Origin of the sequence: Epilithonimonas zeae (assembly GCF_023278365.1) — a bacterium.
Taxonomy (GTDB): Bacteria; Bacteroidota; Bacteroidia; order Flavobacteriales; family Weeksellaceae; genus Epilithonimonas; species Epilithonimonas zeae_A.
Window position 1 is genome coordinate 576,714 of record NZ_CP075338.1, and the last position, 57,671, is coordinate 634,384.

Annotated in this window: 56 protein-coding genes and 1 pseudogene (2 of these 57 cut by a window edge); 30 read left to right on the top strand and 27 right to left on the bottom strand. The window is 36.0% G+C overall.

The genetic code is table 11. The features are described from left to right. From KI430_RS02315 to KI430_RS02375, 13 genes are all read left to right on the top strand, one after another. On the top strand, positions 1-146 hold the 3' end of the coding sequence (locus tag KI430_RS02315; protein WP_248876676.1) for a ring-cleaving dioxygenase. The gene continues 787 nt to the left of window position 1, outside the view; 146 of the gene's 933 nt are visible here — the last part of the coding sequence; its start codon lies beyond the left edge, outside the window; the stop codon is at positions 144-146. An 87-nt stretch (positions 147-233) separates the two neighbouring features. Further along, positions 234-530 carry a GNAT family N-acetyltransferase gene (locus KI430_RS02320; protein WP_248876677.1) on the top strand — a complete coding sequence of 99 codons (297 nt, stop codon included), beginning with the start codon at positions 234-236 and terminating at the stop codon, positions 528-530. 56 nt (positions 531-586) lie between these two features. After that, entirely contained in the window at positions 587-1,540 is a 954-nt protein-coding gene (locus KI430_RS02325) for a ring-cleaving dioxygenase (protein ID WP_248876678.1), read from the top strand. Between the two features lie 2 nt (positions 1,541-1,542). After that, the gene (locus tag KI430_RS02330) at positions 1,543-2,163 is read left to right on the top strand and encodes an alpha/beta hydrolase (protein WP_248876679.1); all 621 of its coding nucleotides are present in this window, start codon (positions 1,543-1,545) and stop codon (positions 2,161-2,163) included. 111 nt (positions 2,164-2,274) lie between these two features. After that, on the top strand, positions 2,275-2,622 hold the full coding sequence (locus KI430_RS02335; protein ID WP_248876680.1) for a hypothetical protein: 348 nt from the start codon (positions 2,275-2,277) through the stop codon (positions 2,620-2,622). 9 nt (positions 2,623-2,631) lie between these two features. Next, positions 2,632-2,943: a hypothetical protein gene (locus KI430_RS02340; protein ID WP_248876681.1), complete on the top strand. Its 312-nt coding sequence runs from the start codon at positions 2,632-2,634 to the stop codon at positions 2,941-2,943. 9 nt (positions 2,944-2,952) lie between these two features. Continuing rightward, positions 2,953-3,537, top strand: a complete 585-nt coding sequence (locus KI430_RS02345) for a Crp/Fnr family transcriptional regulator (protein WP_248876682.1) — start codon at positions 2,953-2,955, stop codon at positions 3,535-3,537. Positions 3,538-3,685: 148 nt separating this feature from the next. Continuing rightward, entirely contained in the window at positions 3,686-4,561 is an 876-nt protein-coding gene (locus tag KI430_RS02350; protein ID WP_248876683.1) for a pirin family protein, read from the top strand. Positions 4,562-4,737: 176 nt separating this feature from the next. Next, entirely contained in the window at positions 4,738-6,153 is a 1,416-nt protein-coding gene (locus KI430_RS02355) for an aldehyde dehydrogenase family protein (RefSeq protein ID WP_248876684.1), read from the top strand. A 63-nt stretch (positions 6,154-6,216) separates the two neighbouring features. Next, the gene (locus KI430_RS02360) at positions 6,217-7,017 is read left to right on the top strand and encodes an AraC family transcriptional regulator (protein ID WP_248876685.1); all 801 of its coding nucleotides are present in this window, start codon (positions 6,217-6,219) and stop codon (positions 7,015-7,017) included. A gap of 90 nt (positions 7,018-7,107) precedes the next feature. Then, positions 7,108-8,004 carry a helix-turn-helix domain-containing protein gene (locus KI430_RS02365; RefSeq protein ID WP_248876686.1) on the top strand — a complete coding sequence of 299 codons (897 nt, stop codon included), beginning with the start codon at positions 7,108-7,110 and terminating at the stop codon, positions 8,002-8,004. A gap of 101 nt (positions 8,005-8,105) precedes the next feature. After that, the gene (locus tag KI430_RS02370; protein WP_248876687.1) at positions 8,106-8,909 is read left to right on the top strand and encodes an enoyl-CoA hydratase/isomerase family protein; all 804 of its coding nucleotides are present in this window, start codon (positions 8,106-8,108) and stop codon (positions 8,907-8,909) included. A gap of 5 nt (positions 8,910-8,914) precedes the next feature. After that, positions 8,915-9,853 (top strand): NADP-dependent oxidoreductase, encoded by a 939-nt coding sequence (locus KI430_RS02375; RefSeq protein ID WP_248876688.1) that lies wholly within the window; start codon positions 8,915-8,917, stop codon positions 9,851-9,853. A gap of 132 nt (positions 9,854-9,985) precedes the next feature. Here the strand turns inward: KI430_RS02375 and KI430_RS18010 are convergent, their stop codons facing one another. The 3 genes and pseudogenes from KI430_RS18010 to KI430_RS02390 form a co-directional block, all read right to left on the bottom strand. Then, entirely contained in the window at positions 9,986-10,810 is an 825-nt protein-coding gene (locus KI430_RS18010; protein ID WP_262920875.1) for an MFS transporter, read from the bottom strand. A 76-nt stretch (positions 10,811-10,886) separates the two neighbouring features. After that, a pseudogene (locus KI430_RS18095) lies at positions 10,887-11,156 on the bottom strand (MFS transporter); the annotation flags it as partial. Between the two features lie 98 nt (positions 11,157-11,254). After that, positions 11,255-11,836, bottom strand: a complete 582-nt coding sequence (locus tag KI430_RS02390; protein ID WP_248876689.1) for a TetR/AcrR family transcriptional regulator — start codon at positions 11,834-11,836, stop codon at positions 11,255-11,257. Positions 11,837-12,186: 350 nt separating this feature from the next. Between KI430_RS02390 and KI430_RS02395 the strand changes: the two genes are divergently transcribed. From KI430_RS02395 to KI430_RS02415, 5 genes are all read left to right on the top strand, one after another. Continuing rightward, positions 12,187-12,753, top strand: a complete 567-nt coding sequence (locus KI430_RS02395) for a Crp/Fnr family transcriptional regulator (protein WP_248876690.1) — start codon at positions 12,187-12,189, stop codon at positions 12,751-12,753. A gap of 52 nt (positions 12,754-12,805) precedes the next feature. Next, a complete protein-coding gene (locus KI430_RS02400; protein ID WP_248876691.1) occupies positions 12,806-13,597 on the top strand; it encodes a saccharopine dehydrogenase in 792 nt (263 codons plus the stop codon). 231 nt (positions 13,598-13,828) lie between these two features. Next, positions 13,829-14,407 (top strand): NAD(P)H-dependent oxidoreductase, encoded by a 579-nt coding sequence (locus KI430_RS02405; RefSeq protein WP_248876692.1) that lies wholly within the window; start codon positions 13,829-13,831, stop codon positions 14,405-14,407. A 114-nt stretch (positions 14,408-14,521) separates the two neighbouring features. Continuing rightward, positions 14,522-15,091, top strand: a complete 570-nt coding sequence (locus KI430_RS02410; RefSeq protein WP_248876693.1) for a Crp/Fnr family transcriptional regulator — start codon at positions 14,522-14,524, stop codon at positions 15,089-15,091. Between the two features lie 79 nt (positions 15,092-15,170). Beyond that, the gene (locus KI430_RS02415) at positions 15,171-16,031 is read left to right on the top strand and encodes an SDR family oxidoreductase (protein WP_248876694.1); all 861 of its coding nucleotides are present in this window, start codon (positions 15,171-15,173) and stop codon (positions 16,029-16,031) included. Between the two features lie 161 nt (positions 16,032-16,192). Here KI430_RS02415 and KI430_RS02420 read toward each other — a convergent pair whose 3' ends face one another. From KI430_RS02420 to KI430_RS02435, 4 genes are all read right to left on the bottom strand, one after another. Beyond that, positions 16,193-17,365: a cation:proton antiporter gene (locus KI430_RS02420; protein WP_248876695.1), complete on the bottom strand. Its 1,173-nt coding sequence runs from the start codon at positions 17,363-17,365 to the stop codon at positions 16,193-16,195. Positions 17,366-17,465: 100 nt separating this feature from the next. Next, on the bottom strand, positions 17,466-17,921 hold the full coding sequence (locus KI430_RS02425) for an Hsp20/alpha crystallin family protein (RefSeq protein WP_248876696.1): 456 nt from the start codon (positions 17,919-17,921) through the stop codon (positions 17,466-17,468). A gap of 261 nt (positions 17,922-18,182) precedes the next feature. Then, positions 18,183-18,500: a nuclear transport factor 2 family protein gene (locus KI430_RS02430; RefSeq protein ID WP_248876697.1), complete on the bottom strand. Its 318-nt coding sequence runs from the start codon at positions 18,498-18,500 to the stop codon at positions 18,183-18,185. Positions 18,501-18,522: 22 nt separating this feature from the next. Further along, the gene (locus KI430_RS02435) at positions 18,523-19,314 is read right to left on the bottom strand and encodes an SDR family oxidoreductase (RefSeq protein ID WP_248876698.1); all 792 of its coding nucleotides are present in this window, start codon (positions 19,312-19,314) and stop codon (positions 18,523-18,525) included. Positions 19,315-19,341: 27 nt separating this feature from the next. On the opposite strand from KI430_RS02435, the gene KI430_RS02440 reads away from it, so the two are divergent. The 3 genes from KI430_RS02440 (at position 19,342) to KI430_RS02450 (ending at position 21,880) form a co-directional block, all read left to right on the top strand. Then, entirely contained in the window at positions 19,342-19,821 is a 480-nt protein-coding gene (locus KI430_RS02440) for a winged helix-turn-helix transcriptional regulator (protein ID WP_248876699.1), read from the top strand. Positions 19,822-20,059: 238 nt separating this feature from the next. Beyond that, positions 20,060-20,611, top strand: a complete 552-nt coding sequence (locus KI430_RS02445; RefSeq protein WP_248876700.1) for a helix-turn-helix domain-containing protein — start codon at positions 20,060-20,062, stop codon at positions 20,609-20,611. Between the two features lie 105 nt (positions 20,612-20,716). Next, positions 20,717-21,880, top strand: a complete 1,164-nt coding sequence (locus KI430_RS02450) for a serine hydrolase domain-containing protein (RefSeq protein WP_248876701.1) — start codon at positions 20,717-20,719, stop codon at positions 21,878-21,880. A gap of 311 nt (positions 21,881-22,191) precedes the next feature. On the opposite strand, the gene KI430_RS02455 is transcribed toward KI430_RS02450, so the two are convergent. From KI430_RS02455 to KI430_RS02485, 7 genes are all read right to left on the bottom strand, one after another. Beyond that, a protein-coding gene (locus tag KI430_RS02455; RefSeq protein WP_248874265.1) for an IS3 family transposase occupies positions 22,192-23,366 on the bottom strand; the annotation gives its coding sequence in 2 pieces (ribosomal slippage) (positions 22,192-23,108 and positions 23,108-23,366; 1,176 coding nt in all). Between the two features lie 483 nt (positions 23,367-23,849). Further along, positions 23,850-24,671 (bottom strand): class I SAM-dependent methyltransferase, encoded by an 822-nt coding sequence (locus tag KI430_RS02460; RefSeq protein ID WP_248876702.1) that lies wholly within the window; start codon positions 24,669-24,671, stop codon positions 23,850-23,852. Between the two features lie 10 nt (positions 24,672-24,681). Next, positions 24,682-25,137 (bottom strand): VOC family protein, encoded by a 456-nt coding sequence (locus tag KI430_RS02465; RefSeq protein WP_248876703.1) that lies wholly within the window; start codon positions 25,135-25,137, stop codon positions 24,682-24,684. Positions 25,138-25,188: 51 nt separating this feature from the next. Further along, complete coding sequence (locus KI430_RS02470; RefSeq protein ID WP_248876704.1) at positions 25,189-25,626, bottom strand: GNAT family N-acetyltransferase; 438 nt, start codon at positions 25,624-25,626, stop codon at positions 25,189-25,191. 29 nt (positions 25,627-25,655) lie between these two features. Further along, on the bottom strand, positions 25,656-27,059 hold the full coding sequence (gene lpdA, locus KI430_RS02475) for a dihydrolipoyl dehydrogenase (RefSeq protein WP_248876705.1): 1,404 nt from the start codon (positions 27,057-27,059) through the stop codon (positions 25,656-25,658). A gap of 66 nt (positions 27,060-27,125) precedes the next feature. Further along, positions 27,126-27,722, bottom strand: coding sequence for a TetR/AcrR family transcriptional regulator (locus tag KI430_RS02480; RefSeq protein WP_248876706.1), 597 nt, complete (start codon positions 27,720-27,722; stop codon positions 27,126-27,128). A gap of 250 nt (positions 27,723-27,972) precedes the next feature. Continuing rightward, a complete protein-coding gene (locus KI430_RS02485) occupies positions 27,973-28,308 on the bottom strand; it encodes a winged helix-turn-helix transcriptional regulator (protein WP_248876707.1) in 336 nt (111 codons plus the stop codon). Positions 28,309-28,427: 119 nt separating this feature from the next. On the opposite strand from KI430_RS02485, the gene KI430_RS02490 reads away from it, so the two are divergent. The 8 genes from KI430_RS02490 to KI430_RS02525 all read left to right on the top strand — a co-directional run bounded on the left by KI430_RS02490 (position 28,428) and on the right by KI430_RS02525 (position 36,097). After that, positions 28,428-29,201, top strand: coding sequence for an SDR family oxidoreductase (locus tag KI430_RS02490; RefSeq protein ID WP_248876708.1), 774 nt, complete (start codon positions 28,428-28,430; stop codon positions 29,199-29,201). A 267-nt stretch (positions 29,202-29,468) separates the two neighbouring features. Continuing rightward, complete coding sequence (locus tag KI430_RS02495) at positions 29,469-30,299, top strand: GLPGLI family protein (RefSeq protein WP_248876709.1); 831 nt, start codon at positions 29,469-29,471, stop codon at positions 30,297-30,299. A gap of 124 nt (positions 30,300-30,423) precedes the next feature. After that, on the top strand, positions 30,424-31,005 hold the full coding sequence (locus KI430_RS02500; protein ID WP_248876710.1) for a Crp/Fnr family transcriptional regulator: 582 nt from the start codon (positions 30,424-30,426) through the stop codon (positions 31,003-31,005). Between the two features lie 188 nt (positions 31,006-31,193). Next, entirely contained in the window at positions 31,194-31,772 is a 579-nt protein-coding gene (locus KI430_RS02505; RefSeq protein WP_248876711.1) for a CPBP family intramembrane glutamic endopeptidase, read from the top strand. Next, complete coding sequence (locus KI430_RS02510) at positions 31,769-33,211, top strand: S41 family peptidase (protein ID WP_248876712.1); 1,443 nt, start codon at positions 31,769-31,771, stop codon at positions 33,209-33,211. Before KI430_RS02505 ends, KI430_RS02510 begins: the two co-directional genes overlap by 4 nt. Positions 33,212-33,361: 150 nt before the next feature. Further along, on the top strand, positions 33,362-35,107 hold the full coding sequence (locus KI430_RS02515; protein WP_248876713.1) for a CocE/NonD family hydrolase: 1,746 nt from the start codon (positions 33,362-33,364) through the stop codon (positions 35,105-35,107). A 103-nt stretch (positions 35,108-35,210) separates the two neighbouring features. After that, positions 35,211-35,348, top strand: coding sequence for a helix-turn-helix domain-containing protein (locus KI430_RS02520; protein WP_248876714.1), 138 nt, complete (start codon positions 35,211-35,213; stop codon positions 35,346-35,348). A 74-nt stretch (positions 35,349-35,422) separates the two neighbouring features. After that, entirely contained in the window at positions 35,423-36,097 is a 675-nt protein-coding gene (locus KI430_RS02525) for a hypothetical protein (protein ID WP_248876715.1), read from the top strand. A gap of 206 nt (positions 36,098-36,303) precedes the next feature. On the opposite strand, the gene KI430_RS02530 is transcribed toward KI430_RS02525, so the two are convergent. From KI430_RS02530 to KI430_RS02545, 4 genes are all read right to left on the bottom strand, one after another. Further along, positions 36,304-37,164, bottom strand: coding sequence for a T9SS type A sorting domain-containing protein (locus tag KI430_RS02530; RefSeq protein WP_248876716.1), 861 nt, complete (start codon positions 37,162-37,164; stop codon positions 36,304-36,306). An 82-nt stretch (positions 37,165-37,246) separates the two neighbouring features. After that, a complete protein-coding gene (locus KI430_RS02535) occupies positions 37,247-39,067 on the bottom strand; it encodes a GEVED domain-containing protein (RefSeq protein ID WP_248876717.1) in 1,821 nt (606 codons plus the stop codon). A 131-nt stretch (positions 39,068-39,198) separates the two neighbouring features. Further along, the gene (locus KI430_RS02540; RefSeq protein WP_248876718.1) at positions 39,199-40,335 is read right to left on the bottom strand and encodes a hypothetical protein; all 1,137 of its coding nucleotides are present in this window, start codon (positions 40,333-40,335) and stop codon (positions 39,199-39,201) included. Next, a complete protein-coding gene (locus KI430_RS02545) occupies positions 40,332-41,627 on the bottom strand; it encodes a helix-turn-helix domain-containing protein (protein ID WP_248876719.1) in 1,296 nt (431 codons plus the stop codon). Before KI430_RS02545 ends, KI430_RS02540 begins: the two co-directional genes overlap by 4 nt. A 561-nt stretch (positions 41,628-42,188) precedes the next feature. Here KI430_RS02545 and KI430_RS02550 point away from each other — a divergent pair. After that, positions 42,189-43,643, top strand: a complete 1,455-nt coding sequence (locus KI430_RS02550; protein ID WP_248876720.1) for a T9SS type A sorting domain-containing protein — start codon at positions 42,189-42,191, stop codon at positions 43,641-43,643. A gap of 110 nt (positions 43,644-43,753) precedes the next feature. On the opposite strand, the gene KI430_RS02555 is transcribed toward KI430_RS02550, so the two are convergent. The 9 genes from KI430_RS02555 to KI430_RS02595 form a co-directional block, all read right to left on the bottom strand. After that, complete coding sequence (locus KI430_RS02555) at positions 43,754-43,978, bottom strand: hypothetical protein (protein ID WP_248876721.1); 225 nt, start codon at positions 43,976-43,978, stop codon at positions 43,754-43,756. A gap of 143 nt (positions 43,979-44,121) precedes the next feature. After that, entirely contained in the window at positions 44,122-45,015 is an 894-nt protein-coding gene (locus tag KI430_RS02560; protein ID WP_248876722.1) for a cation diffusion facilitator family transporter, read from the bottom strand. Positions 45,016-45,105: 90 nt separating this feature from the next. Then, positions 45,106-47,094: an ATP-binding protein gene (locus tag KI430_RS02565; protein ID WP_248876723.1), complete on the bottom strand. Its 1,989-nt coding sequence runs from the start codon at positions 47,092-47,094 to the stop codon at positions 45,106-45,108. Positions 47,095-47,187: 93 nt separating this feature from the next. Further along, positions 47,188-48,702 carry a glycosyltransferase family 39 protein gene (locus tag KI430_RS02570; RefSeq protein ID WP_248876724.1) on the bottom strand — a complete coding sequence of 505 codons (1,515 nt, stop codon included), beginning with the start codon at positions 48,700-48,702 and terminating at the stop codon, positions 47,188-47,190. A gap of 186 nt (positions 48,703-48,888) precedes the next feature. Further along, complete coding sequence (locus KI430_RS02575; RefSeq protein ID WP_317231441.1) at positions 48,889-49,839, bottom strand: SDR family oxidoreductase; 951 nt, start codon at positions 49,837-49,839, stop codon at positions 48,889-48,891. Between the two features lie 194 nt (positions 49,840-50,033). Beyond that, positions 50,034-51,515 (bottom strand): tetratricopeptide repeat protein, encoded by a 1,482-nt coding sequence (locus KI430_RS02580; protein WP_248876725.1) that lies wholly within the window; start codon positions 51,513-51,515, stop codon positions 50,034-50,036. Positions 51,516-51,602: 87 nt separating this feature from the next. Continuing rightward, positions 51,603-54,749, bottom strand: coding sequence for a T9SS type A sorting domain-containing protein (locus tag KI430_RS02585; RefSeq protein WP_248876726.1), 3,147 nt, complete (start codon positions 54,747-54,749; stop codon positions 51,603-51,605). A 447-nt stretch (positions 54,750-55,196) separates the two neighbouring features. After that, positions 55,197-56,371 (bottom strand): IS3 family transposase gene (locus tag KI430_RS02590; protein WP_248874265.1). Its coding sequence is split into 2 segments (ribosomal slippage): positions 55,197-56,113 and positions 56,113-56,371, totalling 1,176 coding nucleotides; the frame shifts between segments, so codons are not numbered across the junction. A 232-nt stretch (positions 56,372-56,603) separates the two neighbouring features. Continuing rightward, positions 56,604-57,671, bottom strand: the 3' portion of a protein-coding gene (locus KI430_RS02595; RefSeq protein WP_248876727.1) for a T9SS type A sorting domain-containing protein. Its footprint extends 615 nt past the window's final position; only the last 1,068 of its 1,683 coding nucleotides appear in the window; its start codon lies beyond the right edge, outside the window — the gene reads right to left on this strand; the stop codon is at positions 56,604-56,606.

The following is a 57,671-nucleotide window of genomic DNA, read 5'->3' on the forward strand; positions in this document are numbered from 1 at the left end:
GCGGTGTTTTATTCGAAATCGCAACCGATAATCCTGGATTCACTGTAGATGAACCGTTAAATGAATTGGGAAACAACTTAAAACTTCCAAAACAGCACGAACCTTTACGTTCAAAAATAGAAGAAGTGTTGCCGAAGTTATCATAGGTCATTCATTATCATTAATTAACAGAGTAATTTAGCAATAAGCAATAAGCAATAAGCAATAAGCAATAAGCAATAAGCAATAATATTATGGAAACAACAAAAGTAGTTTTAGAAAACGCAAGAGGAGAAGTTCAGCTTTTCTCAGACGATAAAAAGGCAGGTAAAATGGATATTTCGGTGATTAAAGATAAATTAACTGTTTATCACACCGAGGTTGATGACGAATATGCAGGAAATGGTTTTGCGAAATTATTATTAAATCAATTGGTTTCTTATGCCAGAGAAAATGATTTGAAAATCGTTCCGCTTTGTCCGTACGTTCACGCGCAATTCAAACGTCATCCGGAAGAATACAACGATGTCTGGTTTAAAGAAGAAGCATAAAATCTGAAGATCAAACACTGAAAGCCATTAACAATCAACAAATACCATCAACTAAAATGTCACTCATCACAGGACTTCATCACGTTACCGCTATCACAGGCGATACACAGGAAAATATAGATTTTTACACCGGAGTTTTAGGCCTTCGATTGGTAAAAACAACCGTTAATTTTGATTATTCTGAGGTTTATCATTTGTATTTCGGGGACGAGTTCGGAACGCCGGGAACTATTATGACAACTTTCCCTTATGGAAAAGGCTTAATCAACGGAAGACACGGCAAGGGAATGCTGAATACGACTGCTTTCTCGGTTTCGATGGATGCTTTGGATTATTGGACGAACCGTTTGGAACAGTTTAATATTCCTTTTAAACAGCCTCAGCAAAGATTTTCGGGCGAAGTTTTTATTTATCTGGAAGATTTTGACGGATTGGGTTTGGAGCTGGTTTTTAATGAGAAGGATGATAGAAAAGGTTATAACAATGGATTTATTCCGAAAGATTTTGCCCTCAAAGGAATTCACCACGTAGAAATCTGGCTGGATGCTTACGAAAGAACTGCAGCTTTGCTGACTACTCAAATGGATCATCAATTAATTGCAGAAAGTTCAGACCGATTCAGATTTGGAACTGAAGATAAACCGGGGAAATATATCGATTTGCTATGCACACCGACTGCTCTGAAAGGTTTGGCAGGAAGAGGAACCGTTCATCACGTCGCTTTTGCCACTCCAAATGCGGAAACTCAGCTTGAAATGATTGAAAAATTAAACCAATTCGGGTTGGAACATACCGAAGTGAAAGACAGAAAATATTTCACCTCTGTATATTTCAAGGAGCCGGGCGGAGTTTTATTTGAAATCGCCACTTCAGGACCAGGTTTCGATGTGGATGAAGAATTGGCATCTTTGGGCGAACATTTAAGTCTGCCGTCACAGTTTGAAAAGCAAAGAGAACATTTGGTTGAGGTTTTACCCCAATTTAATTATCCAACAGAAAAATACAGATAAAAATGAGTCATATTTTAGATATAAAAACAGGAGGAAAATCATTGAATGAAGCTGAAAAAGTTTTAATAATGATTCACGGAAGAGGCGGAAGTGCACAGGATATTTTGAGCCTGTCACAACATTTGAATGTAGGAGGTTATGCATTATTGGCACCACAGGCTACGAACGGAACCTGGTATCCTTTTTCATTCATTGTGCCAACAGAACAAAATGAACCTTGGTTGTCCTCAGCAATAGAGACTATAGGAAAAACGGTTCAAACTGCTTTGGATGCAGGAATTAAGGCTGAAAATATTTACTTTTTCGGATTTTCACAGGGTGCGTGTTTGACATTGGAATTTTTAGCAAGAAATGCTCAGAAATTTGGTGGGGCGGTTGCTATCATCGGCGGAGTTATTGGTGAAAAAATCAATCGTGAAAATTACAAGGGCGATTTTGCACAGACTCCGATTTTCCTGGGAACGAGTAATCCTGATTTCCACGTTCCGGTAGAAAGAGTGTATGCAACTGCAAATATTTTGAAGGAAATGAATGCTGATGTTACCGAGAAAGTCTATGCCAACTTCGGACATTCCATCAATCAGGAGGAAATTGAATTGGCAAATTCTATTGTTTTTAAATGATTTATTCTCTCGCAGATTTTTCTGATTTAGCAGATTTCACTGATCTGCTAAATCAGAAAAATCTGCGATAATTTAAAATACTTTTAAACTCCAATAAAAATTAATTACATAATGAAAATCACAAGAATATTCAGCGACGAAAACGGCGATTCTCACTTCGAAGACGTAGAAATTCCATTAATCAATCAAGGCGAAATTGGATTTTTGTCAGATGATATCAATGTCAAAAAATTGCAGTTCCGAAAAGTTTCTGCCGAGTATGATTACGATTTTCATCACGCTCCACAAAAGCAATATATTGTATTATTGGATGGCGGCGTAGAAATTGAAACTTCGCTTGGAGAAATCAGACAGTTTCAAACGGGAGAAATTCTTTTGGTAGAAGATATTTCCGGTAAAGGCCACAAAACCAAAAACCTCGAAAAGAAGGAAAGAACTTCACTTTTTATTCATTTATAAATTGTAAAAATGAAAACATTAAATTTTTTAGTGATTGGAAAAAATCAGGAAATTCTTGAAACTTTAAAAAGAATCATCGAAAATAACGACGGCTGGAAAGCGGAAATCCGAAGTGATGAAACTGTTTGTGGGGATTATATTAAAGAAAATCAGGTTGATATCGTTTTATTAAGTTCCGGTTTGGATGAGAAATTTGAAAATGACATCAAAGTTTTTTGTTCAGCTTTGGATAAAGATGTGAAAGTAATCGACCATTACGGTGGAGGAAGCGGGCTTCTGAAGAATGAAGTTTACACACTTTTTCCTAATTTGCAGCCGTAAAATAGATTTATGTTTCAAAATATCATCAAAAACATCTCGCGGTTTGTAACTTTAACTCCGGAAGAGGAAAAGATTTATGAAGATTTGCTCACGCTTCAGAAGTTTCCGAAGAAAACGCATCTTCTGCGTGAAGGAGAGATTTGCCAGTTCGAAGGTTTTATAAAAGAAGGTTGTGTGCGGACATATTATCTTGATGAAAATGGGTTTGAAGTGACGCTTCTGTTCGCTGTTGAAGACTGGTGGATTACCGATATTGATTCTTTTAATAACAAAACACCTTCGAAGATTTTCATCGAAACGCTGGAAGATACAGAAATCTATATGCTGACTCCGGAAACGAAAGAAGAATTGTTGCAGAAAGTTCCGAAGTTCGAAAGAGCTTTCCGAATGATGATGCAGCGTTATGTGGTGACGCTTCAAAACCGCTTGGTTAATACGATTTCGCAACCTGCAACAGACCGTTATCTGGAGTTTATAAGAGTGTATCCTACAATTCCGCAGCGTGTAGCGCAGTATTATATTGCCTCTTATCTTGGGGTTTCTAAGGAATTTGTGAGTACGATTAGAAAGCGTTTAGCGAATAAGCAGAAATAAAACAATATGTTTAAAATTATACAAATGTCAAATATGAAAATATCTGGCATTTTTTTTTGCTCAAAGTCTATTTATTAAACTAGTTAAATGTGCAGGAGTTTTCATCAGTTTAAATTTGCTGTATCAAAACGAATAAATAACAACAGATATGGACAGAAAAGATTTTTTAAAGAAAGGATTATTGGGAACAGGAATGTTTGTTGCATCCGCTTCATTAGGCAATACAATGAAAAATGAGATTGACGAAATCGAACCGTTAGAACCAATCGGATATAATCATTTACCAAATACGGATTCAAAAATCAAAGACAATTCGGTCTTTCACAAAGCAGATTCCAGAGGGAAAGCCGACCACGGTTGGTTAGTCAGTAATCATACCTTCAGTTTTGCCAATTATCATAATCCGGAGAGAATGCATTTCGGAGTTTTAAGAGTTCTGAATGATGATAAAGTTGAGGCTGGAAGAGGTTTCGGAACACATCCACACGACAATATGGAAATCATCAGTATTCCATTGGAAGGTGATTTGGAGCATAAAGACAGTATGGGAAATTCTGCGATTATCAAGAGTGGAGACATTCAGGTAATGAGTGCAGGAACAGGAATTATGCACAGCGAGTTCAATAAAAATAATGACAGTCTGGTAAAGTTTCTTCAAATCTGGGTTTATCCAAACAAAAGAAATGTAACACCAAGATATGACCAGATTACTTTAGACAAAACGAAAAGTCAGAATCAATTCCAGCAAATTCTTTCTCCAAATCCAGATGATGAAGGTGTTTGGATCCATCAGGACGCTTGGTTTCACTTAGGGAATTTTGAAAATAATATCGAAACCAATTATCAGATTAAGAAAAAAGGAAATGGTGTTTATGCATTTATTCTAAAAGGAAGCGCAGAAATTGAAGGTCAAAAACTGGAAAAAAGAGACGGTTTCGGAATCTGGGATATTTCCGCTTTGAACATTAAATCGACTTCAGAAGATACAGAGATTTTGTTGATGGAAGTTCCGATGACGATGTGATAGAAAAAATTAAACAGTCACTTTTTTAGGAGTGAAATATTTACAATTTTAAGGCTTGGATTTTATTATCTAAGCTTTTTTACTTTAATGAGCTTTTCTACAAACCATAATTGAGCTTTTTTACAAAGTAATTTGATTTTATTGATTCTACCTTTGTCTCATTAAAATTTAACAAAATGAAAAAAGTAAATAAAATTTACATCAATGGCGAATTCGTAACACCTCACGGAACCGAAACTTTCGATTTAATTAATCCTGCAAGCAATATCAAGATTGGTGAAGTAATTCTTGCAGATGAAATTGATACTCGCAAAGCTATTTCTGCAGCAAAGGAAGCTTTCAAAACATTTTCTCAGACAACGGTTTCAGAGCGTATTTATTATCTTGAAAAACTTAAAATTGCAGTTGAAAAAAGAGAGCAAGACTTGATTAATATAATGATTGAGGAATATGGTGGAACACGTCAGTTTGCAACGATGAGCAATCAAAATACGGGAAGCTGGTTTGACAGTATGATGGAAGTTCTCCAGAATTTTAAATTTAAAAGAAATATTAATTCTTCAACAGTTCAATTGCAACCAGTAGGCGTTGTTGGAATCATCACACCTTGGAATGCGAGCAACAGCTCAGTAACAAGTAAAGTCGTCACAGCAATTGCGGCAGGATGTACAGTTGTAATAAAGCCAAGCGAAATGAGCAGTTTACAGACGCAAATTCTTATGGAAGCCTTTCACGATGCGGGTTTGCCGAAAGGTGTGATCAACTTCGTAATTGGTTTGGGAAATGTTGTTGGAACGGAATTGACTAATAATTCTGATGTTGCCAAAATTTCGTTCACAGGTTCTACAGTAGTGGGGAAACTTATTGCAAAAAATGCCGTAGACACAATGAAAAGAGTAACCTTGGAACTTGGTGGGAAATCTCCTAATATTATTCTGAATGATGTAGACTTAAACCAAGTTATTCCAATGGCAATTTATGGCGCTTATATGAATAGCGGACAAGCTTGTATTGCGCCAACAAGACTTTTGGTTCCTCAAGATAAATTGGATGAGGTCAATACCATCGCAAAATCTGTAGCCGAAAAAATTGTAGTTGGACTACCGGAGAACGAAGAAACAAATGTTGGACCGATGGTAAGTATAAAACAATTCGAAAGAGTTCAGGATTATATCAAAATTGGAATCGAAGAAGGTGCAACTTTGTTAGCCGGCGGAATAGGAAAACCGGAAGATTTGGAAGCTGGTAACTTTGTAAAACCGACCATTTTTACCAATGTGAAAAACGAAATGAGAATTGCGCAGGAAGAAATTTTTGGACCTGTTTTATCCATTATTCCCTACAAAGATGAAGAGGATGCGATTAGAATTGCCAATGATACACCTTATGGTTTGGCGGCTTACATCAGTTCTTCAGATAATGAAAGAGCAGAAAAAGTAGCTTCCAGAATAGATGCCGGAAGAGTTTGTATTAATGGTTTCCGTCACGACCCGATGGTTCCGTTTGGTGGCTTTAAGCAGTCGGGAATTGGTAGAGAATATGGCGAATTTGGACTTCAGCCTTACCTTGAAACTAAAGCTATTCTGAAATAATAATTTGTAAATTTGATAAAGCGTTATTGCAGAGATGGCGCTTTGTCATTTATCATTAACATTATGAGCGAGAAATCAGAGATTGTTTATTCCTGTTATCACGAGGTTAGCCGCAAAGGAGAAAATTTTGTTCCTCAACATACGCTTTCGTTTCAGTTGTCGGGAAGTTTTGCATTGGCCGATGGTAAAGAAACATATCTTGCAAAAGAAGGAGATTTTAATCTTATTCGAAAAAACCAACTGGTGAAATTTGTGAAATATCCGCCAGAAAATGGTGTTTTTGAAAGTATGAATATCTATTTGAGCGAGGAAAATCTCCGAAATGCCGGAAAAGAATACAACTTTACTTCGGAGCATTTTGTAGAAACCAAACCGCTTGTTCCCATAATAGTAAATGAGCTTATTAAAAATTTTTTCATCTCTTTGCAAACAATGATTGATAGCAATAGCCTTGAAAATAAGTTACTTGTCAATCTGAAAATAAAAGAACTTATTTTAATTTTATTACAGTCTCAGCCTGAGCTCAAAAATATTCTTTTCGATTTTTCCGAGCCTCATAAAATAGATTTAGTAGCTTTTATGATTCAGAATTACCGTTATAATGTCAATCTTGACCGATTTGCTTATCTCACAGGTCGCAGTTTGGCGACTTTTAAACGTGATTTTGAAAAGGTTTTTCACACTTCGCCACACAAATGGATTTTACAGAAACGCTTAGATGAAGCTCATTTTTTAATCAAGGAAAAAGAAAAATCGCCATCTGATATTTATTTAGACCTTGGTTTCGAAGATTTGTCTCATTTTTCCTATACATTCAAAAAACATTTTGGCTACAGTCCTACGAGGATAAACGCATTTATATAGTTGTCTTTCTAGTTTATTCAATTCTTGCAAAAAACAAATATAAAAAATCAACTTAATTTATAATTCAAGACAATTTCGCAACTTTGTTCTATGAAAACCTTCAGCGATCTTACAAATTACAACAAATACCTGAATCTCAAATCTCCTCTGCATCCATTGATGGACAGTAGGGTCTGCAAACAGGCCATTCCCAATTTTCCGCAGGCGAGTGGTGAAATTCAGGTTAATCTGTTCAAGATTTCGCTGAAGAAAAACTTTACCGGAGATATCAATTACGGAAACAATAAATATTATACCGAGAACGGATTGATGCTTTTTAGCGAGCCGGGACAGGTCGTTTCCTGGGATAGTCTGACTTTCTGGGACGGTTACGCATTTGTTTTCCATCCTGATCTCATCAAGCAAAATCCGGTTGCTGCCAAAATCCATCAGTATAAATATTTCAGTTACGAGATCAATGATGCGTTGTTTATGACTGCGGAAGAAGAAGAGACTATTACCTGGCTTTTTACAAAAATTCATATGGAGTTGGTGGAAAATAAAGTCAATGCCAATATCAATATTATTCTGTCCCTGTTAAATGTCGTGCTTTCTTACGCCGATGTCTTTTATGAAAGACAATTCAAAGACAAAGCAATAAAGGCCGTATCAGTATCTTCAAAATTAAAAAGCTTCCTGCAAAACCATTATAACGATCTATCAAAACCCGTTTCAAATTTTCCTACCGTCTCGTCTGTTGCCGAAGAGCTTAATATGTCTTCTAACTACCTTACAGACCTTATTCGTGCAGAAACCGGGAAAAGTACCATCAATTATATTCAGGAATTTGTGATTGAGCAGGCCGAAATCTTATTGCTTCAGACCAATATGAATATCAGCGATGTGGCTTACCAATTAGGTTTTACGAACGTTCCTTATTTCTCCAGATTTTTTAAAAAGATTAAAGGCATTTCTCCTACAGAAGTCAAAAATCAGAGAAAAGGATAAGATATTCCCCGATTTGTGTTAAAAATCCAGCATTTGTGCAATTAATTTTGAACAGACAAAAAAGTTATGTCTTAAGATTTACATCAATTAAAAGTATTATTATGATTTTTACAACACAAAAAATAACCGAAAGCTATTGGAAAGTAGCTATTAATCATCCTCCGGTAAACGTATTCGACCCTGAATTTTCGGTTCAGTTAAGGACGTTAATGGATGAATTGGAAGCCAACGAAACTTTGAAAGTAGTGGTTTTTGAAAGTTCTAATCCAGAATTTTATGTCGCTCACGCAGAATTGGTTAATATTTTTGATTTTCCGAAAGGTGAGGGAAAAACAGGGCTTTCAAAATCTTGGCCCGATGTTGCTAAACGCCTTGAACAGGCTCCGTTTGTAAGCATTGCGTCGATCAGAGGAAGAGCGAGAGGGTTGGGAAGCGAGTTTATTCAGGCTTTCGATATGCGTTTTGCAAGCAAGGAAAAAGCCGTTTTTGCACAACCCGAAATCGGAATCGGTTCTTTTCCAGGTGGCGGCGGACTGGAACGTCTCCATTTATTGACAGGAAAGGCAAGGGCTCTGGAAATTATTTTGAGCGGTGACGATTACGACGCCCAAACTGCTACTGATTATGGTTGGATTAACCGTGCATTTCCGGATAATGAGCTGGATGCATTCGTAGAAAATTTAGCCAAAAGAATCGACTCATTTGATTTGAAAATCATCAGGAAAATAAAGGCAACGATGAACGAAAGGGTAATTATTCCAAAAAATGAACACATTATGGAAACGCAGATAGCCTTCTTCGCATCATTAACAGAACCCGAAGCAAGAACCAGAATTAAAAAACTGTTAGACCAGGGATTACAGACCTATGGCGATGTTGAACTTAATCTTGGAAAATATTTATAGTCAAAATGAAAGCAATCATTTTAAAATCTCCCGGAGATGTTGACCAATTGGAATATACAGAACTTCCGATTCCCGAGATTAGTACAGATGAAGTTTTGATAAAAGTAAAAGCCATCAGTATCAATCCTGTAGATGCAAAGACCAGAAAAGGAGAAGGGATGTATGGTCTGATGAAAAAAGATAACCCTTTTATTTTGGGATGGGATATTTCGGGTATTGTGGAGAAAAGCAACAGCTCAGATTTTAAGGTCGGAGATGAGGTTTTTGGGATGGTCAATTTTCCCGGAAATGGCAATGCTTATTCAGAATATGTTGCTGCTTCGACTTCTCAACTGGCTATCAAACCTCAAAATATTTCCTTCGAAGAAGCTGCTGTGTCAACTTTAGCAGCTTTAACGTCTTGGCAGGCATTGGTCGTTAATGGGAAAGTTCAGAAAGGGCAAAATATACTCATTCACGCTGCTTCCGGTGGAGTTGGTCATTTTGCAGTACAGTTGGCAAAATATTTGGGAGCGACAGTTACCGGAACTTCGTCTGAAAAAAATAGGGATTTTGTATTGAGTTTAGGAGTAGATCATTACATCGATTATCATACTTATAACTGGTCTGAACAGAAACCCGGATATGATTTTGTTTTGGATACTGTTGGCGGAAATAATATCGATAATTCTATTGAGGTTACGAAATCCGGCGGAACTATCATCAGTATTCCCTCTGGTTTGAATGAAGAAATTACAGAAAAGGCTAAATCAAAGGGTATAAATGGCTATTTCATTTTGGTAAAATCCAACGGTGAACATATGAAGGAATTGGCATTTCTTTTAGAAACGGGAGCTATTAAACCACATATTTCTAAAATATTTTCTTTTAACGAAATGAGAGAAGCACACCTTCAACTGGAGTCGGGCAGGACAGTTGGTAAAGTGGTTGTGGTTATTCCTTAAATAAATTATGTGTTTATCAAAGGACAACTAAAAATGGCGCCAATTAACATCAGTTGGCGCCATCTTTAGTTTTAATTCAATTAAAGAAGTATCCAAAAAGTTTTATAATTTTATTTGAATGAACAGCGAGAATTATATTTCTTTAAGAGAATTTCTATCTAAATAAGCACGCCAGACGATCACCAAAACTGCCAGCACACCAAATATAACTCCCACCCAAGGTGTTATGGATATTCCATTTTGTGAAATGAAAAAACCACCAACAGATGTTCCTAATGAAACGCCCAAGTTTCCAAATGACGTTTGTATACTATTGGCAAATTCTTTGGCGTCTGGTGCTGCTGAGATCATATATCCAACACCTATAAGGAAACAAGGCCCATACATAATTCCCCAGAAAGCAGTAACCAAGGCCACATTTAGAAATGAATGATCTGTGTATTGAAATGCAAAAGGCACGACAAATACACCTGCAATAAAAACCAGCGTCGTCCAGAACATATTCTTTCCTAGTAATTTACCCGCTACATAATTTGAAAGTACACCCATTGCACCGAATAACAGCAGTAAAAGGCTTATTTCTCGTTCGCTCATTCGTTTTTCTTTCCCCAAATAATCTGCAAAATAACTGTAGGAGCAAAACCAGGCAGTTATTAATAATAGATTCAGAAGTGTTCCTGAGATAAATCTTGGTCGAGTCAATATGGATAGTTGACTTCTAAACGAAGCTGGTCGTTCGTTGGGCATAGAAGGAAGATTTTTGAATATAATTAATATCGTAAGTAGTAGTATAAGTCCATGAATCACATAAGTAATCTGCCAGGAGTATAAGCTTGCTAAATAGGTGCTCACAGGGATAAGTGTAACCTGAGCAATCGCAATTCCTCCAATAATGATAGAAGTTAGGTGCATCTGATCTTTTTGAGAAGTTCCCTTTACAGCTGCAGCGATAGCCATAGAAAAAAAATGCGGGATGAAGTAGAGTAGGAAGTATTCTAAGGATCATCAAAATCCAGAACGGATGACTGAAGATGGAAAAGAAATTCGATATGAAAAATAATCCCATTGCCCACAGCATTATTTTTTTCTTATCAAATTTAGAAGCAAACAATACCGTGAAAGGTCCTGTAATGGCAATGAATAAAGCAAAAGCACTCAGAAGATATCCGGCGGTCGCAATATTGATATGGTAGTATTCTGCTATCTGTGGCAAGATAACAATGATCCCGAATTCTGTGCTGATAATCCCAACAACGCCTAAGCATCCTATGTAGGCTATCTTTTTATTTAAGTTTGTTTTCATAATAAACTGAACGGTTTAAAATAGGGTAAAAAAAATATATGGTTATCAATTAAAGTATTGCAAGTTGTAATACTTCTTAGATATTGAAGTATGTGTACTTACTGACTGATAAACTGAATCATTAGATTGATCATTGCTTCTACTTGCGCCTTATCTTTATATAAAACATAATTCTTAAGCAGGGTTGTAGATGAGCTTGCAAAAAAAGCGGCAGTAGTTTCTGCATTCAATTCTTTTCTTAATAATTTCTGCTGTATACCACGCTGTAAAATAGCGAGATAAACCTGTTCAATTTTTTTCTCGTTTGCGACAAGCATCTGATTTATCTCTTTATCTACAAAGGCAATTTCAAAGATCATTCTTACGGCCAGACAAATTTTATTATCCTGAATACTTTGCTCCACCGAGAGTTTCAGGACTTTTATCAAATCTTCTAACGCATTGTTACCATTATCCTGAAGAAAAGCCTGATAATCTATGAGTCTTGACTTCTGATATTTGTCGAGGCATTTGAGCAACAGTTCTTTTTTATCGCCATAGGTAGGATAAATACTGCTTCTGTTGATCTTCATATGGTTTTCAAGATCACTGAGTGATGTTACGTGATAGCCCTGTTCCCAGAACAGATTTACTGCTACATCAAGTTTTTCTTCGTATTCAAATTCTTTTTTTCTTGCCATAATGGTGCAAATATACAATTTTAAACTGTTCGGTTTATAATTTTTATTTAAATAATATTGACTGTGCTATATTTATTTCCATAATTAATTACTGTTACTCTTTAGCCACTCAACTTTTTGTGATGATTGATGTTCTTTAATTAGAATGTTGTACTACAGCAACTTTCCAAAAAACAGATAGTTTGATGTATGGAGGTAATATTTTTGTGGGTTGTACCCTTTTGATATGGGAGATTGGGGATTAAATATTTAAAGATTACTTGAAAAAAATAAAGTATCTATTCGGGTACAATCGAATTGGAGTCCTTAGAAGAACAGCTATTTTTTATGTAATTTTGTTAAAATTGTAAATGATCCAGAGCTTTTTCCAAAATTTTAATATATTCTCAGAACAGGAAATCAAACATTTATTAGATTGTTTTGAAATCAGGAATATGTCTAAAAATGATATTTTCGTTCGAGAAGGTGAAAGTTGTAAGGAAATAGCTTTTATACAATCGGGAATATTTCGTTCTTACTACAATTCAGATGATGGTAAAGAAAGTACTTTCTGTTTCAGGTTTCCTAACGAGCTTTTAGCTTCGTATTCTTCATTTATATCAGGTCAACCCAGTGTAGAGACGATGCAGGCTATTTCAAATGCTGAACTTTTAATTTTAAAGAAATCTAAAATAGAAGAACTCGCTCAAAGCAATCAAAACTGGATAAAGTTTCTGAAAGTTATCGCAGAACAGGAATATCTTGAACTTGAAAAACGTTTTTTCCAGTTCCAGAGGGAAAATGCTGCGCAGCGTTATAAAAAATTAATAGAAAATCAGCCGGATTATGTGCAGAATATTCCTTTGCAATATTTAGCCTCATATTTAGGTATTACTCAAAGGCATCTCAGCCGGATAAGAAAGGAAATCTCTTTTTAGACATTTGTCCTGTTGTAGCAATTGGCGACTCTATAGTTTTGTAAAAAAAATTATGGAATCAAACATCTTAATAGTCGGAGGAAACGGAATGGTCGGTAGAACTATTGCCCGTATTTTAAAAACAAGAAATCCTCATTACAACATCTTTATCGGTGGCAGGAAAAAGGGTAAAACAGAAAATGATTTAATTATTGATGTTACAAAACCTCAGACATTTCAGGCTATTCTGGATAAAAAAATAAATGTAATCATTCTATCTGTTAACGACAAAGAAGACAATGTTCTAAGTTTTGCCATAAAAAATCAGATTGATTATATTGATATAACAAAACCTACACCTGATTTGACAAAAGCCTATGGTTTGGCTAAAAAACAAAGCATTAACAGTAGAATAGTTTTCAGTTCCGGCTGGATGGGCGGCATTGTCGGAGGTTTAATTTCCTCATTTTCTATAAAAATGAAAGATATTCAGTCGGTTGAGCTTTTCGTATATTATTCTGTGAAAGACCTTGCCGGAGAAAGTTCTGCCCATTTTATGGCGGAAAATGTAGCGAAACCTTTTGTAAATTATAAAAACAACCAGCCTGTTTCCATTAAACATTTTTTGAATTCTGAAACGTTTGATTTTTCTTTCGGGATCGGGAAGAGGCAGGCTTACAATTTTGATGTTCCTGATTTATACATTTTAAATAAAATTGAAAATATTCCTGATGTAAGTGTTAAAATGACCTATAATTCAAAGTTTATCACCTGGCTTTTAGGAGCTTTTCAGAAAATCAGATTGTATAATATTTTATCTTTAAAGGAAAGGAAAATGGTTTTTTGGATCCAGTGGAAATGGTGATCAATCGGTATTTGAAATCATTATAAAATCTAATAATCAATATAAAAAAATTAGCTTGCAGAGTCTGAAAGGACAGGCAGAATTAACTGCTTTGTCAGCTGTTTTGCATACCGAGCAACTTTTTAATAATGAGTATGAAAACAAGATTTATTTTAGTCATCAACTCTATCAAGGTTCAACTCTCTTAGAATTGCTTAAATCCTATGAATCTATAAATATAAAAGTAGCTGAATGAAAAAAATATTGATCGTCAATGGTCATCCAAATAAAGATTCATTCAATTTTGGAATTACTGAATCTTACAAAGAAGGAGCTCTTAAATCCGGAGCTGAGGTAAGAGAAATTGTTATCGCAGACTTAAATTTCAATCCTAATCTTCAGTTTGGATATCAGAAAAGAATGGAACTGGAACCTGATCTTGTTGAATCTTGGGAAAAAATTCTTTGGGCTGATCATCTGGTGTGGATTCATCCTGTTTGGTGGGGCGGTTTACCGGCGATTACAAAAGGATTTATTGATAGATTATTTTTACCAGGATTTGCCTTTAAGTACAGAGAAAATTCTGTTTGGTGGGATAAACTTTTAAAAGGTAAAACGGCACACATTATTACAACATTGGATCAGCCGGGATGGTATTACAGACTGTTTTATGGAAGACCGAGTGTGAATCAGCTCAGGAAATCGATCTTACAATTTTGCGGGATAAAACCGGTGAAAGTTAGCTATATCGGAATTATAAAAACCTCTGATGAGAATCAACGGAAAATTTGGCTTGATAAGGTTAGATTACTTGGAATTAAACAAAAATAATTTAAATGTCAGTTCATAAGTCATAGAAAAGAATGAACTCATTTAAGGATTGTTAATCTACATTTTTTACCATTTGGTAATTGATGTCTTTAAGCCGTTCAGTATCTTTATAGAATGGAAGCGCTAATAAATCTTATTCTGCAATTTGGTGACCTGAATAAGCAACAAATCGAGTTTGTGGTAAGTAAGGTGGAAATGCTCGAATTGAAAAAAAACGATTACCTGTCCGAAGCTGGAAAGGTCCCGCGTTACGTGGCTTTCGTGTTGGAAGGTGTGTTCCGCTTTTGCTATTATAACAACAGGAGTGAAGAGATAACCAATTATTTTGTGGACGAAGGCAATTTTGTAGTCGACAACGGAAAGTTCGAATCGCAGATTGCCGCCTCAGAATATGTTCAGGCTGTTACAGATTGCAAAGTGCTGGTGTTCAATAAAAAAGATTGGGATGAAATTTCAGACACTATTGTAGGCTGGGAAATGATGAAAGCAAAGATGGTGAAAAAATGCCTTACCCTCGCGATGGAGCGTCGCAGCCCGTTGGTTTCAGAAGATGCCACGACACGTTATCTCTCATTCATTGATGCGTTTCCTAATCTTATCAACCGCATTCCGCTTTCCTATGTTGCCTCGTATCTTGGTGTTACCCAGCAATCGCTAAGTCGTATACGTCGTAATATCCGTTAACAATGCTTTTTACCATTTGCTAAATGTCTTTTTGTAAGAGAAGCCGAAATTTGTATTATTAATTTTAAATGACAAGAAAATGGACAAAAAAATAGTATTAATTACAGGTACAAATAGTGGATTTGGATGGCTTACTGCCAATAGCATTGCAACCCTAGGTCATAAAGTGTATGCTACGATGCGTGATACTAAAGGTCGTAATGCGGATAAAGCAGTTGCTCTTTCTGCCACAGAGAACGTCACTGTTCTGGATGTTAATCTAACAGACGATCATAGCGTAAAGCAGGCAATTGAGACTGTTTTAGAAAAAGAGGGTACTATTGATATACTGATAAACAATGCAGGTTACGCTATGGGCGGTGTTGCGGAGAGCTTTACCGTAAACGATGTGCACACTACTTTTGATATTAATGTTTATGCACCTTGGCGACTGATAAAACAGGTGTTGCCTTCTATGCGTAAACAGGGCGATGGACTGATCATTAACATAACGAGTGGCTTTGGAAGGGTATCATTCCCGTTCGCTACAATGTATGCAGCCTCTAAGTTTGCCCTGGAAGGAATCAGTGAGGGGCTACATTATGAAGTCAAGCGTTTGGGTATTGATGTAGCTGTTGTAGAACCTGGTGCATTCCCTACAGAAATGCAGCAAAAGAACAACCCTGCCTCTGATCAGGAAGTATTTGAAGGATACAGCGTCGTTGCAGATATTCCTAACAAAATGGTAGCCGCATTAGGCAGAGAGATGCAGTCTAAAAATCCTAACCCGCAGGATGTTGCCGATGCCATTGTAAAACTTATTGAGACTCCAAAAGGCAGCCGGCCGTTGCGCACCGTAGTTGACCCCATAACCGGTCAATACATTGAAGCGGCTAATCAGGCTGTAGCCGAGCAATTTGCCAAAGGACTGACGGTTTTCGGAATGGGTGAGTTATTATAAACGGAAAGATTTTAATGAAAAAACGGCAGGAGCATAAGCTTCTGCCGTTTTTTGTTTGTAGTTGTTTGCAAATTTTTGAGATAAGTTGATAGTAAAAGAAAATCTGAAACTCTTGAAATAAAAGTCTTCAGTATATGCTGTCTGATTTTAATCAGGCTCACTTAATTTTTGATGATGAGCATAGATTTTTTCTCAATAATTCCTTTAAGGATAGCGATCCAGATTGTAGATAATAATAGGGAAAGGCAGGTAATTCCAAGCCCGGTTTTGTATAAGCTATATTCAATGATTCCTGTTTTGTACGCAATTGATAATGCCAATATGCCAAATTCTCCTGTTTGAGATAATAAGGCTCCACCATACCAACTGTCCTTCCAGTTAAATTTTAGCAATCGGAAAATAATTGCAGACATTACACTATTGCTTGCCAGTACAAAAAAAGTGCCCAGCAAAACCATTTTAAAATTAGAAAGCAGGTAAGGAAGATCCAGGCGAAGTCCTATGGAAACAAAAAAAAGGGTAGTGAAAAATATTTTAAAGGGCATTAATGAATGTTCGAGCCAGTTAAATGATTTTACCCTTCCCACGACAACTCCGGCTATAAAACTTCCAAGCGCTCCGCTTAAGCCCACTGTCTCGGCAAATAATCCAAATCCAAGACAGATAATCAAACCTAAAAATACCTGAAGGTCGTGATCTTTTTCAATCGCATTAAAAAATACGGGGAACTTAATTTCCTGTATATTTCTTATCCGTTTCAAAAGTAGGAAAACAGCAATACAGACCAATACAGGTATGATGATGTTAATGAAATCAAAACTTTCCTGACCTTGGACTTTCAATAAAGTTAGAACCGGAGCAAGAAGCAGATCCTGAAATATCAGCATATTGAGGATCATTATACCGAATGTTGTTTTTAAAGTATCGTGTTTCTTCAAAAACTCACTCACCACAGCAGTACTGTTGAAAATGAAAAGTATGGTGATAAGAATAATATCCTTCAGGGAAAAATCTGTTATATAACCTATGGCGAGAGCGCAGATAAAACTTAAAAGTATTTTCATACTCTGTGCAATAATCGGTTTTATAAGCAAACTGCTGTTGTTAGGAACGTTGATTTCCATCCCCAAAAAGAACATTAGAAGCAGAATTCCGAGCTCACCGATAACTTCTATTTCATCCGGTTTTTTAAAGACCCCAAAAACGTGTGGCCCCAACACAATACCTGCAATGATGTAAGCGATAAGATAAGGCTGGTTCAGTTTTTTCAAAAGAAGCATAATACCTAAAGTGATAAGGCACAATAAGCATACGGCCCAAAGTAACCCATCCATAACTTTTAGTCATTAAAATTGATAATGAATTAATTTTCCCGCTGGTATATAAAATTGGTTTTCCAATAAGGAAAACCAATTATAAAATTTGTCTCTTGTATTATTGAATCTCGATCATCTTAGGAGGACGTTTTTTAGCTTCCTCCTTTTTAGGGATTGTGAGCTTCAACACTCCGTTTTCGTATTTAGCTTCAATGTGCTCTTCATCGACTACGTCTCTTGCGAGCTCAAAACTACGCTGAAAAGCCTGATAGCTAAATTCTCTGCGGGTGTAATTGTCATTTTTGTCTTCCGTTTCATTTTTCTTCGAAGACGAGATGGTGAGAAGATTACCTTCCAGGCTTATTTGGAAATCTTGTTTTTCCATACCCGGCGCGGCGACTTCCACTACGAAATTTTCAGGATTCTCCCTGATGTTTACGGATGGGAGAGTGGTAAGAGTGGAAGAATAATTATTGTTGCCCCAATTAAAAAGTTCTCGACTGAAAAAGTCATCGAACAGTGTACGTGGATTTGCAGGGAGCAAACTGCCATTGCTTCTTTTTTCGATTGACATAACAAACGTTTTTTAATGTTAAACAATAAATTAAATGATCACAGCTGAAAATTTACAAACAATATACCAAAACAAGTGTTGGAAAAAATGTCAGATTTGAGTGAAAAACTGTCAGAATCTTCTACAGATTCTTATGTCTAAGAATTTATTTTTTAAGTAGATATTTAAAAAAAGCTTCACCTTGACTGTCATACACTTTGGCAGAGTTTGAAAAGCTGAAGTATATATTTCAGCTATATTATAATTTCCTCTATTAAATTACTAATCGGTTATTTTCAACGACTGAATTAGTCCATTGGACAATTGAAAATAATATTTCAAAATAATGGGGCTGCCCGGGAATGATCCTGAAGTTTTAGCCGATAGAATGTTTTCTTTTTCATCATAATCTACCGGCTCCATTGTGGCTTTATAATCTTTGTTGGATTTGTCGATCCACTGTTCGATTTCTTTTCTCCCTGTATGGGTTTTGCCTTCATCAAAAACTACGGCTGTTTCTGCAAAACATTGTGCATAAGCAGCACTATCAAAATTATTCTGTGTTTTTACTAACTCGCTGATTACATTTGGTAAGTTCATATTTTCTATTTTTTAATGATTATTAAATGGTTGGTACGGTTCCGCCATCGATTACATATTCTGTTCCTGTTAAATAGCTGGCTCTTGGTGAAACCAGAAAGCCTACAAATTCGGCAACTTCGGCCGGTTCAGCAGGTCTTCCGAAAGGGATTCCTCCCAATGCATCCATTACACCCTGTTGCGCTTCTTCTACCGTACTGTTCGAATTTCTTGCAATTTCGCCCAGCCAGGCTTCCGATGCTGTGGTATTAATCCATCCTGGAGAAACCGCCAGTACACGAACACCTTTAGGAGTAACTTCGTTTGATAAGCTTTTGCTATAGTTTCTCAATGCTGCTTTTGCAGCTGCGTAAGGTAAAGTAGAATCATAGAGAGGCAGTTTACCTTGGATAGAAGCGATGTGAATGATAACACCACTTTTTCGCTCGATCATTTGCGGTAAAAATCCTCTGTCCAGCCGGACCGAAGCCAAAAGATTAGCCTGTAGTGTTGATTCCCAATCTTCGTCATTAAGCGCGGCAAACCCGCCTGCCGGAGTAGATGATCCACCAAGGTTGTTAACCAGGATATCCAGTCTTCTGTAGCCCGAAAGCACTTCGCTGATTATTTTTTGGGTACCTTCTGCTGTACTCAGATCGGATGCAATGAAATGAAGATTACTGTTTTCTTGTTCAGGGGCATTTCTTGCAGTAATAATAACCGTTGCGCCAGCTTGTAGCAGTCTGTCTGCAATGGCTTTACCAGCTCCTTTTGTACCTCCTGTTACCAATGCAATTTTGCCTGATAACTCATTGTTGTAATTAAATTGTTCCATTTTTTAGATTTGTTTTATAGGACAAAATTGGGGTATAAAAACAGTTCATACAAGTACGGAATTACGATTCATATAGGGATAAATTATTCCCCTATTGCACAAATCCAAACATACGCTTACTTTTACATTATGTATGAGAGAAAAATAATTCCGAATCTGAATTGTGGTCTTGACCTGATCGGTGAAGTGCTGTACGGCAAATGGAAAATCCGTCTTCTTTGGTTTATCAATCAGGGACATAAAAGACCGAGCGAATTGCAGCGTAAAATTCCGGATGCATCTCGAAGAGTTTTAAATATCCAGCTAAAAGAGCTGGAAGACCACGAGTTGGTCACGAAGAAAATCTACCCTGTCGTACCCCCAAAAGTAGAATATAGCTTAACTGAGTTTGGTGAAAGTGTGATTCCAGTTGTAGGTGCTTTGGGACAGTGGGGAGATCAGCACGAAGAGAGATTAAGAGATTTAATTATTAAAAGATACCAGGCTGGCAATAATGCGGAAAAATAAAATTATGTCTTACATTCAAAGAATAAATTGACGTAGATAAATCTATTTTACAGTTATAACTTATTAAGATTATTGACTAAATAACTGATCATCTGTGCAACGCTTTCGGCAGGAGAACAAAATCATTTTCAACATAATTTAAATGCACCAACTATCTGATATTGTGATTATGAAAAAATGTTGGAACTTAGATAAAACTGTTTTTTGTAAGCAATAATTTACATATTTTTGTGTGACAATGACTTCAAAATTAGCAGATTACAGACGTAAGAAAGGGCTAAGCCAGCAACAGCTTGCAGATGTTTCAGGCGTGAGCGCAAGAACTATACAACGCATCGAGAGCGGAAAGGTTGAAGCACATCCCGCAACATTGAAGATGCTCGCAGATGTACTTGAAATAGACACTGAAGAGCTAACAGTAGATCAACAGTTACCGCAAACCTCGGAACTAAAAAGTCTGGATAAAATAAAACCAGTTTTTCACATGTTGGCGCTTATCGGACTTTTTCTTCCTGTTTTCAATATTATTCTTCCTGGAATTTTTTGGTTCATTAAAAAAGATGAATCCCAGGCTTACGACCAGGAAGGTAAGTTGGTACTTAATTTTCAAATCTCAATGTCTCTTCTTTTTATACCGGCAGTTGTACTAATGATTTTTGTGTTTTTTATTGGATTTCCATTGGTGTTGATCATCTATTTTTATGCTTTCGTCATGTGCATCATTAATATTTTTAGAAGTATCAACAAGAAAGATAGCTTCTATCCTTTAAGCTATCGATTTTTAAGATAATTCGTTTTAAAGCCCTTTCCAGAGCTAAGTGACGCTAACTTGTCGTGAAGGAGTCGTGGTAAGTTATCTAGGTTTGCTACTAAATTTGTCACAAATATTTTCCACATGAAAAAACTCTTCACACTTTCATTATTGATCTGCATTTTACCTTTAAGTGCTCAAAAAAATGTAAAAATTAGAAAGCTTGATGGAAAAACAATCGATTCCCAAATTCTCCAACAAAGATTGTCACATTTAGTGGATAGCGCAAAGATTTACGGCCTGCAGGTTGCTATTGTCAATCACAATAAGGTGATTTATTCATCAAGTTTCGGTTACAAAGATGTTGAAAACAAAAAGAAGCTGAATGACAGTACAATTATGTACGCAGCCTCACTCACAAAACCAGTGAGTGCATATATTTTTATGCGATTGGTAGACAAAGGGATATTCAGCCTAGATCAACCAGTTTATAAGTATCTTAAAAAACCGATAGGAGAGTACGTGAAATGGAAAGACCTGGCAGACGATCCTGAATCTTTCAATGAGATTACCCCCAGAATGCTTTTAAGTCATAGTTCCGGACTACCGGTTCTTCGGTATTTGTATGGTAATAAAGTCAATCTCATTGCCAAGCCGGGCGAAAAGTTCTATTACTCTAATGAAGGGATTAATCTGTTGGGATTTGTAATAGAGGAATATACAGGAAAGAAACTTGAAGATATTGCAAGGGAAGAAGTTTTTGAACCACTCAAGATGAGATATACAAGCATGATCTGGGAAGATAGATTTGAAACCAATTTCTCCAATGCCTACTTCAAAGATGGCAAAAAATATGGTTCTGAAAGGCGAGAAAACAGCAGAGCGGCCGGATCAATGTCTACCACTGCCAATGATTATACCAATTTTATGATCAACCTGATGAAAAAGAAGGGCATAACCAGTAAAAGTTATCTAGAGATGCTTAAACCACAAATTAAAGTCAAGAGTAAGAGGGGGTTTGGACCATTGAAAGATAGTATCACTACAGATAATGATGCTATTAATCTTTCGTGGGGATTAGGCATAGGAATTTTTGATTCACCTTTTGGTAAAGCCATTTTCCATACAGGTCATGGTGAGGCCAATCAGAATTATGCAGTGGCATTTCCGGAAAGTGGAACGGCTGTTATAATCCTCAGTAATAGTGAAAATTTTGAAAAGAATAATGCCCAAATTATAAAACTCTGTATAGGGGAAACTTATTCACCATTAAAATGGCTGGGTCATCTGGATCCGAATTCACATTAGAAGTGATTCACTATAGATCTTTATCATTATTTATCCATTCTTTGGTGGGCATTACCCACTCGTCTAAGGCCCTGAATAGAAAGCCGTGCTCCAGGCCTGTGTTGAGGGTAATTTCTTTAAAAGATTTTAAATAAGAATTTTTAAACCTAAGTTGCCTTGATAATAATTCAGCGCCGACGTCGGTTTTTTCATTAATCGATAAAATCTTACCGTAGAGTCTGAACTTTCGATCTTTATTCATCGAATCATTTTTAAAGCTTGCACCAATGAAAACAAATTTATGGATATGCAAACAAAATTTCCAGTATAAGTTAAGCTACATTTTGATAAATTTTGTTTTGATTGTTAAACTCTTCAATAGTTTGATAATTCAAGGCACTGTGGCGTCTTTTTTTGTTGTACCATATTTCAATATATTCAAATATTTCCAGCTCCATTTTTTCTTTTGTAATAAGCTTGTTTCCATAAATCAGTTCTGTTTTCAAAGATTTGAAAAAGCTCTCTGCCACAGCGTTATCCCAACAATTTCCTCTCCGGCTCATGCTTCTTGTAACTCCATAAAATTCCAGAGTATTTGCAAATTTTCTGCTTGCATATTGAACGCCTCTGTCGCTATGAAAAATTAGACTTTCCCCTATTTTTCTGTTTTTGACAGCCATTTTCCAGGCAGAAAGACTTGTCTCTTCGGTGCTCATTCCGTTGCTTAAACTCCATCCAATGATTTTCCGATCATACAAATCAATCACTGTTGTCAAGTACAAAAATCCTTCTTTGGTTTGAATGTAGGTAATATCAGAAACCCAAACTTGCGCAGGTTTTTCGGCTATAAAATTCCTGTCCAGCACATTTTCTACCACCAAATAATTGTGTTTAGAGTTTGTAGTCACTTTAAATTTCTTGCTCAGTTTACTTCGCAGTCCAAGCTCTTTCATATATTTAGCCACTGTGACTCGGGATATTTTGTAACCCAAGGAATTTAGCTCAGACGTAATCCTAGGGCTGCCATAGCGCTGTTTTGATGAAAAATATATTGAAGTGATTTGCTGTTTTATTTTTTCCTTCAAAAGCAATTTCTTGCTGCAAGGCCTGTTTTTCCATTTGTAATAACCACTGGAACATAGTTTTAAAACATTGCACATCTTTTCAATCGGGAAAATAGATTCATTATTTTTTATGAATTTATATTTCAGCGACCGCTCTTGGAGAAGATGCCGATTGCTTTTTTTAATATATCTCGTTCTAATTCTGCATCCTTCAACTTTTTTTCCAGCTCATGAATCTTTTCCTGTTCGGGTGTCAGTTTCAGTTTTCCATTCCCTGGAAAACTTCTTTCTCCAAATTCTTCGTACTCCTTACGCCATTTGTAAAGCAGCGTGACTGCGATTCCCAGCTCCCTTGCGAGTTCTGACACATTAGTTCGTTCTTTGCTTAGCTCAACAGCTTTGGTTTTAAAAGCAGGATCGTAGATTTTTCGCTCTCCTTTCATAGGTTAAAATTAAGGTTTTATGCTTAACTTTAACTGGAAGCTAAATTAGTACATCCATTCAAATCTGGATTTTTGGCATAATAGGAGATATATTGAGCTATATAACCTCCTTGAGATATTCCGACAATTGAAATATGGTCATAAGGAACTCCATAGTTATGTAAGTGTCAATTGTAAGGATCACCTTTTTTGCATACATCTTAGGATCAGTGTCAGGCTTTCTTTTTTCAGATAGTATAACAGAATTTGTGGATTGAAGTTTTTCTAAAATAGCTGTATAAGCCGCTGGTCCGTATTTAGGATGGGATTCATTTAACGAATGTCCTTCCAAAAATTTATTATGCAAAAAAAAGACATACTTTTTTTGAGTACTATTTTGAGCATTAGTAGCAAACGGAAGAAATGACAGATAAAGAAATATTAACCTAAGAAACATATAATTTGAATAAACAGACCATTTTAATTTAGAGACAGCATCAGATTTTATTGTTCCTTATCCACAAGATGTCTTTTTAAGGCTGTCAATGCATACACCATAGGGATTTTGTCTCCCAGATGAGCAATTCTGAACTTACCGGGTCCAAATTCAATTGAATTATTGAAATTATTGTATGGTGAATAATCAAATTCTTCAATGGAATTTATTTCTAAACCATTTTGCATCAAACTACCTATCACTTCAGCTAGGCCATGGTTCCAGCCAATTGATTTGACTTCAAATTCCGCATCCTTATCTGCATAAGTTCCTTTTTCGGTTTCTATAATGGCTCCGGAATTAAAATATCTGTATTCAATCTTTTTAAACGCCGAATCAAACATCCAGACAACCGGATGAAATTCTACAAAAACAAAAGTACCGCCGGGTTTCAGGAATTTCGAAATGATCTTTGCCCACCGATTCAGATCCGGAAGCCAGCCGATGGTCCCATAACTTGTAAAGACAATATCAAACTCGCGATCCAGATGATTGGGCAGATCATAAACATCGCTGCAGATAAAAGTTGTTGAAACATTACTCTGTTTTGCCAGTTCCCGTGCACGATCTATTGCTACATCCGAAAGGTCAACGCCGATCACATCCGCTCCCAGGCGACTTAAAGAGATACTGTCCTGTCCAAAATGGCACTGTAAATGCAATACGGATTTTCCTGTCAAATCTCCAAGTAAATTAAGTTCTATATCTTTTAATGAATTTTTCCCCTTCAAAAAGGCATCCAGATTATAAAAGTCAGAATTGATATGTGCTTCTGTTCTGGTATTCCAAGATTCCCTGTTTATTTCCAAATAATTGTCTTCTGCATTCATATGTATTTATCTAATGAGGTGAATTGATTTTTTGCCATTCCTCGTAGCTGAGTACGCCAAGCTCTGGCTGACTTTTACCGTTCAGAATATGGATAAATTCCAGCTGATTTCCGTCCGGATCGTCAAAATAAAGAGCAAGTGCAGGCATCCAGGCAAAAACCATTGGTTCATTGCTGCCATTTTTGAGAAAATTATACGCCCTTAATCCGTTTTTATCTAAAAAAGTATTTGCGTTATTTAAAATAAAATCTTTGGAACAGCTGAATGCAAAATGTCTTTTATGGAGATTACCTTCTTGTTCCCAAAGTCCGAGCATTGCCTTTTTATTTTCTCCGATCCAAAGAAACGCAATTGGTCTGGTGTCATCATAGTGTGCAAGCTGCAGACCCAATATTTGAGTATAAAACTGAACTGCATTTTCCAAGTTGCTTACTTGAATGTGTGTCTCATATAATCCTTCAATCATTTTTACATATTTTATTATTAATAATTATAGTATTGTGATAATTACAGTCATTTATCTTCTTAGCATATGAATAATCGGATAATCTTTACCAGAGCCATCTTTTTCTGATCTTCCTACTTTTCTGAATCCTAATTTTTCGTAAAATCCGACGGCCTGATAATTTTGCTCATTAACATCAACCTTTGTAATGCCTTTCGCCTCATCCATAAATTGAAATAGGCTCTTTCCATAACCTTTGCCACGGTAGTCATTGTGAATAAAAAGCATTTCGAGGTTTCCTTCTGATACCGATGAAAATCCGACAGGTTCTCCATTTTCAATAAGAAGAAATACTTCGAGGTTGGGCAGATAATCTTTTGGGATGACTTCTTTAAAATAAATAAAATCTTCTTCGGCAAGAAAGTCGTGAGTAGCTTTGACCGCAGATTCCCAAATTTCCATAATTCTTGGATAATCTTCTAGGGTTGCGAGCCTGATTTGTGTTGACATAATTTTAAAAATTAATAAATATAAATAAATTAAATATTCAATGATGGTTTTCCTGATGCTATTGTATAAGCCTCTTTCATTACCTCGGAATAGGTTGGGTGGACATAACTCATTGTAGCCATATCATTTGCGGTTACTTCATATTCCAGTCCTACAACGGCCTGTGCAATCAAATCCGCCGCGCGTGCGCCGATGATATGCACTCCTAAAAGTTCGCCATATTTCGGGTCGGAAAGCACCTTTACAAAACCTTCCGTTTCCATTCCCGCTCTGGCTCTGGCATTCACAGCAAACGGAAATTTACCGATATTATATTCCACTCCCTGTTTCTTTAATTGCTCCTCGGTGGCGCCTACAGAAGCTACTTCCGGCCAGGTGTAGACGACTGAAGGGATACGGTCATAATTGATATGAGGTTTCTGCCCATTGATTCTTTCCACTACAAATACTGCTTCTTCTTCTGCTTTGTGAGCCAGCATTGCGCCACCAACGACATCTCCAATCGCATAAATGTTTGGAGCTTTTGTCTGAAGCAATTCATTGACTTTCACCGTACCATTGCTATTCAATTCCACGTTGGTATTTTCTAGATCCAGACCGATTACATAAGGTTTTCTGCCGACAGCCACCAGAATATAATCAGCGGTTAGATCTTGTTCTTCTCCTTTTTTATTTTTGAAATAGACCTTAGCGGTGTTGCCAAGATTTTCAGCTTTGTAAACGGCTTGTTGAAGTTTGATTTCCACACCCTCTTTGGTTAATATCTTCGTTAAAGCTTTTCCTAATTCACTATCCATTGTAGCAATAAGATTATCAGCATATTCTAAGATAGTCACTTTGGTTCCGATCCTGTTGAATATGGAAGCCATTTCCACACCGATTACGCCGCCGCCAATAATTACGATGCTCTCGGGCTTTTCCTTCAATTCCAAAGCTTCGGTAGAAGTGATGATCCTCTGTTTGTCGATAGTAATGCCCGGAATTGTGGACGGTTTTGATCCTGTAGCAATAATAAACTTATCTGAATTAATAACAGTTTCAGTCTGATCATCGTGTACAATTTTCAAGATTTCATTATTAACAAAAGAACCTGAGCCGTGGAAAACCGTGATCTTATTTTTTCTCATTAGGAAATCAAGACCTTGTGTATTTTTGGTCACGACCTCGCTTTTTCGCTTAAAAAGCTGTTCAACATTCAACCTGAGATCCGAATATTCAATGCCGTGTGTCGCGAAACTGCTAAGTGCATCTGCGTAATGATGGGTGCTGTCCAGCAACGCTTTGGTAGGAATGCAACCTACATTGGTACAAGTGCCTCCTAAAGTATTATACTTTTCAATGATGGCCGTTTTATAGCCTAATTGAGCGCTTCTGATAGCAGCTACATATCCGCTGGGACCTGACCCTATTACGGTAATATCAAATGTTTCCATTGTATTGTTTAAATATTTTAATTGTCAAAAAAAATAAACCGATCGGTCTTTTTGTAAGCAAAAAAATTAGGCTTTCAAATTTCTGATCATTTTCTCTAAAAAAGACATCGCTATATTCAGCTCTGTCATATGGTTGTTGACCTTTGCCTGCATAAACGCACCTTCGATCATCGAGATCATTACTACTGCAATTTCTACAGGATTGGTATCTGCTTTTATTTCGTTTCTTTCTATTCCGCGTTTGATTTGATTTTCGAGGGATGTTTTCCAAAAATCCAGGGCTTTTTGTACACGTTTCTGAAGTGACGGATGCGTATCATCAGCCTCCGTAGCAGTATTTAAAATCGGGCAGCCTGCCTGTAAATACGGATATCTGAAATAGTTTTTGTACGTGTGGGGATAAACCAGCAATCTTTCGATAGAATCTTCAGTGGCTAAAATTCGTTCTTTCATATGCTGCGTTACCTTACCAAAATTGTAGTCGAATACGCTTAATGCAATCTCATCCTTATTCTCAAAATTACCATAGATGCAACCTTTCGAAAGACCGGTGGCGCTCATTACATCATTTATCGATGTACCTGCGTAACCTTTCACGTTAAAAACAGTCGAAGTTTTTTCGATGATCAGCTGCTTGGTATTTTCGGATTTTTGAGTTTTCATCAGCAATAATTCTTATCCGTGACAAAGTTAAATAAAAAATAGAACAATCGGTCTTTTTTTAAGCAAATAAAAAACTATCTGGATAATTGGTGTATTTTACGGTAAATTTAAAATTATATTTTTTTAAATCAATTGTTTACCAGGTAGCTATTGATTCAGCGATGAAAAATGTTTGAAGAAGATGATGTATGCCTATTATTTGACAGAAAAGCATTCTGTTTTTTGCTTGTATTCATATCTAAATATCTCTTCAATTTTCAGTGATTCCGTATTCTATTCCCCATTTATAAAGTTCATTAATGATGGGTTCTAATTTCCGGCCTTTGGGTGTTAAAGAATATTCAACAGTTGGTGGAACCGTTGCAAAGGCTTCACGAATGACAATATCATTTTCCTCCATATTCTTCAATTCTTTCACAAGCATTCGTGTGCTTATACCCGGTATCAATCTTTCCAGTTCTTTGAAACGCCTCTTTCCGAAAATCAAAGCATAAATAATTGACATCGACCATTTTCCTCCAATAATGTCTAAAATCTTTTGCAGCTCACATTTATTTTCAGATTTCTCAATTTTTTCTTTGTTCATAAAGCTATGATTTACAGTAAAAGTTACATTCAGGTTATTAGTATACATTGGTGTAACTACTTGCAAAAGTAAAGTAATGAAAATAGATTTGCAACTTAATTTTAAAAATATTATCCATTATGTATGATTCTTTGAAAGGAAAAATCGCCTTAGTAACAGGCGGTACAAAAGGAATAGGTAAGGCGATAGCCGATAAACTAAGTGCAAGCGGCGCATTGGTCGTAATTACGGCTCGTAATGACGTAAAAGAGAACTCCGGCAACCATCATTTTATTGCGGCCGATCTTACCCAGGCAGACAGCGCAGAAAAGATCGCTAACGAGATACTAGGAAAGTATGGCAGAATAGACATCATCGTAAATAATGCCGGCGCCAATTCAAGTCCGGGTGGAGGTTTCAGCACGTTGCAAGATGAGGATTGGTTCAGAGACTGGGAGTTAAATTTTATGTCTGTTGTTCGTATGAATAAAGCTTTGCTCCCTGCGATGCTTGAACGGCAAGAAGGTGTGATCATCAATATCTCTACCGGAGCCGCAAAACTGCCTATCTGGGAAATGACGATGTCCTATTCATCGGCAAAAGCAGCTCTGAATGTGTATAGCAAAGCACTGGCAAATGAAGTTGGTTCCAAAGGCATCAGAGTGAATACAGTCTCTCCCGGTGTTGTGAAGACTCCACTGATGAACGAATTCATTGAGAATATCGCTAAGCAGTCAGGAGCAAGTTTTGAAGATTCTTTTCAAAATATTATTGATACGGTTGGCGTACCGCTTGGAAGGATGGCAGAGCCTGAAGAAGTAGCCAACATTGTCGCATTTCTGGCATCTTCTGAAGCTCAATATATTACAGGAACCAATGTTTCTGTGGATGGCGGATCGTTACCGGTTGTGTGATCTAACAATACAGTATCTGATAAATAAAATTTTTTTGTAATTGAGTTTTGTAAAGCATTGATTTTGGTATTTAATCCGGATTAGTGCTTTATTCGCTTCTGTAGGGAGCTATAACTTGTTCATAATTTTAGATTCATATTGCTCTAAAAATTACAAATAAATAGCTGACGGAAAATTGACTCTGGATAAGTTCTTACTTGTCAAATGCATTTTTTCTTTATTCGACGTTCTATAAATAATTATATTTGATTTGAAATATCCAGTAGTATGAAAACAATAATATTATTTTGCTTATTGATCGGGAGTCTTTTTCAAGCTCAAACACACAGGTATATTTATGAATTACAATTAAAAATGGATTCTACTGAAAATGAGCATCAGAAATTTTATATGATACTGGATATCAATAAAAACGAAACCAAATTCTATGGGAGAAATCTTTTAATAGCAGATTCCTTAAATAAAAAATTTGGGAACATGGATAATAAGCATGTTGATATGTCCGGACAGATTCTCAAGAGAAAAAACGATTCTTCTGAAAACGAAAATTTCATTAATATCAAATTTGGTTATTATACTTATAAAACGACTGATGTCATCAATTGGAAAATTGAAAATGAAACCAAAAAATATAATGATTATAATCTTCAGAAGGCGACAGCTGATTTTGGAGGAAGACATTGGATTGCTTGGTTCAATAAGGATATTCCGTTTAATGAAGGTCCTTATAAATTTCGTGGGTTACCGGGTTTAATTTTTGAAATTCAGGATGATAAGAACAATTTTATTTATAAGCTTGTTAAAAATCAGAACTTTCCAGAAAATTTTGCAACAGATGATTTTCTGGAATCGAATTTTGGAAATAAAGCTGTCATTATTAATGAAAAACAAAAGAAAAAATTATTGATGGATTTTTACAACGATCCTTTTTCTTTTGAAAGAACCAATTTGAAAAACAGCTCTAATCTGAATATTAATATCGGAGGTAAGCAGATCAGCAATATCGAAGAACTGAATGCCCAGGTAAAGAACTTACAGGCCATTATAAGAAAATATAATAATCCTGTTGAAGTTGATAAAGCCATAAGATATAAGTAATTGTTTGATAATCAGTTGTTAGAATTTTATTAATGATACTGTAATGCTGATGAAATTCTGATTTTATTAATAAATATATTGATGCATAATTGTTTGAAATGTTTAACTAAATAAACTTTTATTAATGTCCACACCACAAGATATTCAAAAGGTTTTTTCTCCATTCTATAACGCTGAAACTAATATCTGGGAGCGCTTTTCGGAAAAAATAACGGTCAGAGAATTTCAAAAAAATGAGGTCATAAAAGATTATCAGGGTATAGAAAAATATTTGAATATTGTAGCCAAAGGTTCTGTGGGTTTATTCGTTTGGAACGGAAAGAAAGACATTTGTATCAATTTGCTGTATGAAAACAGTTTTATGAGCGATTATTTTTCTTTCCTCAAACAGCAAACTTCAGGTATTAAAACACAGGCATTGGAAGACTGTATATTATGGTCGATCAGCTATCCAGATCTCAATGAACTCTATTCTCGTAATGAAACGGGCTTAAGGATCGGTAAAGCGATCCCGGAAATATTATTCTTACGAAAACAACAGGATCAGATCAATCTTCTGACCCTTAGTCCGGAGGAACGTTATCTCAACCTCATCAGTCAGCGTCCCGAAATTTTCCAGCGTACACCTCTCAAAATAATCGCTTCTTATCTGGGATTAACTGCGGAAAGTCTTAGCCGCCTCAGAAAAAGAGTTACCGGGAAGTAAAACTTACCCATCGTCAAGTGGATTTGGCTTTCTTATAATTAATTTTGGATGATCTAATTCAAAAAACTATGAAAGAAAGAAAATGACTTGGGAGTATTATCATTTTTTATGCTATTGCCATTCTGTTTCGCTTTTTGGCCGTGAAAACCAATCTGTTTGATTTTACCGACAACGAATTTATAAAAATTTTGCTCCGGGGAATTGGCCCCGCTATCGGTGCTTTGGTTTCGGTTAAATTGTTTAATATTCCTTTAAAGCTTTCCCTGAAAGGAAATTATCAAAGCTTATTTTTGCCTTTGCTTGTTTTCTGGATTTTTCCGGTCGTTCTCATTGGAACAGTCAGCTATATTCAACAGGGACAATTTCCTTTTGTGCTTCTTTTCACGGTTTTGATCTATGGTTTATTGGAAGAGATCGGTTGGCGCGGGTTTTTACAGGAACAATTAAAAGATCTGCCGAAACTTCAAAGCATCATCATTATCGCCGTTTTATGGTTTATCTGGCATCTGAATTTTGAATTCACCACTTCGAATATGATTTTTCTTGGTATTTTGTTTTTGGGTACTTGGGGAATTGGCAAAGTCTACAGCAAAACCTATTCATTACTGGCTGTAGCCGGATTTCATTCGCTGAATAATTTTTTCAGAAATGGCCTTCATCAGACAGAATTGATACTAATTGCTGTTTTGCTTATCATCTGGATAGTCTTTATTATTATTTACGGAAGAAAAAGTAAAAAAATAAATCCTAACCAAATAGATTTATGAAAAAATTGTTCATTTTACCACTATTGGTTATTTTCGCCCAAAGCTTCTTCGGACAGGCAAAAGAACTTAAACCTGAGCAAAAATATCCGGCAGATAGCTTACGTCAATGGACATCAGGATTAATGGATGAGATAAGCAAAAAACATCCGGGATTTTACAGATATACGGATAAGGAAAAATTTGGATTTTTGATTGATTCCACTCTACAGAGTATTCAGGATTCTTTAACCCAACTGCAGTATTACAGAAAATTGAAACCTTTGTTTGCTAAGATCGGGTGCCTTCATACCGGAATTGAGCTGCCGGAAGAATCTAAAACTTATCTTAATGTTTCTAATACTTTGTTGCCGTTAGAAGTTTTTGTGGATACCCAAAATCAGAAGGTATTAATCTCAAAGAATTACTCGGAAAATAAAGGTATTAAACAGGGTGCAGAGTTGGTTTCAATTAATGGATCTCCGATTTCAGAAGTATTAAAAAAGTTGCTTGATGCGATTCCATCAGACGGATATAACCAAACGGAAAAAATTCTTTTGTTAAATTACAGATTTCCCTTTTGGTATCAGGAAATAATAGATGCGCCTAAATTTTTTAAAGTGGTTGTGAGATCAGAAGGTATTGATCACACCTTTGAGTTGAACGGTGCTTCCAAAGATGTATTTCCATCTTTGGAACAGCTTGAAAAGAACTATAATTTGCCCCTTGAGTTTGAGGTAAAAAATGGGATTGCTATTTTAAAAATTCATTCCTTTGCCGATACTGCAATAAAACAGGGTGGGCAAAATTTTAAGAAATTTGTCAAAGAAGTATTTCAGACTCTGCAACAACAGAATATTAAGAATCTTATCATTGACGTGCGCAACAATACTGGAGGGACAGATGATAATGCAGCTTTGCTGGCCTCTTTCTTCTTCAACAAGACATTCAGATACTGGGATAAGATCGAAGTTACAGAAGCTGTAGCTAACGAGATCAAGGGCGTCAACAAGATGTTCTACAAAAAACCTGAGGAAAATAACGGATTGTATCTCTGGAAAAAATCCTGGATCACAAAAGAATTCGATTACTACGAACCGCAGGAACCTGCCAAGACGAATTTTAAAGGGAATAGCTACCTGTTGACCAATGGTCTTTGCCTTTCATCCTGTGCTGATTTTACGGCTGTGATGTCATATAACAAAAAAGCGGTAGTGATTGGGCAGGAAACGGGTGGCGGTTATCAGGGCAATACAAGTGGGATGTTGAGCCAGGCTAAAATTCCGACCGGGTTGGTTATTACTATACCTTTACAGAAATACACCAATGCGGTTGATCTGGATAAAAATTTCGGCCGCGGTACAATACCGGATCACGAAACAGTAACTACATTCGAAAATTGGATAGGTAATAAGGACTTGGAACTGGATTATACCATTCAATTGATAAATATAAATAACTGAGTTTGAATTAAGCAAAAAACATAAACGATCAAACCGGGTATGATAGGAATTATGAATGTAATAGTTCTGAAATGATAATTGTCTTAGTTATAGAATTCATTCCATATGTTTATAAAGAACAGTATTAATTATAATTGTTTAAATAGCCTTATGAAAGTATATACAGTTATTCTCATTTTTTTGAATTTTTTACTAATACCATCAGTACAGGCTCAACAAACATTATGGGGCAGCCAACAGGAAAAGGAAAGTATGTACAGCATTCAGGATAGTGTAATGATCCGTACAGGAGATGGCGCGGAGATTTCTGCAATAGTCGTACGCAAAAAGAATGATAATGTTCCCCGACCTGTCGTATTACAGTTCACGATCTATGTGCGGGATCAGGGACGCGATATGCAGTCGCTTAAAGAAGCTACAGATAAGGGATATGTAGGTGTTATGGCTTATACGAGAGGAAAACGCTTTAGCAAATCTGAGATTTATCCTTACGAAACCGATGGAAAAGATGCTTTTGATATCATTGACTGGATCAGCAAACAATCTTGGTGTAATGGCAAAATAGGAATGTACGGAGGAAGCTACAATGGCTTTACGCAATGGGCGGCAGCTAAAAATCTTCATCCTGCACTGAAAACGATTGTCCCTTATGTTGCCAATCGTCCCGGAATGGGACTTCCTATGGAAAATAATATTTTTATCAATCCCAATTACGAATGGTCTTTTTACGTAGGAAACAATAAATATCTGGATAATAAAACGGGCGATGACCGCCAAAGGTTCCGAAATATGATGTTCAAATGGTGGGAAACCGGAGCTGCCTATCAAAAAATGGATAGTATTGATGGAACACCTAACCGCCTTTTTCAGCGTTGGATAAGCCATCCTGCATTTGACACGTATTGGCAAGATATGGCTCCGTATAAGGAAGATTTTACCAAAATTAATATTCCTGTATTGGCATTTGACGGTTATTATAATGATTCACAAAATTCAGGAATTTATTATCTGCGTGAGCTCAATAAATACAGCCCTAAGACGCCAGCTTATCTGGTGATTGGTCCTTATGGTCATTTTGGAACACAGATGGGAGGACAGGAAGTGATCAACGGATATACGATTAGTAAAAATGCTTTGTTTCCGATCAAAGATTACACCTATCAATGGCTGGATTATATTTTAAAAGGTGCTGAAAAACCGGCTTTTCTGAAAGATAAGATCAATTATCAGGTTATGGGGACAGATGAATGGCGAAGCGCAACTTCACTGGAGACTATGCATAATAACTATTTGAAATTTTATTTAAGTTCTGTTAAAGTCAGAGATAACGAATATTTGCTGAGCCAAAATAAGCCTGAATCCAATAAATATTTGGTTCAGAAAATAGATTTTGCAGACCGTACAACCAACAATAATGATTATTATCCCGATCCCATTATTCGGGAAAGTGTAGCCGGTAACGGTTATGTTTTTACAAGTGAACCTTTGGATGCTATGATTGTGAACGGATCATTTCTCGGAAATATAAAACTGAGCATCAACAAAAAAGATGTGGATTTGGGGCTAACTCTTTACGAACTCACGCCCGAAGGAAAATATTTTCATCTTTCCTACTATATCGGTCGTGCAAGCTATGCCAAAGACAATTCTAAAAGACAATTGCTGACCCCGGGTAAAAAAGAAACCGTTACATTTGAAAATACACATCTGATCAGCAAACAGATGCAGAAAGGAAGCCGGCTGGTTATTGTTCTTAACATTAACAAAAACCCTTTCTCAGAACTGAATTACGGAACAGGAAAAACAGTAACCTCCGAAACCATTGCCGATGCAAAAGGGCCTTTGATTATCCATTGGTTTAATGACAGTTTTGTGGAGATTCCTGTTTTGAAATGAAAAACATAGCAACTATAGAAAAATTAATTATTGTGCGTCTACTATTGTACTGTAAGCTTTTAATACAACAACAGCATTCTTATCGTGTGGATGAAGTAAAAAAATGTTGAAAGATCCTTTGTACGCTCATTATTCCATCTTGGGTGTTGCTTATGAAGCGGGATTTAATTCAAAATCAACATTCAACAAGATTTTTAGAGAAGAAACGGGAATGACTCCAAGTGAGTTTCGTAAGTCCTGATCGGCAATCCGGACGTCCGAATTTATAGAAACGGTCGTCTGTACTGATTCTGTTGAGGATTTTTGCAGAAAAAAATGGAATCAGTCTTACATTCTACAAACATTATTACGCACATCGTTGCAGGAACATTTGCATTGATAATCGGATTTATAATCCTGATAAAGAAGAAAGGAACCCTTACTCATAAAAGAATTGGCAGATGGTTTTTGATCTCTATGATTTTGGTTGTTTTAACTGGAGCTGTTGGTGTTATTATTTTTAATAGAAATTTATTTTTATTAGTTCTCACGACTTTAGTAGGATATAATACCTATTCGGGGATCAGAATTATTCGGACTAAAACTAATGAACCCAAGATGGTTGATTTCTCAGCAATGATTTTTGCAGTTGTCACCACTTTATATTTTCTCTATTACCTGAAAACGATTGGCTTTTATTGGAATCCTGTTATCATATATTCTACCGTGGGATATTTATTTATGGTTATTGCTTATGATCTTCTTCGATATTTAATACCGATATCCAATTACGGAAACCTATGGCTTTATGAACATACATGTAAAATGATCAGTGCACTTGGAGGCTTATTGTCTGCATTTGTAGGAACTATTTTACCAGATTATAAACCTTACAGCCAATTTTTGCCGTCGGCAATAATGACAATCGTGATGATCATCTTCGTAATTATGACAAGGCAAAAACTTAAAAAGAATTCCAAGTTTATGGTAAGAGGAGGAAGAAATCAATAAAACAATCAATACGCGAAAATACTTTCCTTTATTTGACGATAAGACATACAGATAAGCTTTTTTCAAATTCCAAATGAAATCAGTTATCAAAAAAATAAAAAAACAACTCAAATAGGAGTTGTTTTTTTATTAATAAGCTTCTATTAAAATTCAAATTCTACATAGATAGTCCTATTGAAAATATGATTTATATTTTTAATATATTTTTACAATTTTACAATCTTCTGAACAGACGTAGTATTATCCGTAAAAATTATTTTAATGAGATAAGTTCCTTTAACATATTTGCTTAGATCGATACTTTTTGAAATTGTCGATTGGATTTTTTTGCCTGTAGAATCATAAATCTCAAAAGCCTGTGTTACTTTGTCTGTTTTTATGTAAACTCTATCAGTTGTAGGATTGGGATAGACTTGTAAAATAGATTTATTACTATCAGAAACAGCCATTGATTGTTTTGCCTGAACTTTGAAATTATCGACGTAAATACGATAGTTCGCATCTGCTACAAACGTAGTACCGTCAGAAGCATAGAAAGCAAACTTTACATTGCTGCTTTTATACGCAGAAACATCAATTGTTATTTTATTCCTTTCATTAGAAATAGTCATATTGGGATTGTCCCAGTTTTTTAGTTCTTGCCAGGTTGTTCCGTTATCAGTAGTTATTAGAACTTTGAATTTGTCTGTTGATACAACCTGTGGAGCAGGTCCGTTTGGATTGGTCATAAATGGACCATTGGTAGTACCATAATCAAAGGATATTTCATACTCGCCACCAGATAAATCAAAAGCATTGCTAATAGCCCAAGCAGAAACATTAGCTGTAAAAAAATTCATACATAATGACTGGTCGTTTGCAGAAGTGTTACCGAGAAAAGGTTTTTGTTGCCAATAATTGGATGATGTACCTGTAGGCCCATTTCCAACATTGGCATTGAAGGCGTAACCGATATACCAATTGGTCAATGGAAAAGTAGTAAATTCCTGAGTGTAAGGCGGAACTGTTGTTTGTGCGAAAAATGATGAAGCAATCATTGCCATTGCCAATAGATAAAATTTTTTCATAGTTGTATAAAATGTTAGTTAAGATAAAGCCCCATCTAGACAGACAGGGCTATCATCATTATAAAATAATTAATTATGAAGACTATTTTTTGATTAATTTCTGAGTATCCTGACTTCCATTATCAAAAGTCATTCTGATGATATATTGACCAGTTGTAAGCTTTGATACATCAATTGTTTTAGCTGCAGATTCCATAATTTTTCTTCCGTTTATATCGAAAATTTCAGCCGTTTTCAGATTTGACTCATTCTTGATATTTACAAAATCTTTTGTAGGATTTGGGAATATAATTGTATTGATTTTTTTATCAGTTTCAGATACTGCAAGACTTTCCTTAAGGACATTTATGGTATAATCCTCTGCCTGTCCCTGGTCATAAACTCCACAAGAATAGGTCGAATAATTAATAGCTTCTGAGATAATCCTCATTCTTGTATTACCTAAGTTAGCAGATAATGGAACAGGAAGCTGGTAAGTAATTGTATTTCCGTTGGACGTTCTTACTCTTCCAAGTTGATAAATCTCTCCGTCGTCACCCAGAAATCCATTTTGATTCCAGTCTATAAATGCTGTAATAGCCTGGTTTGATGAACTGTCATAAGTTTGCGCATTGATTTGGATTGGATAGGTTTTTCCTCTCTCAAGATCTGTTTTGATTCCTGAAAAATCTTCAAAAGGAACATTATCAGTGGATGCATTGTTGATAGTTCCAATTTTCACGTTATCTATTGGCATGAGGAAATTGAATTTTGGAAGGCAATAACTGTCAGTAGGATTGGTTTCAACACAGCTTCCAATCAATGTAAATACGCCGTCTGCACCATTGGTTACTGGTTTCCAGTTGGTTTGTCCGTCTCCGCTGTAATACATTTCCTTTCCACTATTTCTGATAGAGGTTGACTCCCAAAAGGAAGCAGTGGTTTCATCATTGTTAATCACTTTTACAACAATCCAATATCTGGATCCCGTAGCACCACCTGAAAGTACCACAGGCTCGGGAAGATTGAAGGTGTTTTTTCTAAACGTGAATCCATCTCTTACATTCAAATCGGAAACCGAGTTTGGTGTTACTCCTTCATAAGCTTTGATAGTTCCGCTTGGCAAACCATAACCATCTCTAGCCATAATGTAAATAGCAAAAGATTGGATTCCGCCTTTGTCAATAGTATTAAGAATAATATCTGTAATAGTTAGGTTGGTATGTGCTCCAACATTGAAATCATTGGCAAGATAAAGAAGTTTTAAATCACCAGCTCCTGTTTCAAAATTATTACTAGGCGTAGATGGTGCACAAGCAGATGGATAATTTTCAACACTGTCACTATTGCCAACAACAATGTCATCCAGAACGTTGGCTCTTCCAGTCTTCATTACCGCTTCAAAACAAATCTGAAGCTCAGAAGATTTTTCTGGTAGATTCAAAATAGCTTGTTTCCATTCTGGAACATTGAACATAAAATTTTTCAATACTTTCCACTCAGAAGTAGGAGAGACACGGTAATAAACATTTAGGATATTCTGATAGATTCCCCAAGATTCCTGACCCATGAAAAATGAAACTGTCGGCGTTTGTAATCCTGTAATATCCATTATCGGACTTATAAGTCTAACCTTTGCATCGGGGGAATTGGCTGCAATTTGAGAACATGCATTAAGTTGCCCGGAGTGTGCATTTACGATGTTGTAATCCACACCGCCTGCTGATCCTTTTTTATAGATCCAGCCATCATAACTTGGGTAATGCCCACCGATTACCTGTTGTGTCCAACAAGAACGGCTTGGGCTGTCAGCTTCAAAAGTTTCCTTAAAAGGAAAAGAGCTTACAGTATTACAAGTCTGGGCATTTAGATCAGCATTTGCAATAGCAAAAAATGCAATAATCCAATAATAAAGTTTCTTCATTTCTATTCAAATTTTAAACAGGACGAAAATATATCCGATTTTGATAGAAAGCAAAGATTTGAATAGCTTTATTAGAGAAAATTTATGATTTTGATAGTGGTGTTTTGTGTGTAAATATTTGAATATCAATATTATATATTTTTAGCAACCTCTTTTCTTAAAACCCTTCGTATTTGCTCTTTTCTGACTGTTTTAATGAGCATAAGTACGATTATGATTGTAAAAAAAGTTGCAATAAATATAATTAATGATACATAGGTTTTATTAATTGACTGTTTTTCTAAAGCACTGTTTGCTGCCTCCTGAAGAATTAATTGATTAACTAATTTTGCCGAAGCTAGATTGCTTTCTGCAACACGTTTTTTATAAATAGATTCGTAATAGTGATGATTTTTAATGTCCTTTTGCTGTAGAAAATTTTTGGACAGTAGTGCATAAATGTCATTTTCTATATCGTCTCTGGCTGCCTGATTTTTTCTTTGCTTCAGAATTTCAAAAAGAATCACGTTTGATAAATCAGGTTTATTTTCCAAAGCCAGAATTTTGGCCTTTCCAAGTTCGATAAATGACTGTTGTAACTCTACAAATTGTGGAGGATAACGGCTAGAAGACTCCATCATATTGATACTCGCCAGATTGAGATTTTCCAGTGCCAACTTGGTCTGCTTTTGTTGAATCAAGGAAAATCCTTTGTTCAGATAAGCCATTTTGATGTTGATCTCTGCTAAAGGATTTTTGGATTGGAGATACTGATTGATTGCTTTGTTGAAATAAGATATAGCGATTCCACTGTCAAGACTATAGAAATAGTTCATTGCCTTGAGATAGAAAATATTTCCTTTCACCATACTAAGCGTATCCGAAATTGTGGGTGAAGATAGTAGAGCCTCAGCCTGATCCAGGTAAACTCGGGTTTTTTCATTAAGTTGCAAAGACTGATATGTATTTCCAAGGATACCTAATATTTTGACTTTGGTAATCGCGTCACCGTTGTTATCAGCAATATCCAAAGCTTTATTGCCATATTTTATGACATCTAGCGGCTTTTGCAACATATTGGACGTGTTTGTCAATATAAATAATGACTGGAGTTTTTGCTCGTGACTTAGATTTTTTTTATCAAACGCTGTTTTTGCAAGACGAAAAGCTTCCATAGGGTTTTGCAGCATCAGCTTTTGTGCTTTAGTCAGAATTACATCCACAGCTGGCTCATTGGCAATTCCGAAGAATCCAAAAAACAACATCGTAATTAGAATAAATTTTTTCATTCTTCTTTCTCTTTTAACAATTGGATGTAGCTCGCTGGTGACATTCCTGTAACCGATTTGAAAACTGCAGCAAACGCACTGTGCGTGGAAAAACCACTTTCCTCTGCCAGATATTTGATTTTATAGCTTCTATAGATTGGTTTTTCTTTTAGTTTATTGATGATGTAATTGATTCTCAATTCATTAATATAAGCATTGAAATTTTTTTGCTTGTGTGTATTAATTGTTTCTGACAGGTATTTAGTATTGGTTTCCAGTTTTTTAGCAAGATTTTGCAATGACATGTTGGGATCGATACAATCCTCAGATTTTTCAAAATTTTGAAGTTTTTCCAATAAAATGTTTTCCGTTTTTTCCGGGATCGATTGTGGTTGTGGTACCTTTCTTTCCTTTAAAGCATTGATTTTGTTTATGAAGCTTCGATACTCTTTTATCTGAGTCGATACTTGAAAAAATCTTATTAATAATAGTGTAATGATAATTAATCCAGCAACAGTAATATAAATCAATATTCTTTTTCTGCTCTCCAACAAAGATTTTTCTTCATCCTTATAATTGTTCTCAATAATATTGAACCACTTGTTCTTTGCAGAAAATTTTGCCTGATCTATAAGTTTTAAAATGGATTCGCTTTTATCGCTGTTCTCTTTGTAACCAATATTGGAAGGTGTTTTGGAGTAATAGGAGGCTAACAGATCGTAATATTCATATTTAAGATTGATATTGGTAGATTGTTCCAACGAATCTTCTGGTAGCGAATCTATAAGAATCTTTGCTTCTTCCTGACGGTTATTATCAATGAGAAATTTACCATAGATAATCTGAAATTCTATATCGTAATTGTAGAGTTTTTGAATTTCCTTTAAAAAATTTTCCGATGACTTGAAATCTTTTGAGCCTGCTATTGTAAATAAGCTGAGAAGATTTTCTCTTGCAATAAGCAAATTACAAGTTGTCGCTTTTTTTAATATATCAGAGAGTGAGACCGATAGATTTCTAATTTTATTTTGCTCGATTTTGTCAATTAGCTCATTTGTTTGCTGTGAAGAATTAATATCACTGTTGTTTTCATTTTTTTTAGCAAAAGGAGTTTTTATACTCAGATAGTTTAAAATATTTCTTTTGAGAATGAGAATGCCAGGCGAAAGATTTTCATCATCACTCGCGATTTTTTTCAAAGCTTCATTCAGATTATTTTGAAAAAAAAGTGATTTGATTCTGAGATAATCAGTTTTTTCTTTCTCGTCCGTATCCAGAGCGAAGTTTTTTTCCAGATAATCTAGTGTTTCCAAAGTCTTATCCGGTTTTAGTGTCAAATCATAAGTTGCCTTTTGAAACAGTTGTTTTTTTTCAGGATCAATGGGCTTACCAAAGATAAAAATGAAAAAAAACATACAAAGAAGGAAAACGGACTTTGACACCAAAATATAAATTAGTGGTTAAAATTATGCTTTTATTTTCATTTTCGGTAGTTTTTTTAAGTATGGATATTGTAAAATCAAAGAACGGTAATTATTTTATGATAAACGAAGATCTATTATTCAACTCATAAGAAAATAGATCAATTTGTAATATAAACATATAAAAACTGGAATATTAATATGAAATTGAACTTAAAGTTTATAAGAATAATCAAGAAGTGAATGTTTTTTTTAAATGATTGATTATTAATGTTTTGTTTTGATTTTTTTTTGTATCGAAATTGAGGAAGTTTTTATAATTACGACAGTGTAATATTTCTGTTTTAGTGCTGCTCTTTATACTTTAGTTGGACAAAATAAGGTTCGAATTTTTGAATAAGTGACAGCTTTATAACTGAGAATAATTATAAAATTTAACTAACAATTTCTAATATGAGAAAAATTAACTTTTTTGCTTTTTTATTATGCGGATTGATGTCTGCGCAAACCACATTTACTTTGGTAAAGGACATTCTTCCTGGTGTACAGAATTCAACACCTTCCAACTTTGCTATTTATAATGGCAAACTTTATTTTTCTGCGAGTTCTACTGTAGATGGCGCGTCCATCGGTGCTGAACTATGGGAAAGTGATGGAACCGAAGCGGGCACAAAATTGGTTTCGGATATCGTTCCTGGCAGTTCTTCTTCTTCACCAAATGCATTGTATTCATTTAATAATAAATTATATTTCAGCGGAAGTATGGTTATCAATGGAACCACTGCTTCCGGAGTATTGATGTCGTATGATGAGACCAATGGTGTGCAGCTCGTTTCCTCTACAGCAAAATTTAGTTCAAATCTTACAAATTTAGGTAATACATTATATTTCAAAGCTACCAATGCAAGCGTAACGCCCACCACACAAAGACTTTTTTATCTGAACAATTCAGGTCAGGCAGTGATTGCGGATGATAACCTTAATGTTCTTAATATTGGTCTTGGTCCTAACAAAATTTTGGCTAATGCCCAAGTGACAAGTGCAGCAAATCCTCTTTTGACTCAACTTTATGGATTTGACGGTACATCAACAGCTCTAGTTAAAAATGTAAACCCCAATACATCTTCTTACCCACAGTATCTGATGTATAGTCCAGCTTTGGGTAAAACCCTCTTTAATGCCAACGGAGGAAATGGAGGAGAGCCTTGGATTACAGATGGAACAGAGGCAGGAACAGTCATTTTGAAGGATATCAATATTTCTAATGGCACAGCAGGATCTAACCCCAACAACTTTACAGAGTACAAGGGTAAAGTTTATTTTTCTGCTTCTGATGGTTTAACAAGTGGAATAGAACCTTGGGTTACAGATGGAACAGAGCAAGGTACCATAATGCTAAAGGATATCATTCCTGGAACATCAGGTTCTTTTCCTGAAAAATTTGTGGTAGTTAAAGACAAGCTTTACTTTTTTGCCACAAGTGCAAGTAATGTAAAACAGATTTGGGAAACAGATGGAACAGATAGCGGAACTAAAATGTTGGCGTCCATAGCATTGGGTTCCAGCTTAGTTGCATATAATGACAAACTTTATGTTGTTGTTAGAATCTCAAGTACAGATACTATTGGCACAGAACTTTATAAAGTAAATCTTCCAGAGGAAACCCTTTCTGTATCTGAAAAAAATGAAATCGCAAAAATATATCCAAATCCATCTAAAGGAGAAATATTTGTAACAAAAATAAAGTTCGGCTCTTTTGAAGTATCCGATATGACTGGTAGAATTGTTAAAAAGGATAAATTTTCAAATAATAAAATTGTAACCAATGTTACAGCTGGAACTTATTTCTTAAAAGTTTTATCCGATGATTCTAAATCCGAATTCGTAACAAAGATTGTTATTAAGTAACAAGTAAGTATATTATTTCACTATCATAATCTAAATTTTATTGAATTTTTTAAGAAGAAAACACCTTATAATCAAGGTGTTTCTTTTTGTAATTCTATAAGATTTTGGTATTAACTATATTTGACCCTTATATCTGCTGGGTTTCTCATTATTATTGTGATTTTGTCCAAATCGTCTATTACTTCGTAATCTGCTTCTTCATAGCTGTCATTGTCTGTCTTTTTGTGAATGTCAATTTCAGCAAATCCAACTTCATCCCTTGGAATATCCAGCAAAAACTTATTGGTATTATCAGGTCTTCTGAAGGCGTCTTTTGTAAAATCTATAAATTGCATAATATTTTATTTTTGGTATAAATTCCTTTTTATCAAATTGTGTGCAAATCTATTTTAGGAAGGCTTTTAAATGTGTTTATACAAAAATAAAATTGGCATTGGTGATGTTTTAAAAAACATAATAATAGTCGTATTAAGGAAGTTTATTCTGGCTGAATAATCACAAAGCGTACTAATCGAAATTCCTTTTTTATAGTTGAACGGATGCGCTGTATGGCATCTGTAATTTCTTCTGTGTCAAGATGATCTTCAAAGTCTACAATCAGCATTAAAATTACTTCTTCAGGAGATTGATAGGTTGACAAGATTGTTTTTGTTCTAACTACAGCAGGATCACTTTCCGCCAATTTAGCAATTCTATCTTTCGTTTCAGGTGCAATGCCTTCTCCCATTAGTAAGCTTCTGCTTTCCCGTGCCAAGATAAGAGAGACAAAAACCAATATCAGTCCTACAATGACCGAGGCTAATCCATCCAATTCGGGAACCTGAAGGCAATGGCTCATTCCCATAAGCAACATCACCACCAGCAAGCCTGCCACAGCCGCACCATCTTCAAAAACAACAAGGAAACTGCTAGGATCTTTGCTTTTAATAATGGCATCCCACCATCTCAGACCTTGGCGTGTCTTGTTAAATTCTCGCACAGCTATAAACAAAGAAGAACCTTCGAAGATCAATGAAAGTATTAAAACAATGTAATTCCAGAAAGGATTCTTCACTATTTCAGGTTCTATAATATGTTTAATTCCCTGATATATAGATAAGGCGCCGCCCAACGCAAAAATCAGAATTGAAACAACAAAAGACCAAAAGTAAAGCTCTTTCCCATAGCCAAAAGGATGAGCTTCATCTGGAGCTTTGTTGCTCCTCTTTAAACCGTACAAAAGCAGCAACTGGTTAGTGGTATCTACTGTTGAATGGATCCCCTCAGATATCATCGAAGCACTGTTGGTGAATCCTCCTGCAATAAATTTGGTTAATGCAATTAAAAGATTGGCAGCCAGTGCACTGTAAATTGATTTGCGGTTGTTGGCCATTGATTATTATGATTATTGTAGTGTAAAATTGAAAAGTCTCGAGACCTTCCCAGAAACCAATTACCAAATACTTTGCCTTTCAGAAATAGTTTAATCAAATTTTTTTCCAAGAGGTAAATAGAAGCTAAACATAGTGCCACTTCCTGGTTTACTTTGGACTTCTATACTGCCATTGTGAAGTTCAACAATTTCTTTACAAAGATAAAGTCCAATACCAAAACCTGCTATTGAACCACTGTTGCTGTCCTTGACTCTGTAATATCGCTCAAAGATCCGTTGTTGATCATCTGCAGAGATACCTTTGCCGCAATCCTCAACAAGGACCTTTAAACTGTTATTCCCAGCAGGCTCATAGGCTATGGTGATGACACTGTCGTTAGGAGAATATTTAATTGCATTGCCAATCAGGTTATGAAGAACCTGCGATATCTTTTCTCGGTCTGCACATAACAAAATAGATTCCGATGGCTTAAAATCGAAATGATGTGTTGTTATGGTTGACTGTAACTCGTCCTCAATTTCAGAGAACAAATACTGAAAATCAAAGAATTTTTTTTCCAGATGTAACTGCCCGGAGTCTAGTCTTGAAACATTAAGGAAACCGTTAATCATACCGGTCATATTATCCACCTGCTTCAGAGATTTCTCAAGCATATTTTGTTGAAAAATGTTTTCTGTTTTTGCCGCTTCCCGTTGTAAAACCTGAAGATAAATCTTAAGTGACGTGATAGGTGTCTTAAGTTCATGACTTACCATTCCCATAAAATCGTCTTTTCTTTGTTCCTCTTTTTTCTGTTCTGTAATATCCCTCAGTGTACCATTCAGGCTCAAAGGATTGCCTTGCTGATCATAAAAAACCCTGCCATTGGCCTGAAGCAGCCTTGGCTTTTTATCTGTATTGTTTTGGATCCGATATTCAATATAATAATGACCGTCAGATTCTTTACTAAGTGCAGACGAAATCGCTTCAACCACGCGCTCACGGTCTTCCGGTACAATCACTGACAATGCGAGAGACAAATCCAGTTTTTCATCTAAAGATAAACCAAACCATTTTTTCAGAAGCGGATTCCCTGAAAATAAGTTGGTGGCAGGTTGGTAATAAAAAGTAGCCAGTTCACCAGCATCAATAGCCAAAGCCAACATCTGCTGGTCATTCTCATTTTTTCTCCGCGCCAAAACCTGTTCTGTGATTTCTTCAAGTATCACCAAAACCCCGGAAATACTGCCATCACCAGAAAAAATAGGCTGATAGATAGAATTAACAATGGCCTCCCTGAGACCTTCCTGATGACGAAGTTTAACCAAAAATTCTTTATTGACCTGAGGTTTTCCACTTTTGTAGACTTTTTTAAGCCATTGGTTTACAGGTTGTCCAATCAATTCAGGACGTGCCAGTTCGTGTGGAAGACCTATAACTTCTGATTCTTCACGCCCCCATATGTTCAGAATCCTAGGATTAGCGATTTCTATGATATGGTCAGGTCCTTTCAACATAGCGATGCCAACAGGAGCCTGTTCAATAATAGTACGGATATATTCTCTGCTTTGCGCCAGCTGGCTCAGAGAACTGCCGAGTTCTTCATTGGTAGAAGTCAATTCCTCCAATGTAGCAGCCAGTTCTTCATTAAAAACTTTTTCCCGTTCCTCTTTCTCTTTGATCTGCTGCAGGAAGTCACGGCGAGCCGTTACATTCAATGCAGTATTCAAGATACACCAGGTTTTATTATCAGCATCCAACAGGGCTTTATACTCATAATCAAAATAATCCAGCGTTTCCTTACCATTCTTAATTAATCTAGCAGGCGCATCTGAAATTGAAAAACTTTTGCCAGTACGCCAGACTTGCTGTAATAAACCAAAAAAAGGCTGACCTTCCAATTCTGGAATGGCATCCATCAAGGGCTTGCCTATAACGGAGGCATCTTTGCCCCAAAGCGCAAGCATCCCCTCATTAGCAAACCGTATCACAATATCTTCACCGGAATAAATGGCCGTGGGAGCAGGAGAGGCACCTAAAGCCCCAATAATAAGTTCAGCGCTAAAGCTGTGGTTTAATGGATTTTCTGAGCTGTTCATAATGAAAGCAAAGATATGTATTAGCCTTTAATTCATTTATGATTCAGCAACATTCTTAAAAATAATTAAATTAATGTCAATGATTGAAAAAGTTTATCTAGCATCATCAATCTCAGCCTTGAGACGGTCTCTGATATCTATTTTTGCCCCCATAAAACTAAATATCATTGTTCCTCTTTCTCTTGCGTACGGATTTACAATAGAATCCACTAATTCAGCTTTTTTAAAATATGGACCTGTTTCAATCAGTTCATCAGGCTCAGAATATTCCTTGATACGGATCAGATTGGTATATTTTTCAATCAGATCAAACCAGTAAAGGTAGTCGGCATTAAACGAAACGGCCTTTATGCCCTGCTTTGAATAATAATTGATGGCACCTGCCTGACCATAATTATCGCAAAGCACCAACGTCTTCCCATATCTTGAAGCTTTAAGATATTCCAGATCAGTTTTCTGAGCCAATTCCTTCCAGCCCTGCATATCAGCGAAGTCCTGTGGTAGCGAATGATCCTTCCCATCCTCCCAACGCAATAATCCCCAACGCTTGTAATTGTCAGGATGCTCTACTATATATTTTGGGGTTTTGTTTGGAAAAGCAAGATTGTACAATGGTAAAAACAGCAGTACAGGAATACCCAAGCTTGTAACCTTCAGAATCCACTTTATACGGCTCTTCTCAAACAAAATACCAAGATATGTTGCACCAATAGCAATAAAAGTGGGATAAAGACCGATCGCATAATAATCCTTCGCCTTAAAAATTACAAACAGAACTATCGTAAAAACATAAGCCCAGAACAAAAATCTAATTTCCTCGAAAGGTTTATAAAATAACAGGGCATAGCAACCGATCAGCCACACAAACAGTACTCCAATAAAGAAAAGAAGCTGCGACTTAAGGAAGTTAAGGCGGCTTACATGAACCAATTGCCTTTCTGCTAATTCACCCATATGATCAACTACAGGAAAATTATGATTAAACTGCCAAATCAGATTAGGTAACATTATCATCAAAGCTAATAATGCAGAAAAATACAGATGCTTATTAAGGAAAATTTTCCAATGTTGGGTTATTAAAAGAGCAGGTATCAGACCCAGAACGGAAAATACAATATTATACTTATTCAAAAAGCCTATTCCAAAAATAACTGCTGCCACATAAAGCCATTTAACCTGTTCAGATCTAAAATATCGAATCAAAACATAGTATAGCAATGTCCACAGCAATACTTCCAGAGAAGTTGGCTGGAATAGCATATTCAAACGCAGCAGAACGGAAAGCAATACGCCTGTTGCTGCCAATATTTTGGCGAATAGATTCCCATTCAAGGTTTCCACTATCTTCCATACAACCACTATTGTAAGTGCGCCGAATAGTGCCGGAAAGAATTTTACCCAGAATAAAGAAGCACCAAGCATTTGAATTACCCAGGAAAGCCAGGAATTGACCGGCGGTACAGATAAAAAGCCCCAGGCCAAATGATTGCCTTGATTAAGATGCAGATATTCGTCCCTATGCAATTCGTATTCAGTGTTTATTAATGAATACTGAAGAAAAAATTTAATCAGTACCAACAATAATAGGATTAAGTAGTCTTTTTTCATAGGGTTTGGCATATTTCAAAAGTAAGACATTTAAAAGACCGTTTTTGTTACCTCCGCAACGAATTTATTTTGTTTCGTCAATATCTGCGGTGAATATTGAAAATAACATGTAGTATTGACTTGGTTGGCATCTTGTTAAAAAAAGACCACATCAATAATGTGGCCTCAATATATCTTAACGACAAATTACGGCTGTCCACTGCCACCTGCAGAACCATAAATCTGCCCGGTTGCAAAGCTTCCGTTATTATCTGCCAGCTGAACAAAAATAGATGCCAATTCAGCAGGCTGTCCTGGTCTTCCCAAAGGCGTGTCTTCTCCAAACTTGACCAGATTTTCCTGCGTTTGTCCTCCGCTGACTTCCAAAGCAGTCCAAACAGGTCCTGGAGCCACACCATTCACCCTGATGCCTTTCGGTCCCAATTGTTTAGCTAATGACTTTACATAACTGGTTGTAGCTGCTTTTGTCTGTGCATAATCATATAAATCCGCCGAAGGATCATAAGCCTGTACAGAAGATAAACCAATGATGCTGGAGCCCGGTTTTAAATGGGGTAGAGCTGCTTTTGTAATCCAGAAGGGCGCATAAATATTAGTTTTCATTGTTCTGTCAAATGCCTCGGTCGATATATCAAGGATGGATTCATTACTTTTTTGATGTCCTGCATTATTAACCAGAATGTCTATACCTCCCAATCTTGAAACCGCTTCAGAAACCAACTTCTGACAAAACGTTTCATCTCTGATATCCCCAGGAATAGCAGCGGCAGTGCGGCCTTCTTTTTCAATCAGTTCAATCACTTCTTTGGCATCCTCTTCCTCTTCTGGAAGATAATTTATAGCTACATCAGCGCCTTCTCTTGCAAAAGCAATAGCAGCGGCTCTGCCTATTCCCGAATCCCCTCCGGTAACTAATGCTTTCCTTCCTTTCAATCTGCCAGAGCCAATATAGCTTGTTTCCCCATGATCCGGTACAGGTTCCATCTTGCCTGCCAGACCCGGAAAAGGCTGGAACTGTTTACTGAATGGCGGTTTTGGATGTTTTGTTGTAGGATCTTCCAGATGATTATGATCTTCTGCTGTAATAATCTGAGCCAATTTATCAATGGCTTCTCTTCTGTTCATTTTATCTTCCATAATGAAATATTTTGGTGGTTTGATTTGAATCCTACCACTACAATCCGTATTCCAACTTTAAAGCCTATTCATTACTATATACAGAAGGATCAATGATAAAAGAGAGGAACATAAGTTTTTTTAAAAGAAAAATTTTAATTATTCTCAAGAATATTGATACAACTTGTTAAATATACTTTTAGCAATTATTTAAATTATTTGAAAATATACTGTAGATATGTTTCCACAGAATCAAAATCATGAGTTTGCAATTTCTTTTTAAGCCGCATCTTGCAAGCTCTTACGCTCTGCGGAGAAATGCCCAGAGTATTAGCCATTTCATTCCCGTTGAGTTTTAATGTCATCAATACTAATATTCGTATTTCAGCTTCAGTTATAGCAATCTCGCTTTTCCTGATATTGCTGAAAAAATCAGGATATATTTCGGAGAAACGTTTTTTAAATTTATCCCAACCGTCATCTGTTAAGATTTTCTGCTCCAACAACTCACTTACATCATAGTCAATATCCTTGGTTTCTTTATCGGGCTCCTGCAGCTTGCTGATGATATTATTTTTATGTGCAAGGTCTATGATGTAAGTTTTAAGATTGTCTTCTTTTACCTGAATAATTTGTTTCGAATTTTCAAGTTCCAATTCCAGTTGCTTTTTTCTGAATTTTATAACGGAAAGGTAGCGGTAAATAAAGAACGCAGAAATAAGTAAAACAATCAATACACAGAATGCAGTAAACATAAAGCGGTTATTGGCGATTTTCTTCTCGTTCTGAAGGTTCTGGATGCGAAGATTTTTGACTTCTATTCCCAAATTGGCCTGAAACTGCGACAATATTTTACTTTGATTGGCTTCCATAATACTTTTCTCTACTTCATAATGTTTCTTGAAATAATACAATGCCGAGTCCTGCATATTAAAGAGATCATAATTATGGGAAAGTTCATAAAGTCCTTCACTGATGCGTACTTTACTTTTTACTTTATAACTGAGTTTAAGGCATTTTTGAGCGGCATCAATGGCTTTATCTTTATTGCCTTGTTTAGCATATACTGTGCTTAGGTTTTGGTAAGCTGTCGCGATCCCTTCGGTGTAATTTATTTTTTTACACTCTTCTAAGGATAGTAGATAAAATTTTAAAGCTTCATTATATTGTTTTGAATACCGATAAATCTGTCCCTGATTATTATAAGCAATTGCCAAATCACGCGGTTCGGCGATTTCCTTAAAGATCTTTATAGCTTCATTATTCTGGGCAAATGCGTCTTCAAAATTTCGTTGCTCTTTCAGGATCAGTGCACGGTTTGTATGGGTAAGACCCAGGAGTCTTTTCATATCGTATTTTTCGGCCAGCGCTGCAGATTCTGTGTAACATTCCATTGCTGCTGTATTATTTTCAAGCCGCCAATGTATCAGTCCAAGATTATTAAGCAGCGTAGCTGTTTCCTTTTCATCTCCGGATGCTTTTACTTTTTTATAAGCTTTGGTAAAATAGTTGAGAGCTTCCTGATAATTGCCTATTCGCCATTGCTCATCACCTAATTTCGTCAGGGTTGAGGATGTATTTTCTTCTGACAGGGTATTTTTTACAGCAGCTTCTTTATCTTTATCATTGCAGGATAAGATAAAAAGCAGCATAACAAAAAATTGTGTTAAGTACTTTATTTTGTTTATATTCAGCATAATATTCAAATTTAGATTTTTATACTGCATAAACAAAAAATAGCTCTGGATAATTACCCAGAGCTATACTAATTTCTTTGATGCAAATTACTTAATAATCATTTTCTTAACTTGTTTGATTCCGGATGATTCTATCTGGTAGAAATATATTCCTGTTGGTAAATCATTGGTGTTAAATGTTATTCTGTTACTGCCTTTAGAATAAACACCATTCGATATTTCCTTAATCAAACTGCCTTGTGTACTATACAATTTGATGATAACCTTGCCGCCATTAATTAGATTGAATGGTATTGTTGTGCTGTTTGACGCTGGATTAGGATAATTTTGTCCTAACGTATCCTGTGTTGTGGAAGGGATTAATCCATCCGAAAGACCAAGTACTGCGTCGTGCTCTGTTTCGAAAAAATAAAGTCCTTTATAAAAAGACTGGTTGCTTACGCTGCCTGCAAGCAAAAGCCTGCCATCGGAATGTGGTATCAATCTTTCTCCAAAAAACTCAGCATATTCAGGCCCTGTAAAAAAAGTTTCACCCTTATTCATCCCATTTTTATCAATTTTAAGCAAAGAAGCGATAGGGAAGGGCTGACTAAAGATTTTATGCGGGAATGGGTCGATAAGGGTCTGATTCATAATATAACTTACATCGGAAGCGTCTATGTAAAAATCATTATAATAACGCATGTTTTCTGATTTGACATTCCAGATCTGTTCTCCTGTTGGGCTATATTTTACCAGTTCATTATTGATATCGCCATTGATAGCAAGGCTGTAGCCGACAACTGCAATATCACCGTTACTGAAAGGTTTAATGGTATAAGATCGTTCATTTTTGTCGGTTTCACCAAAGGTTTTGCTCCAAAGTATATTTCCTGCAGGACTTATTTTTGCGGTGATAATGTCCTCAAAAAATGTTTCGTTATCTGTTGTATAACCATTGATGTAAATGCTGTTATCATCACTGATATAAAGATTGGTTCCGGATGAAGATAAACCATCAACTGCTACGGGTGTGATCCAACCTGGAGATCCATCAGCATTGAACTGAACCGCTGTCAGATTGATATTTTGAGACATAAAATTACCAGTGCCGTGTGCACCAGTAAGGATCAAACGTTGGTTAGAATCAACTTTTCCATCGCTAATTCTGTAAATTGTATTACCATTCAGTCCGGGCATATACGTTTTCCATTCCTGAGAACCGTTTGAAGACAATTTGATTCCTAAGAATGACGTTTCGCCGTTTTCAGTTTCTTTAGCAGTACCGCCAAGATAAACTGATCCGTCTGCCTGAGGTTCCATAACATAGACCTGAGGATTATACAGCTCAATATTCTGTGACCAAAGTTGCGTGCCATCCGGAGAGAATTTCATTACTTTTAAAGCCGGCGGGAATTGCTCAAAACCAGGCAGCAAACATACATAAGTGTTTCCGTTAGCGTCTGCTCTTGCAATAATTCCATCTGCAGGATTGCCGTTTTCTGAATTGAAGACATTTTTCCAGGCTACAGAACCTTCTGCATTATGTTTTACAAGGAAATAATTGTTATTCAGCATATTGTCAGAATAGCTGTAGTAAGATCCGGTGGAAAATGTGTTGCCATTTTTGTCGTTGAAAGAATTAAGCATCGTCGCCTCTGTCGTTCCTTTGTTTGAAAAAACGGCATTCCATTCCGTGGACGGACTGGTATTACCAAATTTTGATTTAACAGTTTCAAAAACAGATCCTTTTTCGGTATAATATGAATTGACTGAGAAATAAATATTATCATCGTTATCTGTACCTACTCCTGCCATTTGCCCCATACTTGCTAGTCCTGTAGATGTAGAAATTACAAAAGCGGACTGACCTAGAAGATCACCTTCCGGAGAATATTTGTAAGCACATGCTGCAACATCCTGTTCCCATTCTTCTGCACCAGGCGTCATACCATTGGAAGAAGCTATAATATTACCTTGTGTATCAAAATTTAATGAAGCAGTAGAGTTCGTAATAAGATCTGATGTCTCTTTTGCCCAATTCTCAGTACCATCGGTATTATAAGATAATAAAACAGTTCCATCATCTGCAAAACCACCTGAATGACTTCCAGCTACATATAGTTTATTATTTTTAAATGCAACATTCCATCCGAATGTTCCATCTTCTTCGCTTTTATAAGTTTTAATCCATTGCTGCTGCCCCTGAGCATTGTACTTGATAGTTCCTATGCGGTTAAGATAGGTATCGAAAGTTCCAGTAACATAGATATTGCCATCATTATCAGTAGTTATGGCCTGAGGCACTGAATTGGTTACATCAGCGATATTTTCAGGATCAGTACTTTCGTAATTATATGTTTGTTCCCAAAGTTTTGCTCCTTCTGAGTTATATTTAATCGTGTGATAATTGAGCCAGCCGTCCGTATTAGGACTGTAACCAGTAACTAAAACATTATCATTATTATCAACAGCTAAAGCCGTTGCTTCGTTCCAGGTTTCTCCGCCTGCCGGATTTTCTGAACGATGCCATTGTTCAACACCATTGCTATTGTATTTTAGGGTAAGATAATTCACCGAATTTCCAGACCAAGCTATTCCTGTGATATAAATATTACCACTACTGTCGGTTGTGATACTGTTAGGGATCTCAAGTCCTTCAGCATTGTTGTCAAACGTTGTATCCCATAGCTTGGATCCGTCAGTGTCATATTTAAGAACCCGAATATCCATATCGTTGCCGTTCCATTTAACGCCGGATACAATAATCTTCCCTGAATTGTCAAATGCTATGTGCATTCCATATTCTACAGCATACTGGGCGGCCTGTTCACGTTTCTCCCATAAAGTTTGTCCGTCTCGTCCAACTTTGATGGTAAAAAAATCACCTGAAACCTGGTTTTCATTAGAACTACCTCCTGTGATGTAAGTGTTTCCTTCTCCATCTGTGATAGATGCATAGGGTACGTTATTACCTTTATAGGCTTCTCCGCCGTAGAAGTCATACTTGTTAGATAAATTTTTAGGCTCTGAGATATTTATCCCCATTTGGTACAACATTCTTTGCTGAGGATCTTTAAAGGTTTTATTTCTATTTAATTTAAAAGAATCCCATCGCGATAACAAAGAAATACTGCCACTAGTTTTGGAAGCCAGATAACCATTTTGTTTTTTGAGCGCAGTGCTTTGAGATGCGGCGCTTGTATATATTGCTGTTGTCATCAAAACAACAATAGATTTAAGAGTAAATTTCATCTAATACAATTTAATTGTTTTAGGTAAATTTATTCTTTAAATCAATCTGCAGTAAACTTATAGTGTTGACATCTGTGTTGACAATTGACGTGATAGAAGCATCTTATGCTTTAAATTTTAGCAGAATATAAATATTTTACTCTTATGAAATCTAAAAAGCTTATCATTCATTTTAATCTTCAACCAATTCTTTACAACGTGACTTCTGGCTGTTAGAGCGTCTACTTCTTATCAGTAAGAGGGCTGGATAGCCGTAAATAAAACTACATAATTTTTTCCTGTAAGCAGAAAGGCAAAACAAGTCTGGTTTTTATGAAAAAATCAGTATAGCAACTAGGCTTATCAGATTAAAAATGAGGGTTTTCATAAATTTAAAAATATATTAGATGAACAAAAGGATATAGTTAAGTAATATCTTGGATATGCAAACAAAATTTCCAGTATAAGTTAAGCTACATTTTGATAAATTTTGTTTTGATTGTTAAACTCTTCAATAGTTTGATAATTCAAGGCACTGTGGCGTCTTTTTTTGTTGTACCATATTTCAATATATTCAAATATTTCCAGCTCCATTTTTTCTTTTGTAATAAGCTTGTTTCCATAAATCAGTTCTGTTTTCAAAGATTTGAAAAAGCTCTCTGCCACAGCGTTATCCCAACAATTTCCTCTCCGGCTCATGCTTCTTGTAACTCCATAAAATTCCAGAGTATTTGCAAATTTTCTGCTTGCATATTGAACGCCTCTGTCGCTATGAAAAATTAGACTTTCCCCTATTTTTCTGTTTTTGACAGCCATTTTCCAGGCAGAAAGACTTGTCTCTTCGGTGCTCATTCCGTTGCTTAAACTCCATCCAATGATTTTCCGATCATACAAATCAATCACTGTTGTCAAGTACAAAAATCCTTCTTTGGTTTGAATGTAGGTAATATCAGAAACCCAAACTTGCGCAGGTTTTTCGGCTATAAAATTCCTGTCCAGCACATTTTCTACCACCAAATAATTGTGTTTAGAGTTTGTAGTCACTTTAAATTTCTTGCTCAGTTTACTTCGCAGTCCAAGCTCTTTCATATATTTAGCCACTGTGACTCGGGATATTTTGTAACCCAAGGAATTTAGCTCAGACGTAATCCTAGGGCTGCCATAGCGCTGTTTTGATGAAAAATATATTGAAGTGATTTGCTGTTTTATTTTTTCCTTCAAAAGCAATTTCTTGCTGCAAGGCCTGTTTTTCCATTTGTAATAACCACTGGAACATAGTTTTAAAACATTGCACATCTTTTCAATCGGGAAAATAGATTCATTATTTTTTATGAATTTATATTTCAGCGACCGCTCTTGGAGAAGATGCCGATTGCTTTTTTTAATATATCTCGTTCTAATTCTGCATCCTTCAACTTTTTTTCCAGCTCATGAATCTTTTCCTGTTCGGGTGTCAGTTTCAGTTTTCCATTCCCTGGAAAACTTCTTTCTCCAAATTCTTCGTACTCCTTACGCCATTTGTAAAGCAGCGTGACTGCGATTCCCAGCTCCCTTGCGAGTTCTGACACATTAGTTCGTTCTTTGCTTAGCTCAACAGCTTTGGTTTTAAAAGCAGGATCGTAGATTTTTCGCTCTCCTTTCATAGGTTAAAATTAAGGTTTTATGCTTAACTTTAACTGGAAGCTAAATTAGTACATCCATCTGTCAATACTGAGTTATAACCATTTCAATACTTTGACTAAGAAATTGAATAAGTGTCATAAGATTAAAAAATCATAATTAATAAACTACAATTTAGTGGATAATATCTGGTAGTAAGAACACAAAAAAACCAGACAGCAATAAGATGTCTGGTTTAATTTTGTATTGATCTGATTAGTGGTTGATTAGGATTTTTTTACTTACAATTCCTGAAGAGGTTTCGATCTGTGCAATATAATAACCTGATGGAAGAGAACTCACATTCAATTCTGTTCTGCTGTCAGTCATATCTTGATTTAGTACAATTTGTCCTGCAGAATTAATAAGACTTATATTCATTAGCCTGCTGTTCGGTTGCGTTTTTATTTTCAGGATGTCAGTCACAGGATTAGGGTAGACCTGTACAAGCGCTGATTTAGAGACGTCATCAATGACTGACATTGTACCATCTTCAAAAAATAAAGTCAGGTTGGGAACATAAAGAACAGGGAAACCTTCTGGTGGGTTCAAAGCATCAAAAGGCTGTTCGTCACCGTCTCTGCTTCGGGAGTAAATAGGCTCTTCGGAAAAGGTACCAATAAATGTTGACCATAGCACCATTTGTGGATGACTTTTATTGGTATAAACTACAAGATTTTTTCCTGAATAATTGAAAGAATTCTGAAGCGGTATATAAAGCTGGTTGAAACCTTTCTTAAAATTCATTTTACCATCAAAAACTTTAGTAAAAGATGACGGTGTTAACCATTCTGAAGACAAATCTTCCTGATCAGTCTCAGCCAAAAATATCTGAATCGGAATGTCATTATTGTCTTCATCAAACTGACAAGTATATTGCAATCCGGTAATTTTAGCGTTATTTGTTCCAATCTGTTGCGAAGTATACATACTCTGCCCTAAACTATAAAAATTGAAAAAATTAAATGGGATGGAATGCTGCAGTGTAAAAGATCCAGAGCCGATCTGTACGTTTTTGGTTCCATCTTTCATAATATGTACTGCCAGATCTCGGGATTGGTCGTTAGTTGTATTTTCATCGCCTGAAAGTTCTACCAAGGCATAAACCGATTGTTGAGGCATATCGCTTTCCTGTGGTGTCCAAGTCAGGATCTTCTGTGATTTTTCTCCGAAACTAATGGGATCTCCTGCAACGGATGCCAGTTCTGTACCGCTACTTGATTTCAATTTGATATTGTAATTACTCTGTGTTAATTGTCCGCCGTTGGTAACCTCAACCATAAG

Excerpts from the sequence above, each read along its gene's own strand:
- KI430_RS02320 (WP_248876677.1), top strand. The coding sequence starts at position 234 with ATGGAAACAACAAAAGTAGTTTTAGAAAACGCAAGAGGAGAAGTTCAG.
- KI430_RS02325 (WP_248876678.1), top strand. The coding sequence starts at position 587 with ATGTCACTCATCACAGGACTTCATCACGTTACCGCTATCACAGGCGAT.
- KI430_RS02330 (WP_248876679.1), top strand. The coding sequence starts at position 1,543 with ATGAGTCATATTTTAGATATAAAAACAGGAGGAAAATCATTGAATGAA.
- KI430_RS02335 (WP_248876680.1), top strand. The coding sequence starts at position 2,275 with ATGAAAATCACAAGAATATTCAGCGACGAAAACGGCGATTCTCACTTC.
- KI430_RS02340 (WP_248876681.1), top strand. The coding sequence starts at position 2,632 with ATGAAAACATTAAATTTTTTAGTGATTGGAAAAAATCAGGAAATTCTT.
- KI430_RS02345 (WP_248876682.1), top strand. The coding sequence starts at position 2,953 with ATGTTTCAAAATATCATCAAAAACATCTCGCGGTTTGTAACTTTAACT.
- KI430_RS02350 (WP_248876683.1), top strand. The coding sequence starts at position 3,686 with ATGGACAGAAAAGATTTTTTAAAGAAAGGATTATTGGGAACAGGAATG.
- KI430_RS02355 (WP_248876684.1), top strand. The coding sequence starts at position 4,738 with ATGAAAAAAGTAAATAAAATTTACATCAATGGCGAATTCGTAACACCT.
- KI430_RS02360 (WP_248876685.1), top strand. The coding sequence starts at position 6,217 with ATGAGCGAGAAATCAGAGATTGTTTATTCCTGTTATCACGAGGTTAGC.
- KI430_RS02365 (WP_248876686.1), top strand. The coding sequence starts at position 7,108 with ATGAAAACCTTCAGCGATCTTACAAATTACAACAAATACCTGAATCTC.
- KI430_RS02370 (WP_248876687.1), top strand. The coding sequence starts at position 8,106 with ATGATTTTTACAACACAAAAAATAACCGAAAGCTATTGGAAAGTAGCT.
- KI430_RS02375 (WP_248876688.1), top strand. The coding sequence starts at position 8,915 with ATGAAAGCAATCATTTTAAAATCTCCCGGAGATGTTGACCAATTGGAA.
- KI430_RS18010 (WP_262920875.1), bottom strand. The coding sequence starts at position 10,810 with ATGGCTATCGCTGCAGCTGTAAAGGGAACTTCTCAAAAAGATCAGATG.
- KI430_RS02390 (WP_248876689.1), bottom strand. The coding sequence starts at position 11,836 with ATGGCAAGAAAAAAAGAATTTGAATACGAAGAAAAACTTGATGTAGCA.
- KI430_RS02395 (WP_248876690.1), top strand. The coding sequence starts at position 12,187 with ATGATCCAGAGCTTTTTCCAAAATTTTAATATATTCTCAGAACAGGAA.
- KI430_RS02400 (WP_248876691.1), top strand. The coding sequence starts at position 12,806 with ATGGAATCAAACATCTTAATAGTCGGAGGAAACGGAATGGTCGGTAGA.
- KI430_RS02405 (WP_248876692.1), top strand. The coding sequence starts at position 13,829 with ATGAAAAAAATATTGATCGTCAATGGTCATCCAAATAAAGATTCATTC.
- KI430_RS02410 (WP_248876693.1), top strand. The coding sequence starts at position 14,522 with ATGGAAGCGCTAATAAATCTTATTCTGCAATTTGGTGACCTGAATAAG.
- KI430_RS02415 (WP_248876694.1), top strand. The coding sequence starts at position 15,171 with ATGGACAAAAAAATAGTATTAATTACAGGTACAAATAGTGGATTTGGA.
- KI430_RS02420 (WP_248876695.1), bottom strand. The coding sequence starts at position 17,365 with ATGGATGGGTTACTTTGGGCCGTATGCTTATTGTGCCTTATCACTTTA.
- KI430_RS02425 (WP_248876696.1), bottom strand. The coding sequence starts at position 17,921 with ATGTCAATCGAAAAAAGAAGCAATGGCAGTTTGCTCCCTGCAAATCCA.
- KI430_RS02430 (WP_248876697.1), bottom strand. The coding sequence starts at position 18,500 with ATGAACTTACCAAATGTAATCAGCGAGTTAGTAAAAACACAGAATAAT.
- KI430_RS02435 (WP_248876698.1), bottom strand. The coding sequence starts at position 19,314 with ATGGAACAATTTAATTACAACAATGAGTTATCAGGCAAAATTGCATTG.
- KI430_RS02445 (WP_248876700.1), top strand. The coding sequence starts at position 20,060 with ATGACTTCAAAATTAGCAGATTACAGACGTAAGAAAGGGCTAAGCCAG.
- KI430_RS02450 (WP_248876701.1), top strand. The coding sequence starts at position 20,717 with ATGAAAAAACTCTTCACACTTTCATTATTGATCTGCATTTTACCTTTA.
- KI430_RS02460 (WP_248876702.1), bottom strand. The coding sequence starts at position 24,671 with ATGAATGCAGAAGACAATTATTTGGAAATAAACAGGGAATCTTGGAAT.
- KI430_RS02465 (WP_248876703.1), bottom strand. The coding sequence starts at position 25,137 with ATGATTGAAGGATTATATGAGACACACATTCAAGTAAGCAACTTGGAA.
- KI430_RS02470 (WP_248876704.1), bottom strand. The coding sequence starts at position 25,626 with ATGTCAACACAAATCAGGCTCGCAACCCTAGAAGATTATCCAAGAATT.
- lpdA (WP_248876705.1), bottom strand. The coding sequence starts at position 27,059 with ATGGAAACATTTGATATTACCGTAATAGGGTCAGGTCCCAGCGGATAT.
- KI430_RS02480 (WP_248876706.1), bottom strand. The coding sequence starts at position 27,722 with ATGAAAACTCAAAAATCCGAAAATACCAAGCAGCTGATCATCGAAAAA.
- KI430_RS02485 (WP_248876707.1), bottom strand. The coding sequence starts at position 28,308 with ATGAACAAAGAAAAAATTGAGAAATCTGAAAATAAATGTGAGCTGCAA.
- KI430_RS02490 (WP_248876708.1), top strand. The coding sequence starts at position 28,428 with ATGTATGATTCTTTGAAAGGAAAAATCGCCTTAGTAACAGGCGGTACA.
- KI430_RS02495 (WP_248876709.1), top strand. The coding sequence starts at position 29,469 with ATGAAAACAATAATATTATTTTGCTTATTGATCGGGAGTCTTTTTCAA.
- KI430_RS02500 (WP_248876710.1), top strand. The coding sequence starts at position 30,424 with ATGTCCACACCACAAGATATTCAAAAGGTTTTTTCTCCATTCTATAAC.
- KI430_RS02510 (WP_248876712.1), top strand. The coding sequence starts at position 31,769 with ATGAAAAAATTGTTCATTTTACCACTATTGGTTATTTTCGCCCAAAGC.
- KI430_RS02515 (WP_248876713.1), top strand. The coding sequence starts at position 33,362 with ATGAAAGTATATACAGTTATTCTCATTTTTTTGAATTTTTTACTAATA.
- KI430_RS02520 (WP_248876714.1), top strand. The coding sequence starts at position 35,211 with ATGTTGAAAGATCCTTTGTACGCTCATTATTCCATCTTGGGTGTTGCT.
- KI430_RS02525 (WP_248876715.1), top strand. The coding sequence starts at position 35,423 with ATGGAATCAGTCTTACATTCTACAAACATTATTACGCACATCGTTGCA.
- KI430_RS02530 (WP_248876716.1), bottom strand. The coding sequence starts at position 37,164 with ATGAAAAAATTTTATCTATTGGCAATGGCAATGATTGCTTCATCATTT.
- KI430_RS02535 (WP_248876717.1), bottom strand. The coding sequence starts at position 39,067 with ATGAAGAAACTTTATTATTGGATTATTGCATTTTTTGCTATTGCAAAT.
- KI430_RS02540 (WP_248876718.1), bottom strand. The coding sequence starts at position 40,335 with ATGAAAAAATTTATTCTAATTACGATGTTGTTTTTTGGATTCTTCGGA.
- KI430_RS02550 (WP_248876720.1), top strand. The coding sequence starts at position 42,189 with ATGAGAAAAATTAACTTTTTTGCTTTTTTATTATGCGGATTGATGTCT.
- KI430_RS02555 (WP_248876721.1), bottom strand. The coding sequence starts at position 43,978 with ATGCAATTTATAGATTTTACAAAAGACGCCTTCAGAAGACCTGATAAT.
- KI430_RS02560 (WP_248876722.1), bottom strand. The coding sequence starts at position 45,015 with ATGGCCAACAACCGCAAATCAATTTACAGTGCACTGGCTGCCAATCTT.
- KI430_RS02565 (WP_248876723.1), bottom strand. The coding sequence starts at position 47,094 with ATGAACAGCTCAGAAAATCCATTAAACCACAGCTTTAGCGCTGAACTT.
- KI430_RS02570 (WP_248876724.1), bottom strand. The coding sequence starts at position 48,702 with ATGAAAAAAGACTACTTAATCCTATTATTGTTGGTACTGATTAAATTT.
- KI430_RS02575 (WP_317231441.1), bottom strand. The coding sequence starts at position 49,839 with ATGGAAGATAAAATGAACAGAAGAGAAGCCATTGATAAATTGGCTCAG.
- KI430_RS02580 (WP_248876725.1), bottom strand. The coding sequence starts at position 51,515 with ATGCTGAATATAAACAAAATAAAGTACTTAACACAATTTTTTGTTATG.
- KI430_RS02585 (WP_248876726.1), bottom strand. The coding sequence starts at position 54,749 with ATGAAATTTACTCTTAAATCTATTGTTGTTTTGATGACAACAGCAATA.